66 protein-coding genes and 2 tRNA genes (2 of these 68 running past the window's edge) are annotated in these 56,205 nt (G+C 33.5%); 23 read left to right on the top strand and 45 right to left on the bottom strand.

What is annotated here, in order from left to right; all coding sequences use genetic code 11:
* The 5 genes from tyrS to CCY98_RS03435 all read right to left on the bottom strand — a co-directional run.
* A protein-coding gene (tyrS, locus tag CCY98_RS03455; protein WP_112057204.1) for a tyrosine--tRNA ligase crosses the window boundary here: on the bottom strand, positions 1–750 show its 5' portion. The gene continues 465 nt to the left of window position 1, outside the view; the window shows 750 of its 1,215 coding nt (coding positions 1–750); it begins with the start codon at positions 748–750; the stop codon falls past the left edge of the window.
* Between the two features lie 9 nt (positions 751–759).
* Positions 760–2,907: a RelA/SpoT family protein gene (locus tag CCY98_RS03450; protein WP_112057203.1), complete on the bottom strand. Its 2,148-nt coding sequence runs from the start codon at positions 2,905–2,907 to the stop codon at positions 760–762.
* A gap of 38 nt (positions 2,908–2,945) precedes the next feature.
* Positions 2,946–3,164 carry a DNA-directed RNA polymerase subunit omega gene (locus CCY98_RS03445; RefSeq protein WP_112057202.1) on the bottom strand — a complete coding sequence of 73 codons (219 nt, stop codon included), beginning with the start codon at positions 3,162–3,164 and terminating at the stop codon, positions 2,946–2,948.
* A gap of 12 nt (positions 3,165–3,176) precedes the next feature.
* On the bottom strand, positions 3,177–3,890 hold the full coding sequence (gene pyrH, locus CCY98_RS03440; protein ID WP_112057201.1) for a UMP kinase: 714 nt from the start codon (positions 3,888–3,890) through the stop codon (positions 3,177–3,179).
* An 81-nt stretch (positions 3,891–3,971) separates the two neighbouring features.
* Entirely contained in the window at positions 3,972–4,385 is a 414-nt protein-coding gene (locus CCY98_RS03435) for a hypothetical protein (RefSeq protein ID WP_112057200.1), read from the bottom strand.
* 110 nt (positions 4,386–4,495) lie between these two features.
* Here CCY98_RS03435 and CCY98_RS03430 point away from each other — a divergent pair, with 110 nt between their 5' ends.
* Genes CCY98_RS03430 through CCY98_RS03415 form a run of 4 tightly spaced genes read left to right on the top strand, consistent with a single transcriptional unit; the run spans position 4,496 to position 7,785 of the window.
* On the top strand, positions 4,496–5,932 hold the full coding sequence (locus tag CCY98_RS03430) for an NAD(P)H-hydrate dehydratase (RefSeq protein WP_112057199.1): 1,437 nt from the start codon (positions 4,496–4,498) through the stop codon (positions 5,930–5,932).
* A 26-nt stretch (positions 5,933–5,958) separates the two neighbouring features.
* The gene (locus tag CCY98_RS03425) at positions 5,959–6,738 is read left to right on the top strand and encodes a thiazole synthase (protein ID WP_112057198.1); all 780 of its coding nucleotides are present in this window, start codon (positions 5,959–5,961) and stop codon (positions 6,736–6,738) included.
* Between the two features lie 9 nt (positions 6,739–6,747).
* Positions 6,748–7,359 (top strand): recombination protein RecO, encoded by a 612-nt coding sequence (recO, locus tag CCY98_RS03420; protein ID WP_112057197.1) that lies wholly within the window; start codon positions 6,748–6,750, stop codon positions 7,357–7,359.
* 12 nt (positions 7,360–7,371) lie between these two features.
* A complete protein-coding gene (locus CCY98_RS03415; protein WP_112057196.1) occupies positions 7,372–7,785 on the top strand; it encodes a hypothetical protein in 414 nt (137 codons plus the stop codon).
* 1 nt (position 7,786) lies between these two features.
* On the opposite strand, the gene CCY98_RS03410 is transcribed toward CCY98_RS03415, so the two are convergent.
* From CCY98_RS03410 to CCY98_RS03360, 11 genes are all read right to left on the bottom strand, one after another.
* Positions 7,787–7,863: transfer RNA gene (locus CCY98_RS03410), tRNA-Arg, on the bottom strand.
* Between the two features lie 6 nt (positions 7,864–7,869).
* Positions 7,870–7,945, bottom strand: a tRNA-Ala gene (locus CCY98_RS03405).
* 29 nt (positions 7,946–7,974) lie between these two features.
* On the bottom strand, positions 7,975–8,577 hold the full coding sequence (coaE, locus tag CCY98_RS03400) for a dephospho-CoA kinase (protein ID WP_112057195.1): 603 nt from the start codon (positions 8,575–8,577) through the stop codon (positions 7,975–7,977).
* Positions 8,574–9,377 carry a spermidine synthase gene (locus tag CCY98_RS03395; RefSeq protein WP_112057194.1) on the bottom strand — a complete coding sequence of 268 codons (804 nt, stop codon included), beginning with the start codon at positions 9,375–9,377 and terminating at the stop codon, positions 8,574–8,576. The genes coaE and CCY98_RS03395 overlap by 4 nt, the downstream gene beginning before the upstream one ends.
* Positions 9,378–9,435: 58 nt before the next feature.
* Positions 9,436–9,885, bottom strand: a complete 450-nt coding sequence (locus CCY98_RS03390; RefSeq protein WP_112057193.1) for an META domain-containing protein — start codon at positions 9,883–9,885, stop codon at positions 9,436–9,438.
* 10 nt (positions 9,886–9,895) lie between these two features.
* A complete protein-coding gene (locus tag CCY98_RS03385; protein WP_112057192.1) occupies positions 9,896–10,744 on the bottom strand; it encodes a peptidyl-prolyl cis-trans isomerase in 849 nt (282 codons plus the stop codon).
* Between the two features lie 53 nt (positions 10,745–10,797).
* Positions 10,798–12,102: a M20/M25/M40 family metallo-hydrolase gene (locus tag CCY98_RS03380; RefSeq protein ID WP_112057191.1), complete on the bottom strand. Its 1,305-nt coding sequence runs from the start codon at positions 12,100–12,102 to the stop codon at positions 10,798–10,800.
* Positions 12,103–12,111: 9 nt separating this feature from the next.
* A complete protein-coding gene (locus CCY98_RS03375; protein WP_112057190.1) occupies positions 12,112–12,753 on the bottom strand; it encodes a 3-methyladenine DNA glycosylase in 642 nt (213 codons plus the stop codon).
* A gap of 110 nt (positions 12,754–12,863) precedes the next feature.
* A complete protein-coding gene (gene cydB / locus CCY98_RS03370) occupies positions 12,864–13,988 on the bottom strand; it encodes a cytochrome d ubiquinol oxidase subunit II (RefSeq protein WP_112057189.1) in 1,125 nt (374 codons plus the stop codon).
* Between the two features lie 9 nt (positions 13,989–13,997).
* Positions 13,998–15,539 carry a cytochrome ubiquinol oxidase subunit I gene (locus CCY98_RS03365; RefSeq protein ID WP_112057188.1) on the bottom strand — a complete coding sequence of 514 codons (1,542 nt, stop codon included), beginning with the start codon at positions 15,537–15,539 and terminating at the stop codon, positions 13,998–14,000.
* 9 nt (positions 15,540–15,548) lie between these two features.
* Positions 15,549–15,758: a DUF4492 domain-containing protein gene (locus tag CCY98_RS03360; protein WP_112057187.1), complete on the bottom strand. Its 210-nt coding sequence runs from the start codon at positions 15,756–15,758 to the stop codon at positions 15,549–15,551.
* Positions 15,759–15,917: 159 nt separating this feature from the next.
* Between CCY98_RS03360 and recA the strand changes: the two genes are divergently transcribed.
* Genes recA through CCY98_RS03325 form a run of 7 tightly spaced genes read left to right on the top strand, consistent with a single transcriptional unit; the run spans position 15,918 to position 21,651 of the window.
* Positions 15,918–16,955 carry a recombinase RecA gene (gene recA, locus CCY98_RS03355; RefSeq protein ID WP_112057186.1) on the top strand — a complete coding sequence of 346 codons (1,038 nt, stop codon included), beginning with the start codon at positions 15,918–15,920 and terminating at the stop codon, positions 16,953–16,955.
* Between the two features lie 10 nt (positions 16,956–16,965).
* The gene (gene eno, locus CCY98_RS03350) at positions 16,966–18,240 is read left to right on the top strand and encodes a phosphopyruvate hydratase (protein WP_112057185.1); all 1,275 of its coding nucleotides are present in this window, start codon (positions 16,966–16,968) and stop codon (positions 18,238–18,240) included.
* Between the two features lie 2 nt (positions 18,241–18,242).
* Positions 18,243–18,494 carry a hypothetical protein gene (locus CCY98_RS03345; RefSeq protein WP_112057184.1) on the top strand — a complete coding sequence of 84 codons (252 nt, stop codon included), beginning with the start codon at positions 18,243–18,245 and terminating at the stop codon, positions 18,492–18,494.
* Positions 18,491–19,198, top strand: coding sequence for an AMIN domain-containing protein (locus CCY98_RS03340; protein WP_112057183.1), 708 nt, complete (start codon positions 18,491–18,493; stop codon positions 19,196–19,198). Before CCY98_RS03345 ends, CCY98_RS03340 begins: the two co-directional genes overlap by 4 nt.
* Positions 19,185–19,685, top strand: a complete 501-nt coding sequence (locus tag CCY98_RS03335) for a shikimate kinase (protein WP_112057182.1) — start codon at positions 19,185–19,187, stop codon at positions 19,683–19,685. Before CCY98_RS03340 ends, CCY98_RS03335 begins: the two co-directional genes overlap by 14 nt.
* A gap of 45 nt (positions 19,686–19,730) precedes the next feature.
* The gene (waaF, locus tag CCY98_RS03330) at positions 19,731–20,747 is read left to right on the top strand and encodes a lipopolysaccharide heptosyltransferase II (protein ID WP_112057181.1); all 1,017 of its coding nucleotides are present in this window, start codon (positions 19,731–19,733) and stop codon (positions 20,745–20,747) included.
* Positions 20,748–20,790: 43 nt separating this feature from the next.
* Complete coding sequence (locus CCY98_RS03325; RefSeq protein WP_112057180.1) at positions 20,791–21,651, top strand: MqnA/MqnD/SBP family protein; 861 nt, start codon at positions 20,791–20,793, stop codon at positions 21,649–21,651.
* Here CCY98_RS03325 and CCY98_RS03320 read toward each other — a convergent pair.
* The 24 genes from CCY98_RS03320 to CCY98_RS03205 form a co-directional block, all read right to left on the bottom strand.
* A complete protein-coding gene (locus CCY98_RS03320) occupies positions 21,645–22,436 on the bottom strand; it encodes an energy transducer TonB (protein WP_112057179.1) in 792 nt (263 codons plus the stop codon). The genes CCY98_RS03325 and CCY98_RS03320 overlap by 7 nt on opposite strands.
* Positions 22,437–22,874 carry a hypothetical protein gene (locus tag CCY98_RS03315; RefSeq protein ID WP_112057178.1) on the bottom strand — a complete coding sequence of 146 codons (438 nt, stop codon included), beginning with the start codon at positions 22,872–22,874 and terminating at the stop codon, positions 22,437–22,439.
* Positions 22,871–23,230, bottom strand: coding sequence for a flagellar motor switch protein FliN (gene fliN, locus CCY98_RS03310; RefSeq protein WP_112057177.1), 360 nt, complete (start codon positions 23,228–23,230; stop codon positions 22,871–22,873). Before fliN ends, CCY98_RS03315 begins: the two co-directional genes overlap by 4 nt.
* Before the next feature lie 15 nt (positions 23,231–23,245).
* On the bottom strand, positions 23,246–23,662 hold the full coding sequence (locus tag CCY98_RS03305) for a hypothetical protein (protein ID WP_112057176.1): 417 nt from the start codon (positions 23,660–23,662) through the stop codon (positions 23,246–23,248).
* Positions 23,663–23,743: 81 nt separating this feature from the next.
* Positions 23,744–25,033: an ATP-binding protein gene (locus tag CCY98_RS03300; RefSeq protein WP_112057175.1), complete on the bottom strand. Its 1,290-nt coding sequence runs from the start codon at positions 25,031–25,033 to the stop codon at positions 23,744–23,746.
* Positions 25,030–25,698 carry a response regulator transcription factor gene (locus CCY98_RS03295; protein WP_112057174.1) on the bottom strand — a complete coding sequence of 223 codons (669 nt, stop codon included), beginning with the start codon at positions 25,696–25,698 and terminating at the stop codon, positions 25,030–25,032. Before CCY98_RS03295 ends, CCY98_RS03300 begins: the two co-directional genes overlap by 4 nt.
* Before the next feature lie 40 nt (positions 25,699–25,738).
* Positions 25,739–26,188: a DUF1104 domain-containing protein gene (locus CCY98_RS03290; RefSeq protein ID WP_112057173.1), complete on the bottom strand. Its 450-nt coding sequence runs from the start codon at positions 26,186–26,188 to the stop codon at positions 25,739–25,741.
* 53 nt (positions 26,189–26,241) lie between these two features.
* On the bottom strand, positions 26,242–27,534 hold the full coding sequence (locus CCY98_RS03285) for an RNA polymerase factor sigma-54 (protein WP_112057172.1): 1,293 nt from the start codon (positions 27,532–27,534) through the stop codon (positions 26,242–26,244).
* Positions 27,531–28,253 carry an LPS export ABC transporter ATP-binding protein gene (lptB, locus tag CCY98_RS03280; protein ID WP_112057171.1) on the bottom strand — a complete coding sequence of 241 codons (723 nt, stop codon included), beginning with the start codon at positions 28,251–28,253 and terminating at the stop codon, positions 27,531–27,533. The genes CCY98_RS03285 and lptB overlap by 4 nt, the downstream gene beginning before the upstream one ends.
* Entirely contained in the window at positions 28,246–28,653 is a 408-nt protein-coding gene (gene tsaE, locus CCY98_RS03275) for a tRNA (adenosine(37)-N6)-threonylcarbamoyltransferase complex ATPase subunit type 1 TsaE (protein ID WP_112057170.1), read from the bottom strand. Before tsaE ends, lptB begins: the two co-directional genes overlap by 8 nt.
* Positions 28,654–30,420 carry a DNA polymerase III subunit gamma/tau gene (locus tag CCY98_RS03270; protein ID WP_112057169.1) on the bottom strand — a complete coding sequence of 589 codons (1,767 nt, stop codon included), beginning with the start codon at positions 30,418–30,420 and terminating at the stop codon, positions 28,654–28,656.
* 63 nt (positions 30,421–30,483) lie between these two features.
* Positions 30,484–31,155, bottom strand: a complete 672-nt coding sequence (locus CCY98_RS03265) for a response regulator (protein WP_112057168.1) — start codon at positions 31,153–31,155, stop codon at positions 30,484–30,486.
* Positions 31,156–31,163: 8 nt separating this feature from the next.
* Positions 31,164–32,768, bottom strand: a complete 1,605-nt coding sequence (locus tag CCY98_RS03260) for a HAMP domain-containing sensor histidine kinase (protein ID WP_112057167.1) — start codon at positions 32,766–32,768, stop codon at positions 31,164–31,166.
* 83 nt (positions 32,769–32,851) lie between these two features.
* Positions 32,852–34,621: a penicillin-binding protein 2 gene (locus CCY98_RS03255; RefSeq protein ID WP_112057166.1), complete on the bottom strand. Its 1,770-nt coding sequence runs from the start codon at positions 34,619–34,621 to the stop codon at positions 32,852–32,854.
* Positions 34,621–34,938, bottom strand: coding sequence for a flagellar hook-basal body complex protein FliE (gene fliE, locus CCY98_RS03250; RefSeq protein ID WP_112057165.1), 318 nt, complete (start codon positions 34,936–34,938; stop codon positions 34,621–34,623). Before fliE ends, CCY98_RS03255 begins: the two co-directional genes overlap by 1 nt.
* Positions 34,939–34,948: 10 nt before the next feature.
* A complete protein-coding gene (gene flgC / locus CCY98_RS03245; protein ID WP_112057164.1) occupies positions 34,949–35,449 on the bottom strand; it encodes a flagellar basal body rod protein FlgC in 501 nt (166 codons plus the stop codon).
* Between the two features lie 11 nt (positions 35,450–35,460).
* Positions 35,461–35,895 carry a flagellar basal body rod protein FlgB gene (gene flgB / locus CCY98_RS03240; RefSeq protein WP_112057163.1) on the bottom strand — a complete coding sequence of 145 codons (435 nt, stop codon included), beginning with the start codon at positions 35,893–35,895 and terminating at the stop codon, positions 35,461–35,463.
* Positions 35,896–36,146: 251 nt separating this feature from the next.
* A complete protein-coding gene (gene flgG / locus CCY98_RS03235; protein WP_112057162.1) occupies positions 36,147–36,938 on the bottom strand; it encodes a flagellar basal-body rod protein FlgG in 792 nt (263 codons plus the stop codon).
* Positions 36,939–36,949: 11 nt separating this feature from the next.
* Positions 36,950–37,783: a flagellar hook-basal body protein gene (locus tag CCY98_RS03230; RefSeq protein WP_112057161.1), complete on the bottom strand. Its 834-nt coding sequence runs from the start codon at positions 37,781–37,783 to the stop codon at positions 36,950–36,952.
* Positions 37,784–37,861: 78 nt separating this feature from the next.
* A complete protein-coding gene (locus tag CCY98_RS03225; RefSeq protein WP_112057160.1) occupies positions 37,862–38,245 on the bottom strand; it encodes a hypothetical protein in 384 nt (127 codons plus the stop codon).
* A 12-nt stretch (positions 38,246–38,257) separates the two neighbouring features.
* Positions 38,258–39,331, bottom strand: a complete 1,074-nt coding sequence (locus tag CCY98_RS03220) for a hypothetical protein (RefSeq protein WP_112057159.1) — start codon at positions 39,329–39,331, stop codon at positions 38,258–38,260.
* Between the two features lie 9 nt (positions 39,332–39,340).
* A complete protein-coding gene (gene metG / locus CCY98_RS03215; RefSeq protein WP_112057158.1) occupies positions 39,341–41,293 on the bottom strand; it encodes a methionine--tRNA ligase in 1,953 nt (650 codons plus the stop codon).
* A complete protein-coding gene (locus CCY98_RS03210) occupies positions 41,283–41,591 on the bottom strand; it encodes a hypothetical protein (RefSeq protein WP_112057157.1) in 309 nt (102 codons plus the stop codon). The genes metG and CCY98_RS03210 overlap by 11 nt, the downstream gene beginning before the upstream one ends.
* The gene (locus CCY98_RS03205) at positions 41,575–42,435 is read right to left on the bottom strand and encodes a class 1 fructose-bisphosphatase (protein WP_112057156.1); all 861 of its coding nucleotides are present in this window, start codon (positions 42,433–42,435) and stop codon (positions 41,575–41,577) included. The genes CCY98_RS03210 and CCY98_RS03205 overlap by 17 nt, the downstream gene beginning before the upstream one ends.
* A gap of 129 nt (positions 42,436–42,564) precedes the next feature.
* On the opposite strand from CCY98_RS03205, the gene rpe reads away from it, so the two are divergent.
* Positions 42,565–43,200, top strand: coding sequence for a ribulose-phosphate 3-epimerase (gene rpe / locus CCY98_RS03200; RefSeq protein ID WP_112057155.1), 636 nt, complete (start codon positions 42,565–42,567; stop codon positions 43,198–43,200).
* Positions 43,201–43,229: 29 nt separating this feature from the next.
* Here rpe and CCY98_RS03195 read toward each other — a convergent pair whose 3' ends face one another.
* From CCY98_RS03195 to CCY98_RS08420, 5 genes are all read right to left on the bottom strand, one after another.
* Entirely contained in the window at positions 43,230–44,042 is an 813-nt protein-coding gene (locus CCY98_RS03195) for a MetQ/NlpA family ABC transporter substrate-binding protein (RefSeq protein WP_112057154.1), read from the bottom strand.
* A gap of 22 nt (positions 44,043–44,064) precedes the next feature.
* The gene (locus CCY98_RS03190; protein WP_112057153.1) at positions 44,065–44,715 is read right to left on the bottom strand and encodes a methionine ABC transporter permease; all 651 of its coding nucleotides are present in this window, start codon (positions 44,713–44,715) and stop codon (positions 44,065–44,067) included.
* Positions 44,716–44,718: 3 nt separating this feature from the next.
* The gene (locus CCY98_RS03185; protein WP_112057152.1) at positions 44,719–45,678 is read right to left on the bottom strand and encodes a methionine ABC transporter ATP-binding protein; all 960 of its coding nucleotides are present in this window, start codon (positions 45,676–45,678) and stop codon (positions 44,719–44,721) included.
* A 66-nt stretch (positions 45,679–45,744) separates the two neighbouring features.
* Positions 45,745–46,347 carry a class II aldolase and adducin N-terminal domain-containing protein gene (locus CCY98_RS03180; protein ID WP_112057151.1) on the bottom strand — a complete coding sequence of 201 codons (603 nt, stop codon included), beginning with the start codon at positions 46,345–46,347 and terminating at the stop codon, positions 45,745–45,747.
* A 1-nt stretch (position 46,348) separates the two neighbouring features.
* On the bottom strand, positions 46,349–47,152 hold the full coding sequence (locus CCY98_RS08420) for a M23 family metallopeptidase (RefSeq protein ID WP_181566539.1): 804 nt from the start codon (positions 47,150–47,152) through the stop codon (positions 46,349–46,351).
* 369 nt (positions 47,153–47,521) lie between these two features.
* Between CCY98_RS08420 and grpE the strand changes: the two genes are divergently transcribed.
* The 11 genes from grpE to CCY98_RS03120 form a co-directional block, all read left to right on the top strand.
* The gene (gene grpE, locus CCY98_RS03170) at positions 47,522–48,073 is read left to right on the top strand and encodes a nucleotide exchange factor GrpE (RefSeq protein ID WP_112057150.1); all 552 of its coding nucleotides are present in this window, start codon (positions 47,522–47,524) and stop codon (positions 48,071–48,073) included.
* Between the two features lie 21 nt (positions 48,074–48,094).
* On the top strand, positions 48,095–49,972 hold the full coding sequence (gene dnaK / locus CCY98_RS03165) for a molecular chaperone DnaK (RefSeq protein ID WP_112057149.1): 1,878 nt from the start codon (positions 48,095–48,097) through the stop codon (positions 49,970–49,972).
* Between the two features lie 183 nt (positions 49,973–50,155).
* Complete coding sequence (locus CCY98_RS03160; RefSeq protein WP_112057148.1) at positions 50,156–50,533, top strand: hypothetical protein; 378 nt, start codon at positions 50,156–50,158, stop codon at positions 50,531–50,533.
* 181 nt (positions 50,534–50,714) lie between these two features.
* Complete coding sequence (locus tag CCY98_RS03155; protein WP_054195362.1) at positions 50,715–50,921, top strand: hypothetical protein; 207 nt, start codon at positions 50,715–50,717, stop codon at positions 50,919–50,921.
* 110 nt (positions 50,922–51,031) lie between these two features.
* Positions 51,032–51,241, top strand: a complete 210-nt coding sequence (locus tag CCY98_RS03150) for a hypothetical protein (protein WP_112057147.1) — start codon at positions 51,032–51,034, stop codon at positions 51,239–51,241.
* Between the two features lie 53 nt (positions 51,242–51,294).
* Positions 51,295–52,839, top strand: coding sequence for a dynamin family protein (locus CCY98_RS03145; RefSeq protein WP_112057146.1), 1,545 nt, complete (start codon positions 51,295–51,297; stop codon positions 52,837–52,839).
* A gap of 9 nt (positions 52,840–52,848) precedes the next feature.
* On the top strand, positions 52,849–53,583 hold the full coding sequence (locus CCY98_RS03140; RefSeq protein WP_112057145.1) for a hypothetical protein: 735 nt from the start codon (positions 52,849–52,851) through the stop codon (positions 53,581–53,583).
* A 10-nt stretch (positions 53,584–53,593) separates the two neighbouring features.
* Positions 53,594–54,313, top strand: coding sequence for a hypothetical protein (locus CCY98_RS03135; protein WP_112057144.1), 720 nt, complete (start codon positions 53,594–53,596; stop codon positions 54,311–54,313).
* Positions 54,310–54,822, top strand: coding sequence for a hypothetical protein (locus CCY98_RS03130; protein ID WP_112057143.1), 513 nt, complete (start codon positions 54,310–54,312; stop codon positions 54,820–54,822). The genes CCY98_RS03135 and CCY98_RS03130 overlap by 4 nt, the downstream gene beginning before the upstream one ends.
* A 104-nt stretch (positions 54,823–54,926) precedes the next feature.
* Positions 54,927–55,571, top strand: coding sequence for a hypothetical protein (locus CCY98_RS03125; protein WP_146743780.1), 645 nt, complete (start codon positions 54,927–54,929; stop codon positions 55,569–55,571).
* On the top strand, positions 55,568–56,205 hold the 5' portion of the coding sequence (locus CCY98_RS03120; protein ID WP_112057141.1) for an HP0729 family protein. The gene runs 472 nt beyond the window's last position; 638 of the gene's 1,110 nt are visible here — the first part of the coding sequence; its start codon is at positions 55,568–55,570; its stop codon lies off the right edge, out of view. Before CCY98_RS03125 ends, CCY98_RS03120 begins: the two co-directional genes overlap by 4 nt.

Genomic DNA, 56,205 nt, shown 5'->3' with positions numbered 1-56,205 from the left:
TTTTGGTTCTTGCGTGATTCCAACATAATTTCCCAAGCTTTTACTCATCTTATGCACACCATCTAAGCCTTCTAAAAGGGGGACCATAACCACTGATTGTTCTTTTGGGATTCCATAAGCTCTTTGCAAATGCCTACCCATAAGCAAATTGAATTTTTGATCTGTTCCACCGCATTCAATATCGCATTCTAAAGCCACAGAATCATAGCCTTGCAACAAGGGATAGAAAAACTCTACGATACTAATGGGATTTTGATTCTTAAAGCGTTTTTCAAAATCATCTCTCTCAAGCATTCTAGCAACTGAAAATTTTGCTGCAAGTTCAATCATTCCGCGTGTGCCTAGACTATCAAGCCATTTTGAATTAAAGGCAATCTCCATTTTTGAAGAATCTAGCACTTTATAAACTTGCTCTTCATAAGTTTTTGCATTGGCTAGGACTTGTTCTTTGTTTAGAGGTTTTCTAGTTTCACTTTTGCCTGTTGGATCTCCAATCATTCCTGTAAAATCACCAATGAGAAAACACACAATGCCACCGTATTTTTGAAAAGTAGCAAGTTTTTGTAAAAGCACGGTGTGCCCTAGGTGCAAATCTGGCGCAGTTGGATCAAATCCTGCTTTGACTTTGAATGTTTTTCCATTTTCAAAATAGTCTCTTATGAGTTTTTCAATATATTCTAATCCAATGATTTCTTGAGTGCCTCTTTGGATTTCTGCTAAAGCAGTTTTGATTTGCGATTCTACGCTCATTTTTTCTCCTTAGTTTGCATACGCATCTTTGAGTGCATAAACATCAATAATTTTATAATGATTCCCAAATAAATTTTTTAATTCTTTAACATCTGCAATATGCGATTCAAAACGCACTTCACAATGTGTGGCATAGGTGCTTTTTTGAGAGCCTAGCTCTACGCCTAGAACATTAATATCGCATTTTGCTAAAAATTGCAAGAAATTTGCTAAAACCCCCTTTTGATTCTCTAAGGCTACAATGAGCTTATAGGTTTGCAGCCTGTCTCCAAGCCAATTGACATAAAGCATTTTCACACCTTTTTGAATCTCTAAATAAGCTCTATCGCAAAGCTTATGATGCACAAACGCCTTAGAGCCATTTTTAAAAGCGATAATGCCATCGCCAAATTTTGGGTGGCAACAATAATCAAAAACCGCTTGATTGATATTGTGATTAGTTTGAATCACAAGATTATCAAAATGCAATTCTTTCAGTTTTAGAATTCGTATTTTAATTTGAGTTAAAAATCCTGCCTTTTGTTTGTAATAGTTTTTGATACGATTTTTAATATCTTTTAAAAAAGCAATATCGGTAGTCGCTTTGTGAATGGATTCATCTAGTCCGCTTTCTTTGGTAAATTCCTCAATCTCTTCAGCTCCTTTATCAAAAATGGTTGCAATAATATTAATCGCGCTTTTCCTTTCGATTTCTTTGATTCTTGAAGCGCAATTTATACGGATTTGATTTTTGGCGCGAGAAGTTTTGACTGCATCCATCCAAGAGCAACGCAAAATAGTTTCCTTTGCGGTAATGATTTTAACAATATCTCCGCTTTTTAGCGTGGTTAAAAGAGAAGTTTTTTGGTTATTAACATAAGCTTCTTTGGCGCGATTCCCAATATCTGTATGCACCGCATATGCAAAATCAAGTGCTACAGCACCTATGGGTAAGGAATAGTTATCTCCATCAGGAGAAAAGACAACAATGTCTTCGCGATAAAGATCGTTTTTAACAAGCTCATAAAACTCTTCAACTGAATTGTTTTGGAATTGTAATTTGTTAAGCCAATCAAGACTAGGTCCGCTATTTCCACCAATTTTGTAAATCCAATGAGCAGCAATTCCATATTCAGCGCTACGATGCATATTCTCGGTGCGAATCTGCACTTCAAAAATAGCCGAATCATCAAAAAGTGTGCTATGAATTGTTTGATAGCCATTTTCTTTAGGTAGGGCAATATAATCCTTGAAGCGCGACATAATAGGCTTAAATTTTAAATGCAAGATTCCAAGCACTTTGTAGCAATCTAGCTCATTTTTAACAATCACTCTTATGGCAAGTAAATCTAAGACTTCTTCAATTGAAATGCCTTTGCGTTGCATCTTAAGATAGATAGAGTAGTGGCGCTTTACTCGGCTTTGAAGAATGAAATCTCCCTCGGGCACTCCACTTTGAATCAAGCTTTTTTTGACCTTTTGCATAAAAGCATTAAGTTTAAGCTGAATGGCTTGCTTGTGATTGAGAAAATAATCTTGAATTTTCCGATATTCTTCTGGAAAAATATAATAAAAACTACGATCTTCTAATTCATTTTTTAGTGTGGAGATTCCAAGTCTATGAGCAATAGGAGCATAGACAACTAGGGTTTCTTCTGAGATTCTGCGTTGTTTATTGGGCGGTAAAGCCCCAAGAGTTAGCATATTATGCAGTCTATCGCATAGTTTGACAACTAAAACTCGCACATCTTTAACTGAAGTAATTAGCATTTTGCGGAAGCTCAAAGCTGCAACTACTAATTTTTCATTGGAGTGAGAAGCAGGGAGTTCTTCTGCGCGAATAGCAACGATTTTTGTCAGTCCATCGACTAATGAAGCTACATCTTCACCATAATTTTTTTTAACATCTTCTAAAGTATAGTCTGTGTCTTCTACCACATCGTGTAAAAGTGCTGCGCAAACCATCACTTCATCACCGCCAAAATGAGCAACAATGCAAGAAACTAGTAATGGATGCACGATATAAGGCTCACCACTGCGTCTTTTTTGATTCTTGTGTGCCTCAGTTGCAAAAGCAATAGCTTTCTCAATGTTTGGAGTAATTTCTAACATACTATAGAGCAATTCTATTGCTTTTTGCGGTGTTGTAATAGTAGCGACTTTTTTAAGAAATTCCACTTTTTACCTTAATTTTAGAAAAATTAAAAATGCAAAGATTAGTTTTGTGTTTCCTCTACTCTTTCTAATCCAATCTTTCCTTCTGCAATCTCTAATAAAGCAATATCAGAGAGCTTATCAATTTTTGGATTTTTATTGACCAATGGTTTGGCGCCACGGCTTAGTTCGTCGATTCTTGCAAAGATGATATTTGAAAGTAAATATCTATCAAAATTAACTTTTTCTAATGCTTTAGATGCGATTTGTTCAATTCTCATTTTTATCCTTTTTTAATTTGAAACTTGGGAGTAAATAGCACTTTCTTCTTGCTTTAAAATGGCTAAAAGATTGCCTTGTTTAAACATATTACATACGATAATTGGTAGTGCATTGTCTTTTGCTAGGGCAATAGCGGTGTCATCCATAACTTTAATATTATCTTTTAAAGCTTGTTCGTAACTAATGTGTTTAAGCATTGTTGCATCGGGGTATTTAACTGGATCTTTATCATAAACGCCATCAACTTTTGTAGCTTTGATAATCATTTCTGCCTCAATTTCAACGGCTCTTAAAGTAGCCGCGGTATCTGTCGTAAAAAAAGGATTTCCTGTCCCTGCAACAAAAATCACAACACGCCCTTTTTCTAAATGGCGCATTGCGCGTCGGTTAATATAGGTTTCACACACTTCTTTGATTTCTAAAGCACTCTGCACTCTTACATTTATGCCATGATATTCTAGTGCTTCTTGCATAGCTACTCCATTGATGATGGTAGCAAGCATTCCCATATAATCACCACTTGTGCGCCTGATGATACCACCTTGTGAAGCACTTACGCCTCGAATGAAATTGCCACCACCAATAACGATTCCAACTTGGAAACCATTATCTACTAGCGCTTTAAGCTCTGTTGCGATGTAATCAAGGATTCCGCTTTCAATCCCAAAGCCACTTTCACCCGCCAAAGCCTCTCCAGAAAATTTTATTAAAACTCTTTTTGCCATTAACTAAGCCCTTTTAAAAACTTTTGAAATTTTTAATTATATTCAAAAGATACTTACGAATAAGTAAAGATTTGGTGTGTTCTACCAAATTTCATCATTTTTTTGCTGTAATTTTTCTAATTGTTGATTTTGGATTTCATATGCTTTTTTTAAAATTTCATTGGGAGTTTGCTTAGCAGAATCTCTTTGTTTTGGTAAATCTTGGCGATTATAAAGGCTTTCAAAGTGTCTAATATGTTCCTTGGTGCCTTGATTGTATTGTAAGTTATCCAAGTTTTTTTGCCGTAATTGTAAATTAAGTTCTTCTAGGTGCTTTTTTAATTTGCTTTTAATTAGATTTTTTGTGTGATTGTCATCTTCTTTGCTCAAAGAATTTTCAAGTTTTTTTTGTATGATTTTAGGTGAGTTATTTTTGCTAGGATTATCTTTTTTAGAATCTCCCCTCTCGCAACCAAAAAACAATATTAGACTTAATAAAATAATCCAATGTTTCATTTAAGATTTTTAATCCATTGTTTTAAAATAATCCTGAATTTATAGCATATTTTGTTAAGATTCTAAAGAGAACAACAAGATTAAAGAAATTTTGTTTTAAGGGATAAAAAATGCGTCATTTATGTTTTGATACAAGAGAGCTTGATAATCAAGCAAGAGAGAAGTTTTTGCTACCTTCTGAAATTTTAATGGAGAATGCTGCAAGGGGTATGGCAGAGTTTTTAGCACAGAAATTTCCTTTGGGTAGTAAAATTCTTATGATTTGTGGAAGTGGCGATAATGGTGGAGATTGCCTAGCTTTAGCCAGAATGCTTGTTGGAAAATATTCCTTGGGAATTCTTTTGCCTTTGGGGGTGAAAAGCACTCTAGCAAAAACTCAACTTAAACGCCTTGAAGCCTGTGATTCTTCGGTTTTTATTCCAAGTCTTGAAGGCATTGAACTTTCTAGTTTTGATATTATTATTGATGGACTTTTTGGAATTGGCTTTAGGGGTGAATTTTCATTTCAAATGCAGAATCTCATCACACTGCTTAATGAAACTAGGGCTATTAAAATTGCTTGTGATATTCCAAGTGGGATTGATCTTTATGGTAATCCAAGATTTTTGGGGGAGATTCCTTTTGCTTTTAGGGCTGATTTTACCTTGACAATGGGCGCATTAAAAAATGCACTTTTTAGCGATTATGCAAAAGATTTTGTGGGAGAAATTTGTTGTTTGGAGTTAGGAATTAGCGAGAGCATTTTTGCTCCTAATTCTAATTTTAAGCTTTTAGAAAGCAGTGATTTCAAAGCCCCAAAACGCAATTTGCAAAATTGCAATAAAGGGAGTTTTGGGCATTTAAGTGTGTTGGGTGGAGAAAAAATTGGAGCGAGTTTATTAAGCACTCTAGCAGGACTTAGAATAGGAGCAGGGCTTGTTAGCTTTGTTAGCGATATTGCTCCGTCTAATCTCCCTTATGAAGTTATGTATGCGAACTTTATCCCAAAAAATACTACGGCAATTGCGCTTGGAATGGGTTTTGGTAGAAAAAATCCCTTTTCTTTGAAAATGTTGAAAGATTTTTGGGAGATACCTATTTTGCTTGATGCTGATATTTTTTATCACGAAGTTTTTGGGGATTTGATACAAAATTTCTCAAAAGTTATCTTAACGCCTCACCCAAAAGAATTTAGCACCATTTTAAGAGTTTTGGAAAAAAAAGAAATGGCAGTTGAAGTGATTCAGAAAAATCGTATTGCCCTAGCACAAGACTTCTCTAGTAAATACCCTAATACCACACTAATTTTAAAAGGGGCTAATAGCCTTATTGCCAAAAATGGGGAAGTTTATATTAATCCTCTTGGCAGTAATGCCTTGGCAAAAGGTGGAAGCGGAGATGTTTTAGCAGGGATTATTGCAGGGTTATTAGCGCAAAATTATTCTAGTTTGGAAGCTTGTATTCAAGGGGTTTTGGCTCATAGTCTTTGTGCGCAAAAATTTATTGAAAAAAATGCGGATTTTTCTTTAAGCCCCCTTGATTTAATTGATCAAATTCGCTATCTTTAAGAAAAACAATTTAATAAGGATATAAAATGAATGATTCTCTAATCATTGGTAATAAAACCTTTGAAAGTCGCTTGATTGTGGGCAGTGGAAAATATAAGGATTTTAAAACGACTTATGAAGCCACTCTTGCTTCAAAAGCGCAGATGATTACCGTGGCAGTAAGGCGTGTGAATATTACAAATCCTAATGAAGAAAATCTTTTGGATTATTTCAAAGATTCTTCCATACAATTTCTTCCAAATTCTGCTGGTTGTGTGAATGCTGATGAGGCTATCACGCTTTTTAGGCTTACAAAAGCTGCAACAGGGATTAACTTTATTAAGCTAGAGATTATTGGTGATGCGCAAAAAACACTTTATCCTGATGTTTTAGAAACGCTCAAAGCGTGTGAAGTGCTTGCTAAAGAGGGTTTTGTGGTGCTTGCTTATAGCAATGATGATCCGGTTATGGCAAAGCATTTAGAAAATGCTGGTGCAAGTGCGGTAATGCCACTTGCAGCACCAATTGGTAGTGGGCTTGGGATTCAAAACCGCTACAATATTGCCTTTATTAAATCGGCTATTAAGATTCCAGTGATTGTCGATGCTGGAGTGGGTTGTGCCTCTGATGCTGCTATTGCTATGGAGCTTGGTGCTGATGCTGTGCTTACTAATACTGCTATTGCACAAGCTAAGAATCCTATTTTGATGGCAGAGGCAATGTGTGAGGCAGTCAAAGCAGGAAGAAAAAGTTATCTTGCAGGCAGAATTCCTAAAAAACCTTATGCTACTGCAAGTTCTCCAACAGAGGGGCTTTTAGAGTTTTAAGGTTTAAAATTGCAAGGATTTATACTCCACACCCAAAGGGTGAGAGAGGAAGATTTGATTGTAAGAATCCTCTCTCACACTCACCTTCACACGCTTTATCGATTCTATGGCGCACGACATAGTATTATTCATTTGGGAAATAAAATTGATTTTGTTATTGAGCAAGATTTAAGAGAAATAGGAAAGCTAAGAGAGCCTATACATTTGGCATTTCAATGGGAATGCGAATCAAGCAAACGCTACTATTGGCAACAATATCTTAACTTGCTTAATCAGCATTTGCGCGATGTTAATCATTTGGATTCTTTTTATTTTGAACATTTGCAAAAGGGCGCAAAATACTTGCAAAAAGAAGAGCCTAAACGCTGTATTTTGAATCTTTATGCAAGATTGCTAGAGTTTGAGGGGAGAAAAAATCCTCTTTTGAGTTGTCTTGTTTGCGAAAGAGAATTGGGAGAAGAAATAGTTTTGGGCAGGGGAGTTGTTTGTGGTCATAAGGGCTGTTTGCAAGGAGAAGTTTTTAACAAAGAGCATATTAAGCAATGGCTAGACTTTAAAGGTGAGTTTTTGGAGGATGAGGAAGTGGAAAAGCTTTGGAATCTTTTAAAGCTAGGATTGTAGAAGTGGATTAATATGAACCAGAAAATATTAAAATTTATTGCTAAAAATCATTTACTTACCCTTAGTGTTAGAGATGAAGATGAAGGGGTGTATATTGCAAATTGCTATTATGCTTTAGATAAAAAGGATTGTTGTTTATTAATAAAAAGTGCTTTAGATTCTAAACATATAAAATTAGCCATACAAAATCCGTATCTTGCAGTTTCTATTGCTAAGGATAGTAAGAAGCTTATTTTGATAAAAGGGGTGCAGATAAAAGCACTTTTTAAACAAGCAATAAATGAGCAAAAAAGCCTTTATTATTCTCAATTTCCTTTTGCAAGGTTTGCTAGTGGAGAAATTTTTGCGTTAGAAATTTTATGGGCAAAATACACAGATAATGGATTGCTTATAAGTGAGAAGTTGATTTATCAAAAAGAAAAGTAAGTGGTACGCCCGGAGGAATTCGAATCCCCGACCTACAGGACCGCAACCTGTTGCTCTATCCAGCTGAGCTACGGACGCACATATTGGTGGAGTGTAGGAGGATCGAACTCCTGACCTCAACGCTGCCAGCGTTGCGCTCTCCCAGCTGAGCTAACACCCCTTAAAGAAGCGAATTATACCAAATAAAACTTAATTTTCCTCTAAAACTTTTGGAATATAATCTTGTAAATATTTTTCCACTTCCTTTTGCAAGTTTTCTAAGTCTCCTGAATTATCAATTATATAATTTGCTAATTTCTTTTTTTCTTCAAGAGGTATTTGTGATGAGATTCGCGCTTGAATAGCTTGCGATTCAAGACGATCGCGTTTTTGGATTCTTTGGACTTGAATCTCCTTTGGAACAAAAACTAGCAAAACTTCTTTAAAAGGATAGTTGTTGGTTTCATAAAAAAGTGGAATGTCTAAAAAATAGGGAATCTTTTTAGATTCTAAAGCTTTGGCTTGCTTTAAAATCTCTTCTTTGATTTTTGGGTGTAAAATTCTCTCTAATGTTTCCTTACTTTTTTTGCTGCTAAAGACAATTTCACCAAGCTTTTTTCTATTAATTTTGTTATTTTCTAAAATCTCATTACCAAAGATTTCAGTTATTTCTTTGGTGGATTGATCAAGCAGAGTGTGTGCGATACTATCTGCACACACCACTTCATACCCATAGAGTTTTAAAAATGATGCAATGGTGCTTTTGCCACTTCCAATTCCGCCTGTTAAGACAATAGCATATTTAAAATTCAATTCCTAATCGCTCCAAATAAAGTGTTTCTCACTCCCTTTGGAATCACAAAAGCTGCTAGATGTAAATTAGCGTGATAATATTCTAAATCTTCTAGCATATCTGCCTTTTGTAACATAATATCTGCAGTTGGGTGGAATCTTTTGGAGGCAAAGAGATAAAAATCTTGTATATCTAAAGACATTGGAATATAAAAAGGCATTTTAACCCTAAAGCTTCCATCAAGTAATTCTAGTTGTTTTTTGACTTCTGTTGTTTCAAGGAGTAAATGAGGGGATTTTATTACCAAAATCCCATCTTCTCCTAGCAAAGATTCATAGTCTTTTAAATCAGCCTTGTTTTCAAGAATAATAATATCGTAGAAATTAGTTTTGACTTGGTTTTGCTGTAAAAACTCTTCTTTTTGTTGTGGGATAAGATTGAATCTTTTGTTTTGCATCACTGATTGATAGTGAGGGAAAAAACTAATAAGAGATTCAAGGATTTTTAAATCAAATTGCAAGAAATCCACTTTTAAATCTTTATGGCGTAAAAATTCAAAAGCAATTTCTAGATTAAAACTCCCAGCAATGAGAATCTTTTTGGGCTCTTTGTGAGAACAAGCACTAATGTGCGCTAAAAGCTCACTTTGTAAGGGAAGCATAGTTTTAAGTAGAATTTTATCATCTATTAAGGCAATGTTTTCAAACGCTTGAGAGTTAAAAATCTCCAAATGATGCTTAATTCCACTTGCTTCTAAAAGTTTGCTCTCAATCTTGTATTCTTGTTGAAATTTTTCATTATAATTTTTTGTTATCCACATAAATAACCTTTTTAGTTTTTGTTAAGCCTATTGTATTTTAGGTAAAAATATCTTTAAACTATTGCATCAACAAATAAAAATCATTGCGAAATATCAAAATTTTCCCATCATTAAGGATTTCTACGCGATTTTCGTTGTTTAAAACATTTTCTGTTAGCTTTGATTCAAGCTCCATTATCCTTGGCTCACACATTTTGCGTGTCATACCAGCATTGGAGATTTTTAAATTGTCATTATTTAAGTCATAACTACCAAAGAAATTATTGCAACCAAAAGTGCCAAAAACTCCTTTTTCTTTAAAGCCGATGAAAAATGGATATTCTTTTTCAAATGTCAAAACTTCTGTTGTATTATTAAGCTTAAAGCTATGGATTTTCCACTCTTGCTTGGATTGCAAGGTTTGATAGATAGTGTTTTGTGTGGCTTCTTGTGTGTTTAGATTCTTGCTTGAGCATCCTGCTAATAGCATTGCAACTCCAAAGATTCCTGCTATGATAATTTGTTTCATTTTTTCTCCTTTAATTTAAGCGAATAATATTAACCTTGGCATCAGAGCGTAATTTTTCAAAATATTCATAAATTAAATAATCTTCTTTTTGGGACATAATTTTTTGCAAAATAATATCTCTTACATTTTCAAAAGGCGCAAGGCTTGGATTATTTTTCGCTTCAATCAAAAAGGTAATAAAATCTTCCCCAACAGGATAAATAGGAGTGAAAGTGCCTACTTTGCCTTGCACAAAAGCAGGGACAATTTGAGGGTTTAAAGCAGCAATTTGCAGGACTTCATTTTCTTGCCCTATGCCTTTTGGAATGGTTTTGCCTCCACTTTTAACAAGTGTTTCTAATGCAGCGCCTTCCTTACTAAAAAACTTCTTAACATCAATACTTTGTGGGATTGAAAATTCTTCTTTATGTGCGTTATAGTAATTGCGCAATTCATCTTCATTGACCATTTTTAAGCTTTCTTGGGAGATGATTTGATAAAGCTTTCTTTTTAGGATTCTTTTTTTGATTTCATCTTTGTAGCTTTCCCAATTCCCGCCATTGGTGCGAATGTATGATTCAAGTTGTGTGGAAGTTGTTTTGTTTTGTTTTGCGATAGCATTAAGCTCATCACTTAATTCTAATTCTGTTACAATAATGTTGTGCTTTTTGATTTCTTCTTCATGCAGTTTTTCATTAATAAGAATATCTACAGCAATATTTTGCTCCACTTTATCTCTTTGTTGCACCTTATATACATCAAGTAAAGTTACAGGGTTGCCATTGACAAAAAAAGCGATTCCATTTACCAGTGAAGGAGCACTAAATACGCTACTTGCAACAAACAAACTAAACAAGCTTCCTAAAAGATACCTTCTCATTTTTTCTCACTATAATTTTTTTAAGATTCTAGCAAAAACTTTTTGGGTATTTTCTAAAAATTATAATTCTTCTGTAAAATTTCTTGTAAAATTACCCAAAATTTTTTAAAGCTCTCTAAATCTAATTTTTCATTCAAAGAATGGGGATGCAAAATAGTTGGTCCTATGGAGATAAACTCTGCTTTAGGAAATTTTTGCTTTAAGATTCCACATTCAAGTCCAGCGTGGATACTTTTTAATTTTGCATTTTTGTTGTGCCTTTGGTAGATATCCCATACTAATTCTAGCAGTCTCCCTTCTTCTTTTGTCCATGGCGCATAATAATCTAGGACATTCACTTCAAAATTTAGAGAATTTAGAAAAGTTTGACTTAGGGCAATATTTTTTTGCATTAAATCTTCTTGATTACCCCTTCCCATTGCATAAAAGATAAAACTTTCATTATCTTGCTTTAAGATTCCTAAATTGCTTGAAAGCAATGGAGAATTGCCTTTGGCTTTAATAACGCCATTTTCTAGCCCCAAAATAGCGGTGAGTAGATCTTTACAAGCATAGCCATACTTTGTCTGTTTTAGGGGTGTAATAACGAAATTTTCTGATAATGATTCAAGTTTAATTGCTTGAGAATCTTTAAGAGCGATTTTTAAGGTTGCATTTACAGGGATAGAGTTACGCTTCTCACCACCCCAAAATTCAATGATAATTCCCTCTAAGTCTCTAGCTATTTTGGCTAATTCTAAGATTGCATTAGGGATATTTTTGTGAATCTCAATTCCGCTATGTCCGCCTTTAAAGTTTTGAGTTTTGATTTCAAAGCATTTATAATCCTTAGGGATTGCTAAAATTTCAAATCCTTTCTTAGCTTTTAAATCATATCCTCCCGCACAACTATAAATAACCTCATCAATGTCTTCGCTATCACAATTTATAATATAAGGCGAATGGATTTCTAACTCCAAATGATTAGCCCCAATCATTCCCACTTCTTCATCGTTTGTAAATAAGCATTCAATATTATCAAAATCCCTTAAGGCTAAAATCATACAAGCTAATGCTGCTCCATTATCCGCCCCAAGGCTAGAATCCAAAGCACCAAGCCACTTGGAATCCAAAAATTTAGGCTGCACTTTAAAATCTTTTGATTCTCCGACATAGACCATATCATAATGCCCTTGTAAGCAGATTTTTGGATTACCTTTTGTGCAAAGTAAATTTCCAGCTTTATCTTCTTTTATAGTCGCTCCATTTTCTTTTGCCTTTGTGATAATCCATTCTTTGAGTTTAGAGCAATTTTTGCTTGGGTGGGGAATCTTGCAAATTTCTAAGAACAATTCTAGAGGTTCAAAACTTTCTTTCAAGGTTTATCCTTATTTTGATTTATGTTCTTTGCAGTATTCCACGATTTTTCCATGGAATCTCGCATAAAGCACATTAAGTGGAATTTGATATTTATAGATTTTACACACTTCTTTGTAATTTTCCATTATTCCACTAACTAGCCATTCTTTAATATCGTCGTAATCTTCTAATTCATAGCCATAGCTTTTTAGAAGTTTATAAGTGTATTGATCTGCCACCATTTCTGCTCTCAAAGTTCCATAGCATAAAATGGCATCGCAGGTTTCATTGCCAATGCCTTTTTGACTAAGCAACCATTGTCTGCTAACATTTTCACAAAAACTTTCAAAACTTCCAAATTCTGCTAAAATATTCTGACATAGATAAATGATTCGTTGTGATTTTTGTCGAAAAAATCCCACATCACTCATAAGGTTTTGTAGAGTAGCTAGGGGAATCTTTGCTAGGGCTTCTAGGCTAAGGAGATTTTCTGCCCTTAAACGATTAATTGCTCTAAAAGCACTTTCCCAGCGCGTATTTTGCACCAAAATTGCCCCTATGATTACTTCAAAGCTCCCTGCATTAGGCCACCAAAGGTTATGGGGAGGATTTTTTAAATACCCAAGATTTTTTAAAAAGCAAAACAAATCAAAGCTATTTTGTATTTGCACTTGATTCTTCACTTTTTTCAATGTGGCTAATATTAAGCCATACAAACTTATAAGCTATGTAAATTACCACTGGCCACATAATGAGTAAAAATTCTGTCATTTTTAATCCTTTAGTATTGATGAGAATCTTCTCTTAATTCTTCTTTGGTAATTTTGACTTTATCCATGAGATTCCACACATAAATAATGTAAGCCAAAACAAAAGGAACAAGCAAACTAACATAGCCCATTACACTTAGAGTATAATAGCTTGAACTTGCATTTTGAATCGTAAGCGAGCTTTGCAGTTCTACTAGGCTTGGATAAAACGCGCTTTTGCCAATCCCAATGGATAGCAAAATAGCAAAAACAGCTAACACGCTACCAATGCCTAAGGCAAAGATTCCTTTTTTGCAGCCCTTATAGGTCATTAGCATTCCAAACAAAATAAACACAGCGCCAACTAGCAAGATTCCAATTAAAAAAGGAAAATCTAGGAAGTTTTGCAAATAAAGGTATTTTTGTAAGCTAATATCTCCATTTGGCAAAATAGCAAAGCCCTCTTTAGTAAAAATCCAAAATAAAAAAGCAAGAAAAAAAACCAAAAATGCAAGGCTATTTGGCAGAATCTTTTTTTGGAATCTAGGCTTTAAAGTTTCATCATTAATATTGTTTAAAAAATAGCCACAAGCTAAGATTCGACTTAAAAAAACCAAAGCAAATCCCAAAAGAAAATTCCAAGGATTAAGTAAAGCTTCCAAGCCCTTAGCAGGATTTTGCCAAGTTACAAAGTTAGAAGAATCTAGACTAAAATTTGCCCCGCTAAAAAAGGTGCTTAGCGCAACGCCTATCAGAAAAACTCCCAAGATTCCATTAATAAGCAAGAAAAATTCATAAGTCTTTGATCCAAGAAAATTGCCTTCTTTTTTGCGGTATTCATAGCTCACAGCCTGAATAATAAAACAAAACAAGATAATAAGCCAAACCCAATATGCTCCACCAAAACTCGTGCTATAAAACAAGGGAAAAGCAGCAAATGAAGCTCCGCCAAAAAGCACTAAAGTGGTAAATCCAAGCTCCCATTTTCTGCCCAAAGAGTTAATAATAAGTGCCTTTTCCTCTTCATTTTTGGCAAGCTCAAAAAGCATTCCTTGTCCGCCTTGAACAAAAAACATAAACACCAAAAGCCCTCCCAAAAGACTTAAGATTCCCCACCAATAAATTTGTAATCCCAGTAATTCTAATCCAAAAAACATTTTTTCTCCTTAGTGCGCAAAGCCTTTTTTGATTTGCCGCAAAATAATGCCAATTTCAGCAATCAACAACGCAGTAAATAAAACCAAAAAGATAAAGAAAGAAATTTGCACATTAATGCTACTTAGGTGAGTGGCAGCCACTCCAACAGGCATTAGATCTTGAATCGCCCAAGGCTGTCTGCCCACTTCTGCAACAATCCAGCCACATTCTGCAGCAATATATCCAAGTGGAATCGTCCATAAAGCAATCCATAGAATTTTTCTAAATTTTGTAATTTCATTTGCCATTGCAAGATAGAGCACCACAATAAACAAAACAAAAAACCAACTTCCTAATGCCACCATTAAGTGAAAAGTATAAAAGGTTAGGGCAATTGGCGGCACAGCTTCTTTGGCATCTTTTAAATAGCCATATCCAAAATAAGACATATTTTCTTTAACAATTTGAGAATATTGTTCTAAATCATCCGCAGCTATTCCTGATTCTCTACCCTTTTTGTATTCTTTAAAGGCTTCTAGGGCTAGATGACCTTTTTGGATTTTTTCTTCAATGCTTATGATATTTTTTTCTGCATTGCCATATACTAAATCATTGATTCCAGGAACAAAACTATTAGGAGAGCGATTCCCCAAAATTGAAAGCGCATAAGGAATAGTAATATTAAATAAAAAAGTATTTTGATCATCGCTGATTTGTTTATTGGGGTTTAAAATACCAAAAGCCACAAGTCCTGCTCGATGCTCACCTTCATAGATTCCTTCCATGGCAGCAAGTTTCATGGGCTGTTTTTGGGTAACTTGATAAGCGCTTTCATCACCGCTAATAAAGAGAAAAATTGAAGTAATAAGCCCAAAACTTGCCCCCACAATGAGCGATTTTTTAGCTGCTATAACATCGCGCCCTTTTAGGAGAAACCAAGCAGAGATTCCAACTACAAGCAAGGCAGAAATAACATAGCCACTTGAAATGGTATGCAAAAATTTGCTAATTGCTACAGGACTTAATGCCACTTCAAAAAAGTTTGTCATTTCATTTCTAGCACTTTCTAAATTAAAGGTTGTTCCAATAGGGTATTGCATCCAGCCATTTGCCACCAAAATCCAAAATGCGCTTAAATTAGAGCCAATTGCGACAAGCCAAGTGGAAAGCAAGTGGAATCTAGGGGAGACTTTATTCCAGCCAAAAAACATTACAGCAAAAAATGTGGCTTCCAAAAAGAAAGCCATAATCCCCTCAATAGCTAATGGCGCACCAAAAATATCACCAACAAACCACGAATAATTTGCCCAGTTTGTCCCAAACTCAAACTCCATAATAATGCCCGTTGCCACGCCAATAGCAAAATTAACTGCAAAGATTCCTAACCAAAATTGTGTAATTTTTTTCCATTCTTCATTTTTGGTTTTAACATAAATGCTCTCCATAATTGCCAAAATAAAAGAAAGCCCCAAAGTTAAAGGCACAAATAAAAAATGATAAAGTGCTGTAAGGGCAAATTGCGCTCTACTCCAATCTACACTAGCCGCTCTTTGTAGTAGTTCTTGTTCCATTTTATTCCTTTAAAATTCAGTGAGATTTTTGCTAACAAATTCGCTTTTTTCTTCTTGTGTTTGGAAGTTTGTTTTTAGGCTTTTGTCATAAATAAAGATTTTTAAAAAACCAAAGATAATTAGAAGCTTAAGAATGATAACTAGCCAAAGACTTTTTCCTAAAGTCATATTTCTAAAACCATCATAATAAAGATAAAAAATCTTAGATAAGAATCGCATCATTTGCCTTATTAGCTATATTTTAAACAAACTTGGAATTTTAGTCTTTTAATTTTAAAAAAACATTAGGCAAAAAATATAGTAAAATTGCTTATAATAAGGGTCTATTTTTATTTTAATTGGTTAAAATTTAGTTTTTATTTTCTTGTAGGAGAAAGAATGGCATTAGACGAGAACAAACAAAAGGCGATAGAATTAGCTATTAAACAAATTGATAAAGCCTTTGGAAAAGGCGCTTTAATAAGGCTTGGAGATAAACCTGTGGAAAAAATTGATGCAATTAGCACAGGCTCTTTGGGGTTAGATATTGCTCTTGGAATTGGTGGGATTCCAAAGGGTAGAATCATTGAAATTTATGGACCAGAGAGTTCAGGTAAAACAACACTTGCCTTGCAAGTAGTGGCAGAATGTCAAAAAAAGGGTGGAATTTGTGCTTTTATTGATGCTGAACACGCTCTTGATGTAACCTATGCTAAAAGGCTTGGAGTTGATGTGGAGAATCTTCTTGTCTCACAGCCAGATTTTGGAGAACAAGCTTTGGAGATTCTAGAAACCCTTACAAGAAGTGGGGGAGTGGATTTGATTATCATTGATTCTGTTGCTGCACTTACTCCAAAAAGTGAAATTGAAGGGGATATGGGTGATCAGCATGTGGGACTTCAAGCAAGGCTTATGAGTCAAGCGCTAAGAAAAGTTACAGGCGTGATTCACAAAATGAATACAACAGTGATTTTTATCAATCAAATTCGTATGAAAATCGGAGTGATGGGGTATGGAAGTCCAGAAACTACTACTGGCGGAAATGCACTTAAATTTTATGCAAGTGTAAGGATTGATGTAAGGCGTATTGCAACTTTAAAACAAGGTGAGCAGAATATTGGGAATCGTGTCAAGGCAAAAGTTGTTAAAAATAAAGTGGCGCCACCTTTTAGAGGGGCAGAGTTTGATATTATGTTTGGTGAGGGAATCAGCAAGGAAGGTGAGTTAATTGATTATGGTGTGAAGCTTGACATTGTTGATAAAAGTGGAGCGTGGTTTAGCTATGAAGATAAGAAGTTAGGTCAAGGCAAGGAAAATGCTAAGGTATTTTTGAGAGAAAATCCAGAAGTTGCTCAAGAAATAGAAGAAAAAATCAAGGCTTCTATTAGCGTAACGGATGATTTATCTACAGATGATGATGAAAATTTAGAAGAATAGGGAGAAAACAATGATTTATATTGATGAGATTCAAGCACAAGAAGTTTTGGATAGTCGTGGGAATCCTACGATTCAGGCAAGTGTCCTATTAAGCGATGGAAGTGTGGGGAGTGCGATTGTCCCAAGTGGTGCTAGCACAGGTAAAAGAGAGGCTTTGGAATTGCGCGATGGAGATGAGAGATTCTTGGGTAAGGGGGTTTTAAGGGCTTGTGAAAATGTTCAAACTAGTATTGCTGATACACTTTGTGGTATGAATCCTTTTGATCAAGGTGATATTGATAAGACATTAATTGAGCTAGATGGCACAGAAAACTTCTCTAAGCTTGGTGCAAATGCTACACTTGGGGTTTCTATGGCAGTGGCTAGGGCTGCAGCAAAGAGTTTAAATATCCCACTTTATCGCTATTTAGGTGGCGCAAATGCTTTAGTGCTTCCAGTGCCTATGTTAAATATTATTAATGGTGGAAGTCACGCTGATAACACCGTGGATTTTCAAGAATATATGATTATGCCTGTTGGATTTGATACTTTTAGTGAAGCAATGCGTGCAAGTGCAGAGATTTATCAACATTTAAAAAAGATTCTAAAAGATTCTAAACACATTACAAGCATTGGTGATGAGGGTGGATTTGCTCCTAATTTAAAGACTAATGAAGAACCCATTCAAGTCATTTTGGAGGCTGTGAAAAAAGCAGGATATAAAGAGGGAGATCAAATCGCAATAGCGCTTGATGTTGCTAGTAGTGAGTTTGTTAATGAAAAAGGAATCTATTGTCTCAAAGGCGAAGGGCGTGAGCTTAGCAGTGAAGAATTGATTGAATATTATGAAAAATTAATTGCAAAATATCCCATTGTTTCAATTGAGGATGGCTTGAGTGAAGATGATTGGAGTGGTTGGGAGAAGCTTACACAAAAACTTGGAAATAAGATTCAGCTCGTGGGTGATGATTTGTTTGTTACAAATGCTAAGATTCTTGCAGAAGGAATCAAGCAAAATATTGCTAATGCAGTGCTTATTAAACCAAACCAAATAGGAACGGTAAGTCAAACTATGGAAACTGTGCGCCTAGCACAACGCAATAATTATCGTTGCATTATGAGTCATCGTAGTGGAGAGAGTGAAGATAGCTTTATCGCTGATTTTGCTGTTGCGCTTAATACAGGAGAAATCAAGACAGGTTCAACAGCAAGGAGTGAGAGAATGGCAAAATATAATCGACTTTTGGCAATTGAAAATGAGTTGGCTTATCCAGAATATCTAGGAAAAAGTCTCTTTAGAAAATAGTTATGGATGAAGAAGAATTTGGTTATCAAAAGGGAGGGTTTTATAAGCTACTTCCTTTTTTAAGCCTTTTGTTAGTGATTTGTATCGCAGGAGTTTATTTTGGGAATTTACTCTTTGGTAATAATTCTTTAAAGGTTTTATTAGAACTTAGAGAAAAAGAAAGAGAAATGTCTCAAGAAGTAAAGAATCTTATGAGTGAAAATGCAAAACTTCAAAAAGAATTTTTTGAATTGAAAGGATTGGAGCCGCAATGAGAATTTTAAGTGTATTGTTTATTATTGCGTTAAATATGTTTGCCAATGAGCCTCAAGTGTTGCCTAAGATCCCTGATCTTAATATTCAAGCTCCCATAGAAGTGAAAAAAGCGCAATTGCCTAGTGAAAACAATAGCACAAAACCCACTAGAAATCCATTTGAATCAGCAATGAAACCAAAAGAGAGCGGACAAGTTTCAAATCCACCTAAATTGGATTTATTTACTCAAACCGCTTTAAATCTCCCCTCCACAGCGCGAAAAATCAAAAAGATTGCCATTTCTTATCAGAATCTTGATGGTTCTATTAGTGCTATTGAAAAAGAGCTTGATGGGGATATTGATTGGCATTTCCCGCTTGTGTTAAGTCAAGAAGTTCAAGCAAATACGACTTTGCCTACAGCTAGTGATTTTAATTTTCATAAACTCTTTAACTTTCACATTGAAGGCAAAAAAGTGATTTTAAAAACACCTTTGCAATTAATAAGAGATTTTACACTTGCCTCTCCAACGCGATTGATTCTTGATTTTAAAAGCAATAGCAATAAAAGCCTGAAAGATTCAATGATAACCCATTTGCCAATTGTTAATAAGGTAGAATTACAAACGCATTTGGATTTTTACCGAATTACATTGAATTTAGATGGGCAATATAAATACCTTTTGAAAAACACAAAAGAGGGCTTAGAGATTGCATTCTACTAATCTTGTTTTGATTGGATTTATGGGGAGTGGCAAAAGCAGTGTTGCTAAAGCACTCTATCAGCACACAAATGCCTTGATACTTGATAGTGATTTAGTGATTGAAAATAATGAAAATATGACAATTCCTGAAATTTTTTCTCAAAAAGGTGAAACTTATTTTAGGAATCTTGAGAGGGCATTTTGTCTGTTTGTATCTCAAAATATCCGCCATTGCATTATTTCAACTGGGGGTGGAATGCCTTTGTTTTGTGATGTTAGGCTAATGGGAAAAGTGTTTTTTTTGGATCTTAGTTTTGAGGATATTCTTTTGCGCCTTAGCAAAGAAGAGAGACTTAAGCGACCACTTTTTGAAAATCAAAAAGTAGCTTTAGAACTTTATCAAAAACGCTATCAAGTCTATAAAGATTCTGCACATTTTTGCATCAATGCTAATCGCAGTATTCAAGAAATTACGCAAGAAATTTTAGATTGTTTTCCAATGAAATAATTAAGATTGATGATTGAAGTATTTTAGAAGTTTTGAGAGATTATTATGAATATTCTTATTCGTCTTCCAAATTGGCTAGGTGATGCGGTGATGGCAACATTTGCTTTGGAGATTCTTTATCGCACTTATCCAAATGCTCATTTTTATTTTGTGGGAAGTAAGGTGAGTTGCGCACTTTTTAACCATTATCCTAATACTACAACTATTGTTGATAATAGCAAACAAGCTAAGTTTAGGGTTTTAGCACTTTACAGACTTGCTAGAGCTATTCCTTTTTGTGAGATTGCCTTGACTTTTCAAAATAATTTTCTCTCCGCACTTTTTTTATTTTTTAATCGTGCTAAAAAACGCATTGGTTATGCCAATGAGTTGCGCTCTTTACTTTTAAATATTACTTTAAAAAAACCAAAAAAACTCCACGAATCCCTAAGGTTTGCCAAACTTGTAGAGACTATCATTCCTAATCATTGCGTTGTGCCTAGGCTTTATTTGAAACCTCCTAAAATCTCCATAACGCTTCCTGCACATTTTAATCATTCTAAAATTGCAGGAATCAATGCGGGTGCGGCTTTTGGGAGCGCTAAGCGTTGGGAGGAACAATATTTTGCTGCTGTGATAGAAGATTTATTAAAGCACGATTTTTGTGTGATTCTCTTTGGGGTAGAATCAGAAAATCTTATTAATGAAAAGATTATATCCTATCTTAAACAAAGCAATAGAATAATAAATTTAAGTGGAAAAACTAATATTCAAGAATTAATGGCGTATTTTTTAAGACTACAAATTCTTATTACTAATGATAGTGGTCCTATGCATATTGCAGCAGCTTTAAATATCCCTACAATTGCACTTTTTGGACCAACTAATCAAGAGGAAACTTGCCCCTTTAATGCAGAACATTCTTATATTCTTTCTCTTCAAACTTTTCACAAAGCACTTTCGTGCCAACCTTGCAAAAAGCGTTCCTGTCCTATCTCACAAGATTCTGCTGATTATCACGCTTGTATGCGAGAATTAAAACCTAATTGGGTGATTGAAAAAATTCATTCCCTTATAAGTTAGTTTCCATTAGAATTTGACATTAAATTTTATACAAAGTAAGATTATGAGGACTATACAAATAGGGCATTCACCAGATGCTGATGATCTTTTTATGTATTATGCTATTGCGTTTGGCTGGGTAGGCAATACTATTGCTTTTGAAAATCAAGCTTTAGATATACAAACTTTAAATGAAATGGCATTGGAAGGTGTATTGGATATTTCAGCTATTTCTTTTGGGGTGTATCCTTTTTTGGCTCAAGAACAAGCCCTATTAAGAACGGGCGTTAGTTTTGGCGAGGGGTATGGACCTAAATTGATTAAAAAAAAAGGCAAAACACTTAAAAAGAATTTTAAAGTGGCTCTAAGTGGCAAACACACGACTAATGCGATGATTTTTAAAATTGCTTATCCTCACGCAAGAATCTATTATAAAAATTTTTTGGAAATTGAAAAAGCGGTTTTGGAAGATGAGGTTGATGCGGGAGTTTTAATTCACGAATCTATTTTACAATATGATTCTAATCTTGAAGTTGAATGTGAAATTTGGGATATTTGGAGTGATTTGAATTGTCAAAATCTCCCTCTTCCCTTAGGGGGAATGTGCATTCGCCGATCTTTGCCACTTAGCATTGCTATAGAGTGTGAAGAGATACTCACTCAAGCTGTTAGAGTTGCGCTAAAAAACAAATCACTTCTTTCTAAAATGCTTTTAGAAAGGAATCTAGTTCGCGTTGATTCAAAGAAGTTAGAGCATTATCTTAATCTCTATGCCAATGAAGATTCAATCTCACTAAGCAATAAGCAACTTGAAGCAATTAATATGCTTTTTAAACTTGGATTTGATAATAAATTATGTCCGCAGATTCTTGATGTTAATGATTGTTTGATTCCTAGGGAGTATAAAGATTTTAGGAATCAATAGATTCGATACATTACGCGGATTCTAATTTTGGTTTTAACTGTAGGATAGGGATAGTCTTTGTAAGCAATTTCAATGGTATGGAGACTATTGTCATCTAAAAGTCTAAAACCGCTTGGTGTGAGTAGTTTTAGATCTGAAATGTCTCCATTTGGGTGCAAATAAAATTCCACAATATTATCGCCTTGTTGTCCCATTCTTCCGGCAATTTGTGGGTATTTTAGATATTGTTGTGTGATTTTGCCTATGCTACTTAGGTTGTCTTCTATGAATTTTCTCTCTTCATAATTTAAAGAATACAAATCTTCCCCATACAATTCTTTAATTTCTTGATTTTCCATATTATTGCTATAGTTATAGATTGAAGGAGAGGAGGGTTTTGAAGTGGGCTTGTTTTTAAGAGAAGAGGCAAGAGGGTTTGGAGTTGATTTGTTTGCTTTTTGGGGAGTAGGTTTAGGGGTGGGTTGTTTTGTCTTAGAATCTTTTGTGGTTTTGGGTTTTGATTCCTTGGTCTTTGGTGTTGGTTTATCGTTTTTTGTGTTTTTAGATTCTTCTTTTGTGGTTAAAGGCGCTGATTCTTGTGGCTGTGTAGGGGTTGGTGGATTTTGCGGGAGATTTTGCGTGGCTTGGGAGAATTTAAAATCTTTAATACTAATACGCTCCCCTTCCTTGCTTCCGTGTTTGGGTGGTTTGTAGGAATCATCTTGGGGTAATTTGATAAAAATCAATAGTAAAATAATAAAGTGAATTAATAGCGATAAAAAAAACGCAATGAGATTATTTTTCATTTATTGTTTTTCTTGCTTAAATAATTCCCCAAAATCTTCTATAGGATATTTATCAACTAAAGTGGCTCCATTTTGGTTTAATATTACAATATAGCGCATTTTGTAAAGCTCAAAAACTATCAGCTTGGCATTAAGCGATAAAGGAGTGCTAGAGAGAATTGTAATAGGAAAATCCTTTGGATTTTTTTTGAAAAAATCCAAAAAGTTATTATTGTCTTTATAATAAACTCTTTTGCGAACATACCATAGCAACACTAGAAGTCCGACTAAAATAAGAATCACGCCACTATATTGAAACACATTAATACTCTCCAAAGGCGACTTAGCCATTTCAAAGGGAAAAGTTTTGTTGCTTTCTCCTAAAATTTTGGTTGATTCTACTTTGTCTTGTGCTAGGTTAATGGATAGGCAAAATAAAATCCAAAATAATATTTTCATACCGCGCTAATACTTTCTCTTGTGAGATAATAAATAATGGCATTAGAATCTAAAATTTCATTTACCCTAATAGCAAGATTCTTTTCATAAACCATAACTTCACCTTTGCCTACGATTCTGCCATTAATATAAATCTCTACACTCTCTCCTGCTGGTTTTTGCAAATCAATAATAGAGCCTTTTTCAAAGCGTAGAATCTCTAAGAGTGGAATCTTTGCAGATCCAAGCTCGGCATGAAAGGATACTTTCATATCTAGCAATCCGCCATAGTTATTTATGATTCCTTCAAGATAGCGAGCTAAATCTTCTTGTTTTGGCGCTTGTATCTTGGCTAAAGTAAATTCATCTGCTGGCATTTTCTCTGCTTTATTTTAAATATGGATAAAAAGGGAGCATTTTGTGCCCTCTAGGGTAAAATTAAGGCTTTTAGTAGATGAATCTTTAAATTCTCCATAGCCATAAACTTTGGGAGTTGAGATGTTAAATTTCACTCCCTCAGTAACTGCTAAAACTTTGGCTAGTCCGATAGTGAGATTGGCAAGTTCTTGAGAAAGATCTTTTAGGGTTAATTCATCAAACTCTTCTTCCCCCAACAATCCGCCACCAAAAATCTCTAAAAATTCTTTTGTGCTAATAAAAGTAATAGTGGTTTTCTCTCCATCATCATACATAACATCAATGCTAGATAAAAAACCTTCAAGTAGCTTTTCATTTGCAACTTGGGGTGTCTTATCTAAAGTGTCTTCTATTGCCTGTTTGAAGGCATTTTCAATGATTTTATTTAGCATCTACCAACCTTCTTGATTAAAACATAGATTATAGCCAAATTTTATTTAGCTTGTGCAAACTTTACAAGATTTTTTTGTTTCTTACCATTTTAGGATAAAAGTTGTTCCTTTTTTTTCTATACTTTGGCATTGAATGTCTATTTTATAAGAATCGCAAATCTTTTTAACAAGTGCCAATCCTATTCCAAATCCACCTTGATCTTTATTGTAGCGATAATATCGCTCAAAAATGCGCTTTAGGTGTGTTTTGGGTATTCCACAGCCATTGTCTTTGATAATTAAAGTATTTTTATCTATGATTACTTCCACATTTCCGCCATTATAGGTGTATTTAAGGGCGTTATCTAGCAAATTATCCACCATTCTAATAATGCGATTCTTATTTGCTTTTAATAGGCTTTGATTTATTTTTAGGGTTATGGTGATATTTTTTTTCTTATAAAAGGGTTCAAAATAAGAAATTCTTTCTTTTAATAAGCAATCCATAGCGATTTCTTCTAGGCTATTTTCTTGAATATGAGAAAAATTATAAAAAACTAAGTCTTGATAAATTTGCTCTAGTGTGTTGGCTGCCATTTTGATTCGTTGTAATTTCTGCAAATCTTGTTCTTTAAGATTTTCTTTTTTGATTCTCTCAATACTCATTAGAATAATGCTTAAGGGGGTGTTGATTTCATGCGTGGAATCTTTGATAAAACGATTAAGAATTTCTATTTTTTCTTCTAAGGGCTTTAGGCTTAAACGAACTAAGAAATAAGCTATTACACTCATTCCAAAAAGAGCTAATAAAAAACTTCCACCAATTAACAACCACAGAGCGTGAATCTCTCTTAAAATACCATTATCTTGGATAATCATAAAAAAATCATCACGCCAATAAGGCTGATTGTGCAAATTTTTTTTGTGAAGTTCTAAATTTACTAAGCGCCAAAATCTTCCCCCCATTCTTTGGGTTACCAAATAAACATTGTCTTCAATGATGATGATTTTATCAGTGTATTTGTGATTTTTTTTGAAATTAATAGGAGTTCCTTTTCTTGTTAAAAGATTCCTAAAATCCCTTTTGGTGATAGGATTTTTTAACGCACTAAAAATCACTTCTCCATTTTCTTTATTTAAAGAAAAAGAAATGTCTAATTCTTTAGCACTTTCTTGCAATAATTGAAGGAGATCGTTGGGCTTTGTTTGCGATTTTTCTTGTAGATATATTGCTAGATTATGTGCCAATTCTCGGAGTTGCAGTGTTCTTTCTTCAATAAGAGATTGTTTTTCTTTTTGATACCAACCATAAAACACAACAATTAAAAAAATAAAGCTTGTAATGGTGTAAAGTAAGCTAATTTTTAAGGCAATTTTTCTGCTTTCATTCATTGGATAGACTTTCTATAGCAATACCCTTCGCCCCTGCGCGTAAGAATATTATCTTTTCCTACAATTTGTCGTAAATTTTTGATATACACACGCAAACTAAGTTCGCTTGGTTCTTCTCCATAGTCCCAAAGGGTATTAAAAATTTCTTCTAATGGGACAAAGTGATTTTCATTAACCAAAAGGATTTTGAGTAATTCTCGCTCTTTGTTAGATATTCTATAAGGTTTTCCTTCGAAATATAAAATTCCTTCTTTGCAATCAAAGCTATAACCATTTTCAAAGTCATATAAATTAATACGATTACTCCGCTTAAGCAATGCTTCTAAGCGCAAAAGCAATTCTGAAAGTTCAAAGGGTTTGCGCAAATAATCATCACAACCGCTTTTAAAACCCACTTCCAAATCTTTAATGCTATTTAAGGCAGTAATAAAGATCGCAGGTGTTTGTTTGCCACTTTTGCGAATATTTTTTAGGGTTTCAAATCCATTTATATTGGGGACCATCACATCAAGCAATAAACAATCAAAATTTTCTTCATATGCTTTATTAGATGCTTCTATCCCATCATTACAACAAACTACTTCATAGCCCTCTTCACTAAGGCATTCTGCAATAATTTCTTGTAATGCCATATCATCTTCTAATAGCAATATTTTTGCGCTCATTTATCTCCTTTGCTTACGCAACTAAAGCGTTGCGCAAGATTTATGGTCTTGGACCAATTGGACATTCTTTATATCCCCTATTTGGGTAATCGCCCCCATTTGGTCCCCTGTTGCCTTTACATTGATTCTTGTGGTATTTTCTTAATAGCCCACTTTCATAGGCTTCTTTTTCACTCATTGAATCGATTCTTTTAGCTGTTTCTTTAGCGATTGCATCTTGATATTCTCTGTATTCTTTTAATGTCATTTGTTCATAAACGCTTTGTCTTTTGTCTCTTAATTGTTTCCTAAAATCTCTACCCTCTTTGAGTGTCATTTTTTGTGTTCTTTTGTGAATCTCCATTTTATAATCTGGATAGTCTTTTGGAGTTACTTTTCCTGAAAGATTGATGAGTTCATCATTGCTCTTTTTTGAAAAATCTGCTGCTAAGGCTATAGAAGCACTTAAGGCTGTGCCAACTAAAATAGAAATTATGGTTTTTGCTTTCATGTTAAGCTCCTTATAATTTTTTTGTAGCAGAAGTATAAAATACAAACCTAAAGTCAATGTGAATTAAGAGATATTTTATAAAGTTTTTTGCGTTCGCTAGAGCTTGCTATGTTGAGTTGTGCGCGATATTTTGTAATCGTTCTTCGCACAATTTTGAGATTAAATTTTTGTTCAATGAGTTCTAAGATTCTATTGTCGCTAAGGGGTTTTTGCTTGTTTTCGTTTTTGATAAGTTCGCTTACAAATTCTTTGATTGTGGTATTAGAAGTGTCTTCATCTAGGGCTGTGGCAAAGAAATTCCTTAGGGGAAAAATTCCTCTAGCACATTCTAAAAATTTATTTGAAATGGCTCTAGAAATTGTGCTTGGTGCATGTCCAAATTCCTCTGCTAAATCCTTTAGCTTCATAGGCTTTATTTCTCCGCCCATAAAAAAGTCATATTGATATTCCACAATCATTAAGCCTATTTTATAGAGTGTGGCTTTGCGCATTTCTAGAGCATCTACTAAATCCCTAGCATCTTTAATTTTGCTTTTTATGAATTCATCTTTGATTTTTTCTTTGGAATCTTTTTTTTGTGTTTCAATTTCAATGCTTGGATAGTATTTTTCATTGATTTGAACTTGAATATTATTTAATTCTTGAATCACTAAAATATCTGGAATAATAGCTGCTTCTTTTTGATAAAAATCTAAAGCAGGAGGGTTTTTAAAGCTGGAAATTACACGCATTGCTTGAGTATAGTTTTTGTCTTCTTTGTATTTTGTGTGATTTTCTAAATCACCAATAAGCTTCAAACACACACTATAAATAGAATCAGCAACATCCATATTCTCTAATTGAAAATAAAAAGATTCTATGAGATTTTCAGCTGCAATTCCTGCAGGTTCTAAATAAGCAAATCGCCTGCGAATCTTTTCAACTTCTAGGCTATTGCTTTGGCATTCCTTGGCAATTTTTTCTTTATCGCCATCAAAATACCCTTCTTCATTTAGATTTTCGATGATTTTTTCAGCAATAGCTTGTGAAGTTTTTGTAGGAAATAGGGGTGGAACTATTTGGGATTTTAGCATTTCTTCTAGACTTTCTTCTTGAATGCAAAATCTCTCAATTCCATCATTTTCAACGCTCCTAAGCCCTCTTGGTCCCTCTTTGCGTTTTTTTCTTTCAGAGGAAAAGTCAGTTGCCATTGCTGATTTGATTTCAACATAGGGATTTTCTTTTGCAAATTCTCCTAGTGTTTCTTCTAGCTCTAGAGTGCTACTTTGGAGTATGGGTAGCCAACTTTTTAGTGTAGAGGAAAGCTTTGTTTTTAGAGTAGCGGAGGCTTGGGTTCTTAATTTCATGCCTTAAAATGATCTCCCAAATAATGTCTTCTTACGAGTTCATTTTCATAGATTTCATTTGAATTTCCACTAGCAAGCAACATTCCTTTGTTGATTACATAGGCGCGATGACACACACTTAGCGTTTCTCGGACATTGTGATCGGTAATCAAAACACCAATGCCAAAATTTAAAAGTTTTTTAATAATGTTTTGAATGTCTAAAACAGCAATGGGATCTACTCCTGCAAAAGGCTCATCAAGCAAGATGAATTTTGGCTTTTTAATCAGCGCTCTAGCAATCTCCACGCGTCTCCGCTCTCCACCACTTAGATTAACACCTTTTCTGTTGCGAATGGGTTCAATATTAAATTCTTCTAATAATTCTTCGGTGCGTTTGTAGCGTTCCTTTTCGCTGTCTAAGCAAATTTCAGCGGCAATCATTAGGTTCTCTTCAACACTTAGATCTTTAAAAACACTTGATTCTTGGGGTAAATAACCAATCCCTAATTGAGAGCGCTTATGCAAACTTAGTCCTGTAATGTCTTTGTTGTCAAAAAAGACCTTTCCGCTACTTGGCAACAAAAGCCCACAAATAATATAAAAGCTTGTTGTTTTTCCTGCGCCATTTGGTCCTAAAAGACCGACAACTTCGCCACTTCTTACTTCCATAGAAATATCAGAAATAATCTTATTTTTTTTGATAATTTTAACTAAGTTTTTTGCTTCTAGCTTATGCATCAATTCTATATTCCCTTAAGTGTTGTTTTGGAAGGATTTCAATGCTTTTAAAATCCATACCAATTTGTTTTAATATTTTAGCTAATTTTTCATCACCCCATTCTATAAAATGCCAACCCTCTTTTTCAAGCTCTTCTAAAAATCCGATTTCTAAAAGCTCTTCTAGATTCTTTTGATAAATATCATAATGATAGATTCCCTCTCCATAATCTTGCGCCAATAAAAAAGTAGGCGAAGTAACCACGCTAGAATTGCCCAAATATTGCACCATTGCTTTAACTAAAGTGGTTTTTCCACTGGCTAAATCTCCTTTTAACAAATAAATACCGCGTTGATTTTTTAGATCCAAAGTCTCGCATAATTGGTGAAGTGAATTCTCATCTAAAACTAAGCTTTTCATTTATTCTCCGTTTTTGGGGCGAACTTTGATTTGCTTGATTTCTAAGAGTTGCCTTGCTTCTTGTAAAATAGGAAGCCCTAAGGCTTCATTAACTTCATCTTGAATGCTTTTGTGAGTGGGCTGTGCTTCTGTGGATTGTATGGTTGTTTTAGGGGTATTTAATGTGGTATTTGATTTTGATGATTCTGTGGAATTAGGTTTTGCGGGATTAGAATCTTGTGCATCATTAGAATCAGAAATATTTTGTGCTTGTTGCTTTGGTTCTGATTCTTGTGTGCTGGTTAAAGGTGTTTGGGAAATTTTTGGTTCTTTGATGACAGGTTTGATTTGAGTTTGTATCCCAAAAATTTCTAGAACAAATCCTTTAATGATATTAGTGTAGCTATTTTTTAGCCGTTCTTTATCAGAATCTTGAGCAGTGGTTTCCCAAACTAAAACCCCATTTTCATAAGAGACAAAATGAATATTTTTTTCAAAAATTTCCCCTAATTCAAAGTTCCTTTCATAAATTTTTTGCACTAGTAAGGCAAACAAATCCTCACCTTTTTGTGCGGGATTGAAATTGCTTATGTGAGTTTGATTGGAAGATTGAGCTTGAATTTCAGTGATTGTTGGATTAGTTTGAGTGATTTTAAGGGGTTGCTCTAGGGTTTTTGGTTGGTCTTTGGCTTGATTTTCTTTGCTAGGGAGTGTTAGTCCTTTTTCTAGCATTTCAATGGCTTTGTCAATCTCTTGAATCTTTAGGGCTTCAAGCATTTTAAAGATGGATAAAGTAAGTACAAAACTATCATCACTTCCTAAAGACAAAAGTTCTTTAGCTTGGGTGATGATTCGAAAGAATCGATCAATAATTGTTGCACTATAGCGCGTATCCTCGCCCCTTAGAAGTTTTTCTTTTAAAAAGATTGCCATTTCATCTAAAAGCATTTCGCATTCGTATTCAGAAAATCCTTCAATGTGTTTAAGTAGCGATTCTTTGTCTTTTTGAAAAATCTCTTCAAAAAGTATATTAAGACTTTGGGGATTAATAAGCCCAAGCATATTGGCACAAGAATCAGAGGTGATATTGTAGTTAGAATAGATAATAACTTGATCTAGTAGCGTTAAAGTATCTCTTAGAGAGCCAGATCCACTGCGGATTAACATATTAAGTGCTTCGTCTTGATAGGTGATATTTTCTTTGTGTAAAATATTTTTTAAATGCTCAAAAATATTTTTTTCAGAGATTCTTTTGAATCTAAAATGCTGTGTGCGACTAAGAATAGTCGCAGGTAGTTTCAAAGGATCGGTGGTGGCTAGGATAAATTTAACATATTCTGGAGGTTCTTCTAGGGTTTTTAGTAGTGCATTAAAGGCTTCTTTGGTAAGCATATGCACTTCATCGATGATAAAGATTTTATATCGCCCCATATTAGGATGATATTTGGTTTGTTCAATTAAATCTCTAATATCATCGATTTTGCGACTAGAAGCTCCATCAAGCTCAATAATATCAATATGACGCATTTTGTGAGGGTTTGCTGCAATGCAATTTGCACAAACACCACAAGGTTTTGCTTTTGGTCCTTTTTCACATTGTAAAGCACGTGCAAAAATTCTAGCACTTGAAGTTTTTCCACTTCCTCTAAGTCCTGAAAATAAATAAGCATGAGATAATCTTTTGCTCTCTAAAGCCAAAGAGAGAGTGCGGCTAACTGATTCTTGCCCAACTAGCTCATCAAAGTCCATTGGACGATATTTCAAGGCTAAAGCTTCATTATGTTCCATATCTTGCCCATTTTAGAAAATAAATAGCGATTCTACAACAAATCCCCTCTGATGCTTATTAAATTACTCTTTATAATGGGAAATGTCTGGTTGAATCTTGTAAATTTTATTTTTTAGGCGGATTAAAAGTCCTGTATCGATAAGCTGTCTAAAGGTTTTTACCACCGTTGGTTTGCTCACGCTAAGCTCCTGAACAATGTCTTCATAAGATCCATAAAAGATATTTTCTGAATCGCTGTTTTCAATGAGGTATTTAATGATTTCTATTTTTTTGCCACCAACAAAAACTGAAATGGCATTTAAAAGAATATTTTTAGCTTGCAATTCATTGGCTTGGAATTTTGGTAATACCGCTTTTAGAATCGTCTTTAAAAGCTCTTCTACATCAATAGGTTTTAAAATATAGCCATCAACCTTAAGTTCAATGCAGTCTAATAGATATTGCGTTTCAGTATGGGCTGTTGCTACAATCACTGCAATATCCCATAAAGGATTTTTTTTGATTTCTCTAATTAAGTCAATTCCATTGAGTTTGGGCATTAAAATATCAGTAATAATTAAATCAATATCCTCTTGCTTGAGAATCTCTAGTGCTTCTTTGCCATTGCGAGCGATAAAAAGCTTATCAACATAGTCTTCTAGCACCATAGAGGCAAATTTCAAAATATCTTCTTCATCTTCAACATACAAAACTTTGATTTTTTTTATCATAACTTCATCATTTTTTGATAGCATTTTTCCTCCTATTCTTCACTCTTAAGTGGTATGGTAATGATAAATAATGCTCCACATTGATTATTTTCACTAGAACAGTCTTGCAAACATTCTATTGCAGGAGAGAGCTTGGCATCTAGATTCCATTTAACATTTTTAGCTTCAATACTTCCTTGCATTTGCTTTTCAATAATTTGCTTAGACATATAAAGCCCAATTCCTGTTCCAACGGATTTGTGTTTGGTGGTAAAATAGGGTTCAAAGATTTTTTGAATATCTTTTAGTCTAATCCCACCACCATTATCCATAAAAAGTATTTGCACAAATTCTTCTTGTTTTTTGCCTTCTTGTGTGCTTTCAGATTGATTTATATAGGCAGAGATTCTAATTTTAGCAGGTGTGATTTGGCGTTCTTTTAAGACATCTTCAGAGTTTTTAATGAGATTTAGCAAGACTTGAGAAAAAGAGCTTTTATATCCATAAACCACAATATTTTCTGGACATTCAATACTAAGTTCTATTTCATTTTGTTTTAAAAAGATTTCAACCAAAGACACAGAATCTTCAATATTTTCTTTTAAATCAAAAGATTCTTTGCAACTTGAAGAGTGAAAAAAGTTTCTAAAATCTTCAATAGTTTGAGACATTTTCTTTGCAATCTTTAAGCCATCATTAACTTGTGTGTTGATAAATTCTGGCGTGAGTTTGCCATTTTGGGATTTTACCTTAAAGGCTTGGATTAGGAGCATTAGTGCATTAAGCGGTTGTCTCCATTGATGAGCAATGTTTCCTATCATTTCTCCCATACTCGCAAGTCTTGCTTGTTGATACATAATTTGATCTTTTTTGCGACTTTCTAAAACTTCTTTTTTGATAGTTTCTTGCAAGGAATCATTTAAATCTTGCAATTCTTTGGTTTTTTCTTTGATTTTAGCTTCCAGAGTGCTATGGAGATGCTTGATATTGCTCAAAACTAGGTGGCTAAGTAGTATTGTAATTATCACAATAAGGCACATAATTACTAAAACTAAAATGTGTAAGAGATTATGCAGTGCGCTATTTCTATCTTTTTTAATTTCCACAAGATTAAGGCTACTTAGAATGATATTGGAAATGTCTTGATTTAAAATTACGATTTGATTTTTAAAATCAAATGGATTTTCTTTGAGCATGTTTAGATTCTTTAAAAAGATTTGAATGTTTGAATCAAGCTTGTTAAAATCTCTTTGTTTGTTTAGCAGCTTCTCTTTTTCTTTTAAAATAGTGTTGCGTTTGTCAAAAAAATCATAAATCCTCAGCGCCAATAAAATCAAATCGTTTCTTTGGGAGTTTTTGGTTTCATTTGCTTTGTATGAATCCCAATGTTTTTTGATTTCATCTTGCAGTTTGGAAATTTGAGATTGGCTAAGTGTTGTGTTGTTTGAGTGATTTTCTATGTTATTTAGAATCTGTCGTAACTCTTCAAGTTCAACAAGAGACTGGTGGTGCTCGGCAAAAAGCGTGTTGTAATCGTATTTTAAGCTATAGAAAAACACATAGGAAATAACCGCTAAAGAAAGCAATCCACAGGCGATATTAAAGACTAATACTCTAGTTTTTGCTTCTAGGGATGTTCCAAAAATCTTTTTTTCCATCGTTGCTCATTTTTTGAGATTATTGTTTTTTAAACTTTATTTTTATTTTATAGTAATTTTACTAAAAGACCAATAATGTCAAATTACTTTGTTACTTCTGCTTGGAGATAATTTTCTTTGATTAGCAATTCTACAACTTGTTTAAAAAGTGGTATTGCTGTTGTTGCGGCAAAGTAAGCCTTTTTTTCATTGGGTTCAAAAACAGAAATTCCAATGGTGTATTCTTTCTCATTTTTATCTCTGACAAATCCAAAAAAAGAGCTATTGTATTTGCGCACATATTGTCCGCCTTGTGCAATATGGGCTGTCCCTGTTTTCCCCCCTATAACAACACCCGCAACTTGTGCCCTTTTTCCTCCTCCTTGAGTAACGACTTTGATGAGCGTTTCCTTGACTTTTTTGGCTGTATCACTGCGGATAACTCTAATGGGATCTCCGTGTTTGAGTTTATAGCGGTTTCCTTTAGAATCATAAAGGTATTCTACCAAGTAAGGTGTGTAAGCAACGCCGTGATTTACAATGATATTATAAGCCTTTAGCATTTGAATAAAGGTTGTCCTCAAGCCATATCCATAAGCAGCAGTGGCTTTATAAACTTCGCTTCTTAAACGGCTGATTTCTGGGATTGTTCCGGTTTTTTCATAGGGCAAATCAATTCCACTCTTTTTGCCAAACCCAAAAGCCTGTAGATTATCATAATATTCCTCTGGATTGAGGCGTTGAGAGATTTTTGCCATACCAATATTGCTTGAATATAATAAAATATCTTCAAGATTTACTTCCCCTAGTTTTCGCGTATCTGTGATATAAAAATTACGCAGTTTATAGCGTCCATCTTCTAAAAATATTTTTTCATTAGGGTTAATAAGATTCTTATCTAGCAAGATTGAATAAATAATTGGCTTGATGATACTGCCTGGTTCATAGGAATATTCAACCGCACTTGCATTGAGATTTGGATAATCATTTTTGGTAATAGCATTAGGATTAAATCTAGCGCTACTTGCAAGGCTTAGAATCTTACCACTTTTGCTTTCCATAATCCCCACGATAATTTCTTTGGCATTTAGTTGTTGTTGATTTTCATCAATGATTCGTTCAACTTTTTTTTGCAATTTCAAAGGAATGCTTGAAACAACATTATATCCATCTTTTCTGTCCAAAAAAGTAGAATTTTTGTTTAATATAACATTAAAGCTAATATCGCGTTCCCCAGTGATTAATAAATCGTTCAAAGGTTTTAACTCTTCATTGAAGTTTTTTTCAATCCCTTTTACTCCATTGACAAGTGTAAAATCTCTTTCGTTTTGTTTATTGATATAGCCTAAAATAGGCTCCATTGTATCATTGTAGAGATAATCTCGCGATTCTCCGCTCTCAACTACTGATAAGCCGTATTTAAAAACATATCCATTTTCATTTTCATAGGAACGAAAAACATCAAGGGCATTGAGTTTAATATTAAGCTGTTTAAGATAACTTGCTGTTTTTGAATCAATTTCATAAGACAAGACAACATTGCCTTTTTCTTGTAGCTTATGGATAATTTCATTTTTAGGGATTTGGCTATAAATACTAAAGAGATTTACAAATAAATCTTTTTTTTGGGGATCAATATTGTAAGTATTAACAACAGCTTTATAAACCTTTTTGCTTGAAGCTAGGACAAAGCCATCGCTACTATAAATTGAACCCCTAATGGCATTTTCAACGCGTTTGGCTTGGAGATTTGGAAGTTTTCTGTCTGCAAAGATATGATAAAAGGTTGTGCCTAAAAAAATGCAGAATCCACCTACAATCATCAAGAAAATAAGCAGGATTTTACCTGCTTTTTTAGATTCTGCATCATTCATTAAATTTGTGTTCTAATTAATTCTTTATAAGCGCTAATGGCTTTGTTTCTCACCTCAAGCATAAGTTTCATACTATTTTCAGCCTTACCTATGGCAATAGCAGCTTGATGAATGTCTTTTATCTGTCCTGTTGCCATATCTGTTATTGCTTGTTCAGTCGTTTTTTGTCGTTCATTTACTTCTTCAAAAGCATCTTTTAGCATATTCCCAAAGCTTTTGCTTGGGGGGTTTAAATTATGATTTGGCGATAAATTTGGGACATCTTTAAGCTGGGAGTTGATTTTTTCTGCGTCTATTCCATATTTGTTAATTTCCATTTATGATCCTTTATGCCTGGAACATAGAGATCGCATTGTTTGCCATATTTTTTGCACTTTGAAAAGCTGCTACATTGGCTTGATAAGCTTTTGTAGCTTCAATCAAATCCGCCATTTCCACAACAGGATTGATATTTGGATAAGCCACATAGCCTTCTGAGTTTGCATCTGGATGACTTGGCTCGTATTTCATCTTTGGTTGTGAATCATCTCGGACAATTTTATCCACATAAACGCTCATTAGTGCAGGTTTTGGTTCTCTTTGCTCATTAAAACTATCCATTTCATCCAATGGATCTTCGTATTTTAGCAAATTATTGCTTTTTTCATACTTTTGATTCAAAACTTTATCAAAATCGAATGCTTTTAAAATCAATTCACGCCTTCTATAAGGTCCTCCCTCATCAGTTCTTGTAGTGTTTGCATTAGCAATATTGCTTGAGATTAGATTGACCCTTTGTCGTTGTGCAGATAAACCATAACCGCTAATATCAAAACTAGATAAAAACATTTACTGCCCCCTTATATATTTTTTGTTGAATCAATAGCATTAGAGAAAATCCCACCTTGTTTCCTTAAAGCGCCCACCAAAGCTTGATACATAATATCGTTTTTTGCCATTTCGCTTGTTTCAATATCTAAATCTACGCTATTTCCATCATTTCTAGCTAAATGCCCATCACGATAGAAAAAGGTTGAACGATTCTTGTCTAGATCTTCTAGGGGCAAGAGATGATTAGGATTAGTTAAAGCCAAGTCTAATTCCATTTTTCTACTGCGATTGAAGATTTCATCGGCTTTGTTTGCCATCATTTGCTCAAAATTAATGTCTTTTGGGCGATACATAGGAGTAGAGGCATTAGCGATATTTCCAGCGATTATATCGCGTCTTAAGGAGCGATAATCTAAAGCTTCTTGAGCTAAACCGCGAGCTTGGCTAAAATTGAAAATGCTCATAAAAACTCCTTGAAATAAATTAATTCAAAATATAAAAGCAAATAGCATTCCAATTGTTTAAACAAAATGTGTTAATGGCTTAAATTTTAAGAATTATTTACAAGGTGATAATCTTAGATTCTTATAAAAATGGTTTTTTTAAAAATACCATTTTTGCAAAAATAAAATTATTTGAATTTTTTAAAGAGAGAGATTGCTTAGATGAATTAACCCAAAAGGTTATTTCACCTTAAATAGTTTAAGTATTTTTATTAGTTACGCTTGAGCTGATTAACTGTTTGTAGCATTGAATCTGCTGTTTGGATTGACTTTGAGTTTGCTTCATAAGCTCTTTGCCCCACAATCAAATCCGTCATTTCTTCTACAAGCTTTACATTGCTTGTTTCTACAAAACCTTGCCTTAGCTGACCAAAGCCATTTAAGCCCGGTGTTCCAACAATTGGATCTCCTGAAGCATTGGTATTAAGATATAAATTATCTCCAAGTGCGTGCAAACCAGCAGGGTTGATAAAATTCACCGTTTCAATTTGTCCTAATTCATTAACTTCTGTTGCATTACCTTGCACCACACTCACAGTGCCATCTGTTCCAATATTGACTTGTGTTGCATCATCTGGAATGGTAATATTTGGCACAAGTAAGTAGCCTTGAGAATTGACAACATTTCCTTCATCATCAAGCTTAAAAGAACCATCTCTTGTGTAAGCTATGGTGCCATCTGGGAGTTCAATTTGAAAGAATCCATTTCCGGTAATGGCAATATCCAAGTTGTTTTCTGTTTCTTTGAAGTTACCTTGTGAGAAAATCTTTTGGACTGAAGTAGGACGCACACCAAGTCCTACTTCAATGCCTGTTGGCGATAGTGTTGTCTCTGAAGTGCTAGAACCTGCATATTGTAATACTTGGTGGAGCAAGTCTGCAAATTCTGCTCTTTCTTTTCTGTAGCCAAAAGTATTAACATTGGAAATATTGTTTGAAGTAACATCAATTTGTAATTGTTGTCCTAGCATTCCTGTTGTTGCTGTGTATAATGCTCGCATCATTGTTTATCCTTTTATGCTTTTGCTGCTAATTTTGTAATAGCTTCTGTATTGAGTTCATCCATATGGGTTTTTAACACTTTAGAATAGGCTTCTACTAAGCGATTAGTTTCAATTAAGCCTGTCATTTCATAAACCACATTAATATTGCTTTTTTCTAAATAGCCTTGTCTAACTGCTCCGCTTCTTTCTAAAACTTCCATCTCATTCATTCTTTCATCGGGGTATTTGTAGAGATTATCTCCAATTTTTTGAAGGAATTTTGGATTTTCAAAAGAAACAACTGCGATATTGGCAGTTAATAAGGTTTCATTTAATTCTTGATTGTTTAAAGAGCGATTGTAGATATTCCCATTTTTATCAACTTCTATTTGGTATCCATCGATAATTTCAATATATTGGGGTGATTCAATATATTCTCGTGGCAGGATGGCATGACCTTCTTTATTGACTAGTCGCCCCTCTTGATTTAAAACAAAAGAGCCATCACGCGTAAATCTGATTCCCTCTGGAGTTTCAACCATAAAATACGCATTTTCACGACTTAGCGCAAAATCAAAAGTGTTATCTGTTTGTGCGATTCCGCCCACGCTCCTATCGGTAAATTCCTCTACGATTTGTGGGACACGATTTAATGAGCGATTGTAAAACTTTGCTGCATCTTTGGTATGATCTTTGATGGGTAAGAATTCTTTATGTTGCTCATAAAGTCGCATAAAATCCCCAATCACAACATCATCGCGCTTGAATCCAGTCGTATTGGCATTTGCAATATTGTTTGCTATGACATCTAGGCGGTTGATTTGCGTTACCATTCCACCTACTGAACTATAATAGCCACCTTGCACTTTCGCTCCTTTTTAGCAATCTTTATGCTAAAAAAGCAAAAGGTGTTCCATTATTTAAAAGTTAAGTAAAATTTGTAGTTATTTGAGATATTTAAAAGAATCTTTTGCATTTTGGCAATCAAGCTCAACTTTGCAAATCTTAATTCCGCATTCTTGAAATACTTTTGCAGTATTTTTACAAGCTTTTTTAACCAAAACTACTTGGCAATCCCTGATGATCTCGCCTAGCACATTGTGCTCTAACTTGTGTGCTATTTGTTCTTCCTTGCTCATATCCTCATCTTTGTGTGAGCAACCCTCGCTTGCTTGGATATTTCCGCGTGGATTCTTGCGCAAATCTAATAATTCAAAATGCTTAAACATACCATTTCCCTTTTGTTCAAAAACTGCAAAGAAAGGAGTATGTCCTGTATTTCCAAAGATTTTTAAATTTTCATCATAAACAGGTATTGCTATTTTCATTTTCATCCTTTATTAATTTTTTTCTTCATCAATTAAATCAAATAAGCTTTGCTCTCTTTCTTGGGCGCTAAATTGCTCTTCAAACTCCCTAAAATCAACGCCAAATACTAAGGCAAAATTATATTTTTGCGTCAAAACCAAAGAAAATAACTCTTGTTTATTTGTATAAGTCTTAACTTCTGCATAAGGCATAAAAAGCTCTTGATAGATTTTAGGAATAAAAAGCATTAACTTTGCCCATTTGGCATACATACTAAAATATGCCAAAAATTGCTCATAGAGATGAATCTCTGTGCAAGTTAGCACCACTTTATTGGTAGCACCAGGTTTTGAGATAAATCCCCTTTCATCTAAATATAAAGGCTTAAAGCTTGAGATTCCTTCTAATTTTTCTAAATCCACATTAAGACAATGTTCTTCTGCAAACTTTATCACTCTTGCTAATGGCTGAATAAATAGCTTTGGCAAAGGTAGGGTGTAATCTATGGATTGATAGAAAATTTTAATTCCAAAAAGTGAGAAAGAATTTGTAACAAAGGGCAGTGATTCATCGGGTATTTTTTGAGAATCAAAGGTTTTAATTTCTTGGTGTAATTGTGGAAGTTTTTCAAATTTTATTTTGTCTTGATTGTGATAGAGAATGTATGCAAATTCCCCACTTCCAAGCGCAAAAGAAATAAGTTCTACCAAAGATCCCTCGCAATATGCAAAATCTTTTTTGCGGACTAAAATTTGATGGCTTAATTCATATTCTTCATTGCTTAGCGAATATAAAATTTTATTATTGATAATCAAATAATGCCTTAAGATTCTTAAGAGTGATTCTTCTAGGTTTTCTACGCTAATCCAAGCAACTTCTGAATCTCCCATGGCAATTTCTCCACTAAAGAGAATTCCAAAGGCGCCTAATTCAATAGCCTTTTGAATGTCTTTTGAATCTTTGACAACAAATAAATCACCCTTTTTGACCTTTTCTACATCATCGCAAATTTGGCTAAAAAATGAAATGCTAGGCTGATTTAAAAGTGTTCCAAATGCAACTTCAACAATTTCATTAACGCTAATTTGGACTCCTTTTTTCTTCACGACAATCCTTTAAGTAATTTGAGTTCCATTTTTTCTTGGGTTTTGTGGCATAATAAAAGACAATCCCTCGCTATCTTTAGCAGCCAAAATCATTCCCTCGCTAATTTCTCCCATTAGTTTAGCGGGTTTTAGATTTGCTAACACACAAACTTGCTTACCTATTAAGTCTTGTGGAGTGTAATAGGCTTTTATTCCTGCTAAGATTTGTCTTGCACGACTTTCTCCTAAATCTACTTTCAGTTTTAAGAGTTTTTCGCTTTTTGGCAAAGTTTCTGCTTCTATGATTGTTCCTATTTTGATTTCTACTTTGGTGAAATCTTCTTTTGAAATAGGGTTTTCTATTGTTAGAGGTTCTAGGGTTTCTTTGGGTGCTGCTTTATCACTAGTTTTAGGATTTGCTTCTTTTGTTTCTGTAGGGATTTCGTCAATTTTTGGGAAAAGCGCTGGGATAGGGTTTAGGGAGACTTGGCTTAAGATTTTATCATTTAAGATAAAATCAGAGTAATTTTGCGCACTAGCTCTAAGTCCAAAAACACTTAAAATTTTCTCTGCAGAATCAGGCATACAAGGATATAAGCACAATGCGCCTTTGATGAGTAGATTAGCAATAAACATCAAAAGTTCTGCCACTTCTTGTTCTTTTTGTTCCTTGATAAGTTTCCATGGCTCTTTTTTGGCAATGATTCCATTACCTAGACTAAAAATCTTCCATAACTCTTCTAAATAACGATGAATCTGCACTTCGCTCATAAAATTTTCAAGATTTCCTAAGATTGTTTTTATTGTCGCAGATTCAGTTGCAAAAGATTCTTGGTAGCTTTTAGAATCAATTTGTAAAGAATTATTAAAATACTTTGCTCCCATTCCCAAAAGACGATTTAAAAGATTGCCTAAATCATTTCCTAAATCAGCATTGAATCTTTCGATTAGGGCTTTTTGTGAGAAATCTCCATCTTGTCCAAAAGGCACTTCACGCAATACAAAATACCTAAAACAATCCATACCATAAGAATCAACAACTTCTCTTGGATTGACAACATTGCCAACGCTTTTGCTCATCTTTGCACCCTCTTTAGTCCACCAACCATGCGCAGCAATATGCTTTGGTAAAGGCAACTCTAAGCTCATCAAAAATGCTGGCCAATACACCGCGTGGAATCTTAAAATATCCTTACCAACAAGATGATAATTTGCAGGCCAAAATTCCATTTTGTTTTCTTTGGAGTTTTCATAGCCTAAGGCACTAAGATAATTAACCAATGCATCAAGCCATACATACATGACAAATTTAGAATCATTGCCTCCAATTTCACTAGGTAGCTTAATACCCCAATCAAAGCTAGTTCGTGTGATTGATAAATCCTCTAAACCTTCTTTGATAAAATTAATGACTTCATTGCGACGCATTTTTGGCAGAATGCAGTTAGGGTTAGATTCAATCCATTGTAATAACTTATCTTCATAAGCACTTAATTTGAAAAAATAACTTTCTTCTTTCAAAAGAGTTGTTTCTTTCCCACAATCAGGGCAATTTTTTTGGTTAATAAGTTGAGATTTTGCAAAAAAAGATTCACAAGAAATGCAATAATTCCCTTCATATTCACCTTTGTAAATATCCCCCTTTTTAAACATTTTAGAAAATACATTTCTTACACTCTCTTTGTGGTAAGAATCTGTTGTGCGGATAAAGGCATCATAGCTAATATCAAAACTATCCCAAAGATTCTTAAACTTTGCAGAAATTTCATCTACGTATTCTTTGGGGTTTTTATTGTTTTTTTCTGCAGATTGTTGAATTTTTTGTCCGTGTTCATCGGTGCCTGTTAGAAACCAAACCTCTTTGTTTTGCATTCGGTGGTATCGTGCTAAAGTATCTGCGATAATTGTTGTATAAGCATGCCCAATGTGAGGGACATCATTAACATAATAAATCGGGGTTGTTACATAAAATTTAGAATTCAAAATTTCCTCCGTTTCCTTTATTCATACTTAAATAAACCGCATTAACATAGCGATTCCTTGTGGCGCAATTTAAAACTTTTTGACAAAGCAAACAGCTTGAAAAATTTTGCTCTCTTTGACATTCTTGCAAGGTTTTAGTATTTTCTTGAAGATTTAAAATTACCATTTGTTCAAAATTTTCTTTTTTTTCACATCTTGATGCTTCTTTGCAGAATTCGCAACTAGAGATGCTATGTTGAGTTTGGCATTCTTTTAAATCCCTTAGTGCTATTTCTGTATTCTCAATGACTTCTGACAAAATCTATCTCCTCCTTGCTTCCTAAAAAACAAGGTGTTGTATCGTGTAAGTGCTCTGGAGTGAGTGTCAAGAGATCATTTTTTCCATCAATAGCTTCTCCCCCTGCGCGTTTGAAAATAAAGGCAAAAGGAAAAACTTCAAAAAGCATTCGCAATTTTCCTTTAGGTGAATCTTGAGTGCTTGGATAAGAAAATAAACCGCCCCCTTTGATTAAAATGTGGTGTAAATCTGGCACCATTCCACCGCTATATCGCAAACGATAGCCTTGATTAAAGAGTGATTCTATCTTGCCTTTGTGTTCTTTGCTCCAATATTTTTGGGTTCCACCAGTGGCATTGAGTTTGCCTTTTTCTTTGAGTTTTAGGATCTTCTGCAGTTCAAAATCTTTGCCATTAAAAATATAATAATCCACACCCTCTTTGAGTGTAGAAGCAAATCCAATCCCCACCACCATTCCATAGACAACATAGGCAGCAGCAATTAAATTTTGTGGCAAAAAATCTCCCTTGTAGATTCCAACAATGCTCCCAACACTTAAATTTGCACCCATTAATGAAGATCCATCAAGCGGATCATAGGCAATACTATAAATGCCATCATCGTAAAATCTAACTGCCCCTTCTTGTTCTTCGCTACAAATTTGTTTGATGATTTTTAAATCTTTTAGAGAATCTTGAAAAATCTTATCGGCTAATACATCGGCTTGAAGTTGTAAATCACCTGTTTTATTTGTGGTTTGCGTGTATTCACCCATACTTTCTTTAAGCACCTCATACACTTTTAATGAGGCATTTTTTATGATTGCAAAAATACTTTCTAAATCTTGTTGTAATTGTTTTTGCATTCTAAAACTCCAAAAAAATAATGCTCCATTATATCTAAAAATATGTTTTTTATGGCTTATTGCGTGGTATTTTAGAAAGATATTTCTACTTTTTTGCTAAAATTACTTATTTTTTAACAAAGGCAAATTATGTTAGTAGCTCCAAGCATTCTTTCTGCAGATTTTGGCAAACTTAATGATGAGATAAAGGCTATTTGCGAGGCGGGTTGTGATTTTATACATATTGATGTTATGGATGGGCATTTTGTCCCTAATCTTACAATGGGACCAATGATTGTAGATTCGGTTGCAAAAATCGCGACTAAGCCACTTGATATTCATTTAATGGTTCAAAATAATAGCTTTTTTGTTGATTTGTTTGCACCCCTAAAGCCAAAATATCTTTCTTTTCATATTGAAGAAGAAAAACACGCCAATCGCCTTGTCCAGAAAATACGCGATTATGGGATTTCTCCAGCGATTGTTCTTAATCCACACACGACTTTGGAGAGTATTGATTATTTATTAGAATATGTGGATATGGTTTTACTTATGAGTGTGAATCCGGGTTTTGGTGGGCAAAAATTTATCCCAAATGTTTTGGAAAAAATTAAATGCTTAAAAGATAAAATTGAAATGAAGAATCCTCGCTGTCTTATTGAAGTTGATGGTGGAGTAAGTGATCAAAATATCGCAGATTTAAAGGATAGTGGCGTGGATATTGTGGTTGCAGGAAGCTATATTTTTAATGGTAACTACAAAGAACGCATCGATTTGCTTAGATAAACCCCAAAGGATTGGGGCTTAAATTTTGCTTAGAAGCTAGGGAGAATCGCACCTTTGTATTTTTCTAGGATAAAGTCTTTTATTTCTTGACTTTGGAGTGCTTGAACTAGCTTTTGGATAGCAGCATCATTTTCTCTACCTGCTTTAACTACGACGATATTTGCAAAAGGAGATTCTTTTGATTCTAAAGCAATCGCATCATCAAGTGGATTTAATCCAGCTAAAAGTGCAAAATTTGTGTTAATAACAGAAATAGTTACATCATTTAAAGCTCTAGCAAGTTGAGGTGCATCCATTTCTTTAAAATTTAATTTTTTGGGATTCTCTACAATATCTTGCGCAGAAACAAGCTCTACTCCCTCTTTGAGTTTAATCACTCCATTGGCTTCTAAAACTCTCAATGCTCTAGCACCATTTGAAGGATCATTAGGCAAAGAAACTAAATCGCCTTCTTTTAACTCATCAAGACTTTTGATTTTGTTGGAATACACACCCATTGGCTCTAAATGGATATTAGCAACACTTACTAAATTAGTCCCTCTTTCTTTATTAAATGAATCCAAATAAGGTTTGTGTTGGAAGAAATTTGCATCTAATGAATCATCGTTGAGTGATAGATTAGGAGTTACATAGTCTGTAAATTCTTTGATTTCTAGAGTTATGCCCTCACTTTTTAATTTAGGTGCTATTTCTTGTAAAAGAATTGCGTGTGGCTCTGGAGTGGCTCCTACTATTAATTTTGTTTCAGTGGTTTGCGTTGCTGTGCTTTCTTTAGAATCACTACAACCGCTAAAGACCAATAATCCTGTAAGTCCGCAGATACCTAAAATTTTTTTAATCATTTTTTACCTTTCTTTTGTTGAGCTAGTGTTTTAATTTTTTATACAGAAAATCCCCAAAACTTTGAATAATCTGCACAAGAAAAATTAAAATCACAACGGTATATACCATAATATCACTTTGGAATCTATAATATCCATATTTGATTGCAATATCGCCAAGCCCTCCACCGCCAACAGCACCTGCCATAGCGCTAAATCCAATCACAAGAATCAAAGCAAGTGTGATTCCAGAAACAATGCTAGGTAGAGCTTCAATGAGCATAATTCTAAAAATAATTTGGAAATGACTTGCGCCAAAACTTTGTGCGGCTTCTATGACATCTTTATCTACTTCTTTTAGCGCCCCTTCAATGATACGCACAATAAAGGGAGCTGCACCAATACTAAGTGGCACAATAGCTGCAGTTGCACCAATACTTTTACCAAGAATCCATTGCGTAAAAGGAAATAAAACAACCATTAAAATCAAAAAAGGAAAAGAGCGTAATGTATTAGTAATAGTGTCTAAAGTTCGGTAAATAATCGCATTGGGTTTTAAGCCACTAGGGCTACACAAAACTAATAAGATTGCTGGAATCACTGCTAGGGCAGTTGCAATTGTTGTTGCAATAATACTCATATATAAGGTGTCTAAAGTCGCTTCTAAAAGTAATTTAAGTAATTTTATATCCATTTTTTACTCCACAATTTCCCAGCGTGTGCCACTTTGGGTTAGAAATGCACAAACTTGCTCTAAAAATTCTTGTTTAATATTAATTACAAGCACTCCTAAGGCGATTCCGCCAAAAGATTCTAAATTTCCCCATACGATATTAAAATCCACCTGCAATTCTCTTGCCATTTGAGTGATGATTGGGTTTTGTGCTACTTCTTTGGGGAAATAGATTCGGATATTAATACCATTTGGAGGTAAAATTTCATTTTCTCCCAAAAAATCTCGCATTTTTTTATCAGGCTCTAAAAAGAGGGATTCAATATGACCGCTTTTGATAATCTCTCCATTTTCCATAAAAGCCGCTTCTTGACAGATTTTTTTTACCACTTCCATTTCGTGAGTTACTAGCACGATAGTTACTTTAATTTCTTGATTGATTTGCGATAAAAGTTCTAAGATTGAGTTTGTTGTGGAGGGATCTAATGCGCTAGTGGCTTCATCGCTTAAAAGTAAATCAGGATTCATCACTAAAGCCCTTGCAATAGCAACTCTTTGTTTTTGTCCGCCACTTAGCTGGCTAGGATAAAATTTCATTTTGTCTTGCAAACCCACTAATTCCACTAGTTTTTCAACGCGATTTTTATCAATATTTTCTCCCCAACACTCCAAAGGTAAAATGATATTTTCATAGACATTTTTACGCGCCATTAAAGAGAAGTTTTGAAAAATCATTCCAACCTTTTTTCTAAAATGTCTCATGCTTTTGGAATCTAAGCGATTAATCTCCACTTCACCAATTTTAATGCTTCCGTGATTGATAGATTCTAGTCCATTAAAAGTTCTAAGCAGTGTGCTTTTTCCTGCTCCGCTATGCCCTACAAGTCCAAAAATCGAGCCTTTTTTAACATTTAAATGAATATTTTTTAAGACTTCAAGTTTTCCGTAATTTTTGTATAATTCTCTAACTTCTATAAAATCCATTAAAACCCTTGAATTGCTACATAATTTTGTAATTTTATCAAATTTTTCTTGCCTTAAAATCAAGCATTAAAAGTCAAGTAGTTCATAAGAAGGTTTATTGCCCTCTAAAATGCTATGAAAATGCAAGACTTTACACGAATTTTCTAAAATCGCCATTAATTTTGAGAGATATTGCAAGTCTCGATGATACACATACACGCCATAGCCTTTGATAACCATAATTTTTTTATCATTTTCTTTGAAATAGCGATTGATTTCAACATCTGCTCTTTCATACCAATTGTCATAATCTTTTGGGTCATACACTTCTAGGGTGCCTAGAATCTTATAACCAAAATAATCTTTTGGGGTGATTTTACTATTTGAGAGAGTATAGGCTATCGTAAAGGGAGGCATTCCATAGGCAATATATTTGGCATTAGGAATATTTTGATAAAGCAAAGAATGAATAAAAGCGTCCATACTAGCTTCTTGCCAGCGATAATCTTGTTTGTGATAGAGCGTGATAAGCGATTCTTCATTTAAATCATCAAAAATTGCATCTTTTTTGTTAATAAGAAAATGACCTTCTTCAAGTTTTGTTGAAATAGAACCATGAAAGATTCCAAAGAAATTCTTCCGAAACATTGCTAAAGAGATAGTTTTTAAATCTTGAAATATTTTCTCCATTTTAGTTCCCTTTTAGAGATGCATTGATTTTGGCAATAAAATCAATTGGATCAACCTGTGCCCCACGTACCAAAATCCCAAAATGCAAATGCGGACCACTTACTCTACCTGTATTACCGCTTAGTGCAATGAGTTCGCCTTGTTTTACTCTAGTGCCTTCTTTGACTTTGATTTCACTGCAATGATAATACATGCTAAAAATCCCTTCTCCATGGTCAATTACTACAGATTTTCCTGCTAAGAATCTATCTTTTGCAATCACGACCTTGCCGCTATTACTCGCATAAATTGGTGTTCCAATAGCAGCTCTAAAATCTGTTCCGCTATGATAGCTTTTTACTTCTTGATTAAACACTCTTGCATTGCCAAATTCACTAGTAATTTTACTTTTCATAGGATAGATAAAGGGCTTTTTCCAATAGTATCCCTTAGTGTAAGTTTGATAAATTTTACTAGCTTCTTCTCTTTCTTTGGAGATTCTTTGTTGATTAGCTTTGTTGGGTTTGGCTTTGCTTGGATCTACACTGATTTTTTCAATTTTATACTGACCTTTGATGATTTGCAAAGTTTGGCTATTCTCAAGCCGAATACTTTGTGCTTTAGTGTAATAAGGTATAGATAGAAATAAAATTTTTGTATCGGGTTTTTGGGGATGGGGTATCCATAAATACTCTTTTTTATCTAGGATAATACTTTTAGGGTTTGGTGATTTGCTTTCCAAAATAAGAGTTTTACCATTTTCAATAGTCAATTCCTTGGCAAATCCTACAAAAACACACAGCAATAATATGATTATTTTTTTCATTTCAAAAATCCCCCATTAAAAATATTTTAGAAAATTAGCAAAGTTTTACTTATGAAATCCTTGATGCCCTAAAAAGCTAAATTGCTCTATTTAGAATCTTAGAGAAATTGTCAAAGTTATCGCGCGCATTGTTGCTATATTTTGCGAAAATCTCTTATTTGTTTTGCTTTTTAAGACTTTAAAGCAACCTTAAGTTTATCCCAAACAACTTATAATTAAATTTTTATTTTTAAGAAAGTTTAGCTTATTTTATTAATTTAACTTGACATTAATAGACTAAAGTTATATAATTTTACTTGAAATTCACAAGAATAATTGCTAAAATTTCATTTTAGAAGCGTTATTTTTGTTGTAAGGAGTGGAATTAGAATGCAAGATGAAAATGAAAAGATAGATTCTTCTGAGAATGAGAATCAAAAACAAGAATCACAAGAGAATGCAGAGCAAGATTCTAAAGAATCGCTAGAATCGCTTCAAAATAAAATCAAGGAATTAGAAGATCAATATTTGCGCACTTATGCTGATTTTGAAAACACTAAAAAGCGTTTGGTGAGAGAAAAAGATCAAGCCTTGGAATATGCTTATGAAAAAATAGCAAAAGATTTATTGCCGAGCATTGATACTTTAGAGATTGCTTTAAAAACGATTAAAGATTCAAAAGAAAATAGTGATCAAGCTGAAATTTTAGGAAAAATAGAGGAGGGAATTGCACTAACATTGGATAATCTTTTAAAAACACTTGCAAAACATGGGATTGAACCCATTGATGCAAGCGGAGAGTTTGACCCTAATTTCCACGATGCTATTATGCAAGTTCAAAGCGATTCTCACAATGTAGGAGAGATTGTCGCAGAGATGCAAAAGGGTTATAAATATAAAGAAAGAGTGCTAAGACCATCAATGGTTAGCATTGCAAAATAAATTAATTAATAAGGATAAATTATGGGAAAAGTATTAGGAATTGACTTAGGAACAACAAATTCAGCGATGGCGGTTTTTGAAGGAAATGAATCAAAAATCATTGCAAATAAAGAAGGGAAAAATACAACTCCATCGGTTGTGGCTTTTACTGATAAAGGTGAGATTTTGGTAGGAGATCCTGCAAAAAGACAAGCTATCACTAATCCAGAAAAAACTATTTATTCTATTAAAAGAATTATGGGATTAATGTTTAATGAAGATAAAGCTCAAGAAGCTAAAAAAAGACTTCCTTATAAAGTAGTTGATAGAAATGGTGCTTGTGCGATTGAAATTGCAGGAAAAGTTTATACGCCACAAGAGATTTCTGCAAAGATTCTTATGAAGCTTAAAGCTGATGCAGAAAGTTATTTGGGAGAGGAAGTAACAGAAGCAGTTATCACCGTTCCAGCCTATTTTAACGATGCACAAAGAAAAGCAACTAAAGAAGCAGGGACAATTGCGGGGCTTAATGTGCTTAGAATCATCAATGAGCCAACTTCAGCAGCACTTGCTTATGGTTTGGATAAAAAACAAGCAGAAAAAATCGTAGTTTATGATTTGGGTGGTGGGACATTTGATGTTACCGTGCTAGAAACAGGCGATAATGTTGTAGAAGTTTTGGCAACAGGTGGTGATGCGTTTTTAGGTGGAGATGACTTTGATAACGCTATTATTGATTGGGCAGCAAAAGAATTTGAAGATGAAAATGGAATCAATCTCAAAAATGATGTAATGGCACTTCAAAGATTAAAAGAAGCAGCAGAAAACGCTAAAAAAGAGTTAAGTAGTGCGCAAGAAACTGAAATTAACTTGCCTTTTATTACAGCGGATGCAAGCGGTCCAAAACACTTGGTTAAAAAGATTAGTCGCGCTAAGTTTGAATCGCTTATTGAATCTTATATCAACCAAACTATTAATAAAATCGGCGATGTTATCAAAGATGCAGATTTAAGCAAAGGGGATATTGCAGAAGTTGTTATGGTGGGTGGTTCTACAAGGATTCCAAAAGTTCAAGAAAGAGTGAAAGAGTTTATCGGTAAAGAGCTTAATAAATCAGTGAATCCAGATGAAGTTGTGGCAATTGGTGCGGCAATTCAAGGGGGTGTATTAAAAGGCGATGTAAAGGATGTTTTATTGCTTGATGTTACACCTCTTAGCTTGGGAATTGAAACATTAGGTGGAGTGATGACGAAGATTATTGATCGAGGCACGACTATTCCTGTTAAGAAAAATCAAGTTTTCTCAACGGCAGAAGACAATCAACCTGCTGTAACTATTCAAGTTTTACAAGGGGAGAGAGAACTTGCAAGAGATAATAAAGTGCTTGGAAATTTTGAGCTAAGCGGTATCCCAGCAGCACCAAGAGGTGTGCCTCAAATTGAAGTTACTTTTGATATTGATGCAAATGGTATCTTAACAGTGAGCGCCAAAGACAAAGCAACAGGCAAAGCTCAAGAAATCAAAATCACAGGTTCTAGTGGATTGTCTGATTCTGAAATTGAAAAAATGGTAAAAGATGCTGAACTTAATAAAGAAGAAGACAAAAAGAAAAAAGAAGCTATTGAAGTAAGAAATCAAGCAGATAGCCTTGTTTATCAAACTCAAAAAAGCCTTGATGAAATGAAAGAAAAAATTGATTCAAGCGAGGCTGAAAAGATTCAAAATGCAATCAATGATTTGCAAACAACTTTGAAAAATGAAAATGCTTCTAAAGAAGAGATTGAGCAAAAAGTTAAGGCACTCACAGAAGTAAGCCACAAACTTGCTGAAGCAATGTATCAAAAAGATCAAAATGCACAAGGTGGCGCAACACAACAAAATAAAAAAGATGATGATGTGATTGACGCAGAAGTCGAATAACAATTCTCTTAATTAACCTTCTTAATAATCCTAGCCTTTGGGCTTGGATTGACTACTTATTTTTTAAATAAATCTCTCTTTTTTACTTATTAATTAAAATTTTTAAATTGATAATTTAATGACACAACCTGTCATAAGCGCAAATTATAATTTCTTTTGTAAATCAAAACAAAGGAGTTGTTTATGGGAAAATTAAGCCTTATTCTAGGTGGGGTAGCACTTGGAGCTGTTGGTTATGGGCTAAAAAAGTGGTATGATAAAACAAGTGAGGAGCTTTATTATACCGATGATCCAAAAGATATTTTAAGTGAAATGGCAGGTGATGCTGCTAATAAAGTATATGATGGTTTAGAGTGGCTAGAGAAAAAGATTCTTGGTGAAGAGGCGCTTGTAATTTCTGATTTGTATGGTGGCAAAGAAGCTATAGAGAATAATCCAGAACTCAAAGAGCAGTATGAAGAACATATAAGACGCATTAAAAGTATTTTTGAACAAGTAGCTAGTCAAGCAAATAATCAAGAAACTAGCCAGGCAACTTGCCAAGAAAATAAAGACGCTTAAAGTTAATAAACATAGCAAAGCTAAATAACTTTTTAATTAGGTTAGCTTAGGCTATGTTTTAAATGGTTTTGGTAAGGAAAATTGTTTGCAAAAGGTTAAAGTTTAAAAAAAGCGATAGTAATCAAAAGTGTAGTTATAGAATCTAAGTAAAAATCAAAAAATAAAATTAAAGGGTTTTTTTATGGGAATAATAGCATTTTTATTAATGATTGCTCTAGTGGTTTCTCAAGCTGCGTTGATAGCAGCTGTGATGTGTTTTATGGCTGTGCTTTATTTTTTGGTTTTAATTTATGAAATCATTTTGGAATATGTTCCAGAGCCTTTTGGTTTTATTTTGATTGTAGCTTTAATCTTGTATGGAATCTATAGGTTTTTAAAAAGAGTGTAATTCCAAAAATGAAATTTCAAATTTAATTAAAAATAAAAAAGCTAAATAAAATTATCCTTTAAATCCTTGACTTTTGCGGGGGGGGGGGCTATAATTGCAAAGGGATTAAAATGGAGATGTTAAGTAACATAGTGCAGTTTATAGGAGCTTTAATTTTATTTTTTTTCATTATAGCATCGTTGTGGGTGCTTTTACCTATGGCAGCATTAGGCTTTTTAATTTGGTTTTTGGTAAGTCTTTTTATTCCAGCTCCCTATAGTGAATATGTGGTTATAGGTATATTTGTTTTATTTGTTTTTGGTATGCTTAAAAGCAAATAATTTTTAAATCAATAATTTAATGAAAAAATACAAAATCTTAACAAGGAGAAAAAATGCACATTTGTAAAAAATGTAATTACAAAAATCAAAAAGAAGAGTTGTTATTTTGCCTAAATTGTGGCGAAATTCTAAAAGATGAGTATCAAGACAAGGAATTTTTGGCTGAAAATTCTCAAAAAATACAAAATTTCTTAAGCAAAGCAGAAAAAGTGAGTCAAAATTCAAAAATTACAGCACCTATAAAAGAGCTTAGCAAAGATTACGAGCATATCTTAGAAATACAAAATTTCTTAAAGCTTTATGAAAAAGAATTTGGTGATGAAAAAGCTATTTCAAATTTTATTAAAAATACTCATCAATTCTTACAAAGAGATAATAGCTTTCAAATAGCTTTTGTAGGGACAATTAAAGCAGGTAAATCGACACTAATTAACGCAATGCTTAAAAAAGACTATGCAAGCATGAATGTCTCCCCAGAAACTGCAGTGCTTACTAAATTTAAATACGGTAAAGAAGCTAAAATGACCATATCTTTTTATAATGCAAATGAATGGGAAGAATTATGGCAAAGTGCTACAAAAAGCGGAAGTTTGTTTAAAGAAAATTATGAAAAATTACAAGCTAATGCTCAAAAAGATAAATGGGTAAATAAAGCAAACATACAAGAAGATTTAAGTAAAGAAGGGCTTAAAAAATACACTTCTTCACAATCTGCAGTGCATTATTTTGTAAAAGAAGTAGAGATAGAATTTCCTGAATTTCCTTATGAAAAAAACATTGTTTTTGTAGATACTCCGGGGCTTGATGATGCAGTAGATTATAGATCAAAAGTTACAAGAGATTATATTAACCGAGCTAATGCAGTTTTAGTATGTGTGAATTCAAAAGCACTTACTAACTCAGAGCTTACAACAATTTTAAGAATTTTTGATCATACAGGTGGAAAGCCTGAAAAAGTGTATGTGCTTGGAACTCAATATGACTTGCTAAATAAGCCATTAAATGATTGGAATATACAAAAAGCAGAATGGAGTAAATACTTAAGCTCAAAAGATAACAATGAGCAAATAAGATACACCCCGCAACTAGCAGAAAAAAATATTATTCCGGTCTCTGGCTATGTGGCATTGCTTTGTGAGTTATACAAACAAAATTCCCTAAATGATGAGCAAAGAGAAAACTTAGAAAATACAAGTTTTAAATTATTTAGAGCAACTGAACTAGATAACAAGTTAGATGATTTAAAAAAATTTACTAATGTAGATTTTATTCATCAAAAAATCAAAGATGACATACTTGATAGCACACAAAAAGAAATTATTGATGATACTAAAAAAGAGTATAAAAGAATTCACAAAGAAATTGAAAATTACTTCAAGGAAAGCGCTAAAAGTCTTGAAGAAAGCTATGAAATTTCAAAATCAGATATAGATAGTTTAAATGCAAAAATGCAAAAAGAAAAAGAAAATTTAGCAAAGCTTCAAGAAAGCCAAAATGAACTGGAGAATTTAATCAATGAATTTGAAAGTGAAAGCAAGAAAATGTTAAAAGAACTAGAAGATGAGATAGAAAAAATCATCGAAGAAAACAAGCGTTAAGGGGTGATTATGGGTTTTTTTGATTTTGTATGCGATGTTTGCAGTGCTGCTTGGGAAGGAGTTAAGGCTGTTGGTAGAGGCATTGGATCTTTACTGGGGTTTGGCGTAAGAGATGGAGGTCCTTATGATAGAGATAATGCTAGCATGGAAGAGACTTTGCGTGTTACAAATAATTTGAATGAATTTAAAAGCAAGGCAGGCAATAGGGCTTCGTCTATAGAAGACGAGCTTAGAGAAAAATGTGAAGCTGTTTTTGATACTTTGCTTGATGAAGTAGAAAAGCTAAATCAAAAAGAATTTGGTGCTCTAAAACTAAATTTAAGCATTAAAACGCTTAGAGCAAATAACAGAAAAACTCTAAGAAATATAAAAGGCACAATTAAAAATGAGCTTTTGCCAAAGGTGAGTATAGATAATGCAAAATGTAGCGAAATTTTAAAAATACATAATGATAAAGACAGACGCAAACAAATGGATGATTTTATCTATAAAACTATGATTAATTCTATTAAGACTCTAAAAAAACGTGTTATAGAAGACACTTGGGATAGTTTAGAAAATATCAAAGAAGGATTACAAATTAGCTTTGATAGGATTAAAGGAATAAATGAAAGAAAGTTGCAAGGTTTAGAAGATTTAAAAAGATCGGAAAATGATGCGAGAGAAAGAGAAAAAGCGCAAATTAAACTAGCTTTAAATATTTGTCTTTCCAATCTTGCACTAAATAAATTAAAAAACACATAAAGGAGAAAAAGTGATACCTATTCCACCAATGATAATTCCTTGGCTTAAAAAAGCTGCAATGGTGGCTTTAAAATACCTGCCAGATGCTATAAGATTATACAAAAGTGGAAAAAAAGAAATCCAAGAACTAGCCAAAATAAGGGCTTTAAATGCAAAAACAAGCTTTGAAGAAGAAATGCGTATTGGCACTTCTCTTACAAGAATTAAAAATGAAGTTTTAGATAATTCTTATAAAATTCAAGAAGGAATTGATGATTTTATAGAAGAGTATTTTGATAACCTAAAAGAGCTTTTAGAAGATAAAAACATAACAACTTCGGTGCTGGATAGAAGCTATTCTAAATGTTCAAGGGAGATTAAAAGTGTTTTTAAAAGTACATTGAATGAAAAAATCAGCCTAAGCAATGATAAATGGAAAAATGCTCTAAGCATAGAAAATAACCAAAACAGACAAGAAAGCATAGAAAGCTTAACTAATGAAGCAATATCTTGTGCCTTAAGATCTTTAAAAAACGAATTGGTGATAAATTTTAATGAAACTTTTGCCATCATTAGTGAAAAGATCAAAGATAAAAACGACTCAAAGCTAAGTATCATCGAAAATAAAATTCAAGAATTAGAAAAGCTTAAAAGCATACAAGAGCTTGATAAAAAACAATTATTGCAAATAGAGCTTTTGAGTAATTTATCTTTTCAGAATATAGCTTTGAAATTTTTGGAGCAAAGATGAAATATTTTATTATAAGATGTAACAATGCAAATACAATTAAACAAGGCACTTGTTACTATCATAATCTTAGGTTTTCTAGTTTAAGATTTACACTTGAAGGTAAAAAACTCTTGAATTTAGAGAAAAAATACAAAAAGAATCTAGCAATTTTAGAAGAAATTACAGAGAATTTTTTAGAATCTTATTTTTCTAAATTTTACCCTAAAATCAAGCTAGAAGTAAAACAGAATTTTTTGGATTTTAAAATTTTTATTTGCCATAAAGAATGGCTTGGTGGTGATGATGATGATATTATGAATAAATTTTTTAAGTTTGAGCTTAAAAAAACACTAATTATAAAAGTTAGAAGAATTTTAAAAGATAAAATTAAAAAATTTAAATATAAGCTTGAGCAAATAAAATTACAAAAAATACTAAGGCTAAAGTTATATAAAAAACTTAAACAAGAAAAACAATACAAAGACTTTTTGCAAGAAAAAGCTTTATTGATTTTAAAGGAGAAAAAATAATTATGTGTTATCAAGGAATGTTTCGGGAGTTTTCTCATAACCATCTACTAGTAGGACAATTTACCAGAGATGAAGAAGGAGAATTTCTTAGCAATGAAGCAAATGTGGAAATTTTAAATTTAATCAATGATTTAATTATATTTTTAGATGAAATAAATTATTTAAAATTAGATGAAATTCTACAAATAAATTGCGGGTGCGATGAATATGTAAAAATTTTAAAAAATAAAGAAAATAGCGGAGTAGATATAGAAAATTTAATCGGACTAGTAAAAGATTATATAGATCTTTATCCAAGAATTGGGAATGATGAAAAAAGCAATTATAGGATTATAGGAGAAGATAATCTTAATACCTTTAAGGAAAAAATAATTTCTTATATGTATTTTTTATGCAGAGAAAGTGATAAAGAAGTGCTAGTAGAAAAGCTAGATGCTTACAATAAAAAAGCCTTAGAGCTTTGTGCTAATGTAGATGAGATATTTTCAAGACTTGAAGAAAGTTATATAAAAGCTAGTGATCTTGAAGGTTTTACAAAAAACCATGAGAGTGAAATTAGGTTTTTAAATGATTTTATCTTGCAATTTATCGTTTTATTTGAGTGTTTTAGTGTAATAAATTATCTTTATTTTACAGACTCGACTCTAAGAGAAAGAATCCGTAAATATAATAAATTTTTTAATGAAATAGATGAAAAGCTTGATTCTTTAAGCTTAGAAAATAAAGAAAATTTGAGCGAAATTGAATGATTGTGAAGCAAAATCTCTTAATTCTCTATAATCCTTACTATCAGCAAGATGTTATAAAATTGCATTTGGAAATTTTGCTAGACAAAGGTCAGGTAGCATTTGGCAAGGTAGAATCCAAGCTTAAAGAATCTAGCGGGGAGATAGAGCTAGATAAAAATCAAAAGTTAAATAATGAGTTATTGCAAGAAGTTTGTGAAAATATCTCTCCTAGTAATCCTTTGCAACTTTTCTTAAGCGATTATGCAAATTTATTTGTTGCAAAGGTAATAAAAGCAAGTAAAGAAGTAGATGAAAATATTGTTCCAAAATACTATCAAGAAAAGAATCTAAAAGTGGAAGATTATTTCTTAATCACAGATTTAAGAGAATTGGTAAGAGAAAATTTCACACTCTTAAGGGATAAATTTTTGGCAAATTTTATAACCGCAAATAATCACACTTATGCCATTTATGGAAACAATTATATCTATCCTTTAGTAGTCAAACAAAAAGAAGAAATTAATTATTTTTATGATGAAACAAATAAATATTATCTAAGTGTCTATAAAAATCAAGAATATTTAAAAATGCAAGAAAATTTTATACAATTTATCTTTGGCAAAAGGTTTTTTTATGCGCTACATCCTGATAGCAT

Source organism: Helicobacter sp. 11-8110 (genome assembly GCF_003288905.1).
Lineage (GTDB): Bacteria > Campylobacterota > Campylobacteria > Campylobacterales > Helicobacteraceae > Helicobacter_D > Helicobacter_D colisuis.
This window is presented reverse-complemented; position numbering and strand designations above follow the sequence as displayed.

What these genes read in the sequence shown, in the direction of transcription:
- CCY98_RS03445 (WP_112057202.1), bottom strand. Translation starts at nt 3,164, where the DNA reads ATGAGAATTGAACAAATCGCATCTAAAGCATTAGAAAAAGTTAATTTT.
- pyrH (WP_112057201.1), bottom strand. Translation starts at nt 3,890, where the DNA reads ATGGCAAAAAGAGTTTTAATAAAATTTTCTGGAGAGGCTTTGGCGGGT.
- CCY98_RS03435 (WP_112057200.1), bottom strand. Translation starts at nt 4,385, where the DNA reads ATGAAACATTGGATTATTTTATTAAGTCTAATATTGTTTTTTGGTTGC.
- CCY98_RS03430 (WP_112057199.1), top strand. Translation starts at nt 4,496, where the DNA reads ATGCGTCATTTATGTTTTGATACAAGAGAGCTTGATAATCAAGCAAGA.
- CCY98_RS03425 (WP_112057198.1), top strand. Translation starts at nt 5,959, where the DNA reads ATGAATGATTCTCTAATCATTGGTAATAAAACCTTTGAAAGTCGCTTG.
- CCY98_RS03415 (WP_112057196.1), top strand. Translation starts at nt 7,372, where the DNA reads ATGAACCAGAAAATATTAAAATTTATTGCTAAAAATCATTTACTTACC.
- CCY98_RS03395 (WP_112057194.1), bottom strand. Translation starts at nt 9,377, where the DNA reads ATGTGGATAACAAAAAATTATAATGAAAAATTTCAACAAGAATACAAG.
- CCY98_RS03390 (WP_112057193.1), bottom strand. Translation starts at nt 9,885, where the DNA reads ATGAAACAAATTATCATAGCAGGAATCTTTGGAGTTGCAATGCTATTA.
- CCY98_RS03385 (WP_112057192.1), bottom strand. Translation starts at nt 10,744, where the DNA reads ATGAGAAGGTATCTTTTAGGAAGCTTGTTTAGTTTGTTTGTTGCAAGT.
- cydB (WP_112057189.1), bottom strand. Translation starts at nt 13,988, where the DNA reads ATGTTTTTTGGATTAGAATTACTGGGATTACAAATTTATTGGTGGGGA.
- CCY98_RS03365 (WP_112057188.1), bottom strand. Translation starts at nt 15,539, where the DNA reads ATGGAACAAGAACTACTACAAAGAGCGGCTAGTGTAGATTGGAGTAGA.
- CCY98_RS03360 (WP_112057187.1), bottom strand. Translation starts at nt 15,758, where the DNA reads ATGCGATTCTTATCTAAGATTTTTTATCTTTATTATGATGGTTTTAGA.
- recA (WP_112057186.1), top strand. Translation starts at nt 15,918, where the DNA reads ATGGCATTAGACGAGAACAAACAAAAGGCGATAGAATTAGCTATTAAA.
- eno (WP_112057185.1), top strand. Translation starts at nt 16,966, where the DNA reads ATGATTTATATTGATGAGATTCAAGCACAAGAAGTTTTGGATAGTCGT.
- CCY98_RS03345 (WP_112057184.1), top strand. Translation starts at nt 18,243, where the DNA reads ATGGATGAAGAAGAATTTGGTTATCAAAAGGGAGGGTTTTATAAGCTA.
- CCY98_RS03340 (WP_112057183.1), top strand. Translation starts at nt 18,491, where the DNA reads ATGAGAATTTTAAGTGTATTGTTTATTATTGCGTTAAATATGTTTGCC.
- waaF (WP_112057181.1), top strand. Translation starts at nt 19,731, where the DNA reads ATGAATATTCTTATTCGTCTTCCAAATTGGCTAGGTGATGCGGTGATG.
- CCY98_RS03325 (WP_112057180.1), top strand. Translation starts at nt 20,791, where the DNA reads ATGAGGACTATACAAATAGGGCATTCACCAGATGCTGATGATCTTTTT.
- CCY98_RS03320 (WP_112057179.1), bottom strand. Translation starts at nt 22,436, where the DNA reads ATGAAAAATAATCTCATTGCGTTTTTTTTATCGCTATTAATTCACTTT.
- CCY98_RS03315 (WP_112057178.1), bottom strand. Translation starts at nt 22,874, where the DNA reads ATGAAAATATTATTTTGGATTTTATTTTGCCTATCCATTAACCTAGCA.
- fliN (WP_112057177.1), bottom strand. Translation starts at nt 23,230, where the DNA reads ATGCCAGCAGATGAATTTACTTTAGCCAAGATACAAGCGCCAAAACAA.
- CCY98_RS03305 (WP_112057176.1), bottom strand. Translation starts at nt 23,662, where the DNA reads ATGCTAAATAAAATCATTGAAAATGCCTTCAAACAGGCAATAGAAGAC.
- CCY98_RS03300 (WP_112057175.1), bottom strand. Translation starts at nt 25,033, where the DNA reads ATGAATGAAAGCAGAAAAATTGCCTTAAAAATTAGCTTACTTTACACC.
- CCY98_RS03295 (WP_112057174.1), bottom strand. Translation starts at nt 25,698, where the DNA reads ATGAGCGCAAAAATATTGCTATTAGAAGATGATATGGCATTACAAGAA.
- CCY98_RS03290 (WP_112057173.1), bottom strand. Translation starts at nt 26,188, where the DNA reads ATGAAAGCAAAAACCATAATTTCTATTTTAGTTGGCACAGCCTTAAGT.
- CCY98_RS03285 (WP_112057172.1), bottom strand. Translation starts at nt 27,534, where the DNA reads ATGAAATTAAGAACCCAAGCCTCCGCTACTCTAAAAACAAAGCTTTCC.
- lptB (WP_112057171.1), bottom strand. Translation starts at nt 28,253, where the DNA reads ATGCATAAGCTAGAAGCAAAAAACTTAGTTAAAATTATCAAAAAAAAT.
- tsaE (WP_112057170.1), bottom strand. Translation starts at nt 28,653, where the DNA reads ATGAAAAGCTTAGTTTTAGATGAGAATTCACTTCACCAATTATGCGAG.
- CCY98_RS03270 (WP_112057169.1), bottom strand. Translation starts at nt 30,420, where the DNA reads ATGGAACATAATGAAGCTTTAGCCTTGAAATATCGTCCAATGGACTTT.
- CCY98_RS03265 (WP_112057168.1), bottom strand. Translation starts at nt 31,155, where the DNA reads ATGCTATCAAAAAATGATGAAGTTATGATAAAAAAAATCAAAGTTTTG.
- CCY98_RS03260 (WP_112057167.1), bottom strand. Translation starts at nt 32,768, where the DNA reads ATGGAAAAAAAGATTTTTGGAACATCCCTAGAAGCAAAAACTAGAGTA.
- CCY98_RS03255 (WP_112057166.1), bottom strand. Translation starts at nt 34,621, where the DNA reads ATGAATGATGCAGAATCTAAAAAAGCAGGTAAAATCCTGCTTATTTTC.
- fliE (WP_112057165.1), bottom strand. Translation starts at nt 34,938, where the DNA reads ATGGAAATTAACAAATATGGAATAGACGCAGAAAAAATCAACTCCCAG.
- flgC (WP_112057164.1), bottom strand. Translation starts at nt 35,449, where the DNA reads ATGTTTTTATCTAGTTTTGATATTAGCGGTTATGGTTTATCTGCACAA.
- flgB (WP_112057163.1), bottom strand. Translation starts at nt 35,895, where the DNA reads ATGAGCATTTTCAATTTTAGCCAAGCTCGCGGTTTAGCTCAAGAAGCT.
- flgG (WP_112057162.1), bottom strand. Translation starts at nt 36,938, where the DNA reads ATGATGCGAGCATTATACACAGCAACAACAGGAATGCTAGGACAACAA.
- CCY98_RS03225 (WP_112057160.1), bottom strand. Translation starts at nt 38,245, where the DNA reads ATGAAAATAGCAATACCTGTTTATGATGAAAATTTAAAAATCTTTGGA.
- CCY98_RS03205 (WP_112057156.1), bottom strand. Translation starts at nt 42,435, where the DNA reads ATGCAAAAACAATTACAACAAGATTTAGAAAGTATTTTTGCAATCATA.
- rpe (WP_112057155.1), top strand. Translation starts at nt 42,565, where the DNA reads ATGTTAGTAGCTCCAAGCATTCTTTCTGCAGATTTTGGCAAACTTAAT.
- CCY98_RS03195 (WP_112057154.1), bottom strand. Translation starts at nt 44,042, where the DNA reads ATGATTAAAAAAATTTTAGGTATCTGCGGACTTACAGGATTATTGGTC.
- CCY98_RS03190 (WP_112057153.1), bottom strand. Translation starts at nt 44,715, where the DNA reads ATGGATATAAAATTACTTAAATTACTTTTAGAAGCGACTTTAGACACC.
- CCY98_RS03185 (WP_112057152.1), bottom strand. Translation starts at nt 45,678, where the DNA reads ATGGATTTTATAGAAGTTAGAGAATTATACAAAAATTACGGAAAACTT.
- CCY98_RS03180 (WP_112057151.1), bottom strand. Translation starts at nt 46,347, where the DNA reads ATGGAGAAAATATTTCAAGATTTAAAAACTATCTCTTTAGCAATGTTT.
- CCY98_RS08420 (WP_181566539.1), bottom strand. Translation starts at nt 47,152, where the DNA reads ATGAAAAAAATAATCATATTATTGCTGTGTGTTTTTGTAGGATTTGCC.
- grpE (WP_112057150.1), top strand. Translation starts at nt 47,522, where the DNA reads ATGCAAGATGAAAATGAAAAGATAGATTCTTCTGAGAATGAGAATCAA.
- dnaK (WP_112057149.1), top strand. Translation starts at nt 48,095, where the DNA reads ATGGGAAAAGTATTAGGAATTGACTTAGGAACAACAAATTCAGCGATG.
- CCY98_RS03160 (WP_112057148.1), top strand. Translation starts at nt 50,156, where the DNA reads ATGGGAAAATTAAGCCTTATTCTAGGTGGGGTAGCACTTGGAGCTGTT.
- CCY98_RS03155 (WP_054195362.1), top strand. Translation starts at nt 50,715, where the DNA reads ATGGGAATAATAGCATTTTTATTAATGATTGCTCTAGTGGTTTCTCAA.
- CCY98_RS03150 (WP_112057147.1), top strand. Translation starts at nt 51,032, where the DNA reads ATGGAGATGTTAAGTAACATAGTGCAGTTTATAGGAGCTTTAATTTTA.
- CCY98_RS03145 (WP_112057146.1), top strand. Translation starts at nt 51,295, where the DNA reads ATGCACATTTGTAAAAAATGTAATTACAAAAATCAAAAAGAAGAGTTG.
- CCY98_RS03140 (WP_112057145.1), top strand. Translation starts at nt 52,849, where the DNA reads ATGGGTTTTTTTGATTTTGTATGCGATGTTTGCAGTGCTGCTTGGGAA.
- CCY98_RS03130 (WP_112057143.1), top strand. Translation starts at nt 54,310, where the DNA reads ATGAAATATTTTATTATAAGATGTAACAATGCAAATACAATTAAACAA.